General features: G+C 74.5%; 51 protein-coding genes and 1 pseudogene (2 of these 52 running past the window's edge). 27 read left to right on the top strand and 25 right to left on the bottom strand.

Annotated features, from left to right (window positions below; all coding sequences use genetic code 11):
• Positions 1-260, top strand: partial view of a 2-hydroxyacid dehydrogenase gene (locus tag CXR04_RS16410; protein ID WP_101423111.1) — the end only. It extends 757 nt beyond the left edge of the window; 260 of the gene's 1017 nt are visible here — the last part of the coding sequence; its start codon lies off the left edge, out of view; it ends in the stop codon at positions 258-260.
• Positions 261-521: 261 nt separating this feature from the next.
• Here CXR04_RS16410 and CXR04_RS16405 read toward each other — a convergent pair whose 3' ends face one another.
• Entirely contained in the window at positions 522-2222 is a 1701-nt protein-coding gene (locus tag CXR04_RS16405) for an ABC transporter permease (RefSeq protein WP_101423110.1), read from the bottom strand.
• A complete protein-coding gene (locus CXR04_RS16400) occupies positions 2222-3145 on the bottom strand; it encodes an ABC transporter ATP-binding protein (protein WP_101423109.1) in 924 nt (307 codons plus the stop codon). The genes CXR04_RS16405 and CXR04_RS16400 overlap by 1 nt, the downstream gene beginning before the upstream one ends.
• 93 nt (positions 3146-3238) lie before the next feature.
• Here CXR04_RS16400 and CXR04_RS16395 point away from each other — a divergent pair, with 93 nt between their 5' ends.
• Positions 3239-3799: a GbsR/MarR family transcriptional regulator gene (locus CXR04_RS16395; protein WP_101423108.1), complete on the top strand. Its 561-nt coding sequence runs from the start codon at positions 3239-3241 to the stop codon at positions 3797-3799.
• Between the two features lie 9 nt (positions 3800-3808).
• Here the strand turns inward: CXR04_RS16395 and CXR04_RS16390 are convergent, their stop codons facing one another.
• The 4 genes from CXR04_RS16390 to CXR04_RS16375 form a co-directional block, all read right to left on the bottom strand.
• Positions 3809-4009, bottom strand: coding sequence for a hypothetical protein (locus CXR04_RS16390; RefSeq protein ID WP_101423106.1), 201 nt, complete (start codon positions 4007-4009; stop codon positions 3809-3811).
• A 76-nt stretch (positions 4010-4085) separates the two neighbouring features.
• Positions 4086-4772 carry a hypothetical protein gene (locus CXR04_RS16385; protein ID WP_234380263.1) on the bottom strand — a complete coding sequence of 229 codons (687 nt, stop codon included), beginning with the start codon at positions 4770-4772 and terminating at the stop codon, positions 4086-4088.
• A 335-nt stretch (positions 4773-5107) separates the two neighbouring features.
• A complete protein-coding gene (locus tag CXR04_RS16380; RefSeq protein WP_234380262.1) occupies positions 5108-5740 on the bottom strand; it encodes a hypothetical protein in 633 nt (210 codons plus the stop codon).
• Between the two features lie 222 nt (positions 5741-5962).
• The gene (locus CXR04_RS16375) at positions 5963-7066 is read right to left on the bottom strand and encodes a diacylglycerol kinase family protein (RefSeq protein ID WP_101423102.1); all 1104 of its coding nucleotides are present in this window, start codon (positions 7064-7066) and stop codon (positions 5963-5965) included.
• Between the two features lie 145 nt (positions 7067-7211).
• Between CXR04_RS16375 and CXR04_RS16370 the strand changes: the two genes are divergently transcribed.
• Positions 7212-8495, top strand: a complete 1284-nt coding sequence (locus tag CXR04_RS16370) for an adenylosuccinate synthase (protein WP_101423100.1) — start codon at positions 7212-7214, stop codon at positions 8493-8495.
• 24 nt (positions 8496-8519) lie between these two features.
• Here CXR04_RS16370 and CXR04_RS16365 read toward each other — a convergent pair whose 3' ends face one another.
• The 3 genes and pseudogenes from CXR04_RS16365 to CXR04_RS16355 all read right to left on the bottom strand — a co-directional run.
• The gene (locus tag CXR04_RS16365) at positions 8520-10370 is read right to left on the bottom strand and encodes a protein kinase domain-containing protein (RefSeq protein ID WP_101423097.1); all 1851 of its coding nucleotides are present in this window, start codon (positions 10368-10370) and stop codon (positions 8520-8522) included.
• 29 nt (positions 10371-10399) lie between these two features.
• A complete protein-coding gene (locus CXR04_RS35910; protein WP_442802461.1) occupies positions 10400-13042 on the bottom strand; it encodes a protein kinase domain-containing protein in 2643 nt (880 codons plus the stop codon).
• A gap of 266 nt (positions 13043-13308) precedes the next feature.
• A pseudogene (locus CXR04_RS16355) lies at positions 13309-13863 on the bottom strand (MarR family winged helix-turn-helix transcriptional regulator); the annotation flags it as partial.
• Positions 13864-14053: 190 nt separating this feature from the next.
• Between CXR04_RS16355 and CXR04_RS16350 the strand changes: the two are divergent.
• Both CXR04_RS16350 and CXR04_RS16345 read left to right on the top strand, forming a co-directional pair.
• The gene (locus CXR04_RS16350; protein WP_101423093.1) at positions 14054-14734 is read left to right on the top strand and encodes a GntR family transcriptional regulator; all 681 of its coding nucleotides are present in this window, start codon (positions 14054-14056) and stop codon (positions 14732-14734) included.
• A gap of 127 nt (positions 14735-14861) precedes the next feature.
• Positions 14862-15512, top strand: a complete 651-nt coding sequence (locus CXR04_RS16345; RefSeq protein WP_018839920.1) for a hypothetical protein — start codon at positions 14862-14864, stop codon at positions 15510-15512.
• Here the strand turns inward: CXR04_RS16345 and CXR04_RS16340 are convergent.
• Positions 15505-16491 carry a M23 family metallopeptidase gene (locus tag CXR04_RS16340; RefSeq protein ID WP_101423091.1) on the bottom strand — a complete coding sequence of 329 codons (987 nt, stop codon included), beginning with the start codon at positions 16489-16491 and terminating at the stop codon, positions 15505-15507. The genes CXR04_RS16345 and CXR04_RS16340 overlap by 8 nt on opposite strands.
• Before the next feature lie 383 nt (positions 16492-16874).
• Positions 16875-17708 (bottom strand): SLATT domain-containing protein, encoded by an 834-nt coding sequence (locus tag CXR04_RS16335; protein WP_101423089.1) that lies wholly within the window; start codon positions 17706-17708, stop codon positions 16875-16877.
• A gap of 279 nt (positions 17709-17987) precedes the next feature.
• On the opposite strand from CXR04_RS16335, the gene purD reads away from it, so the two are divergent.
• From purD to CXR04_RS16315, 4 genes are all read left to right on the top strand, one after another.
• On the top strand, positions 17988-19259 hold the full coding sequence (gene purD, locus CXR04_RS16330) for a phosphoribosylamine--glycine ligase (RefSeq protein WP_101423087.1): 1272 nt from the start codon (positions 17988-17990) through the stop codon (positions 19257-19259).
• Positions 19260-19533: 274 nt separating this feature from the next.
• Positions 19534-21549, top strand: a complete 2016-nt coding sequence (locus tag CXR04_RS16325) for a hypothetical protein (RefSeq protein WP_101423085.1) — start codon at positions 19534-19536, stop codon at positions 21547-21549.
• Positions 21550-21685: 136 nt separating this feature from the next.
• Positions 21686-23137 (top strand): N,N-dimethylformamidase beta subunit family domain-containing protein, encoded by a 1452-nt coding sequence (locus tag CXR04_RS16320; RefSeq protein WP_101423084.1) that lies wholly within the window; start codon positions 21686-21688, stop codon positions 23135-23137.
• A 113-nt stretch (positions 23138-23250) separates the two neighbouring features.
• A complete protein-coding gene (locus CXR04_RS16315; protein WP_101423082.1) occupies positions 23251-23823 on the top strand; it encodes a DUF488 domain-containing protein in 573 nt (190 codons plus the stop codon).
• 22 nt (positions 23824-23845) lie between these two features.
• Here CXR04_RS16315 and CXR04_RS16310 read toward each other — a convergent pair whose 3' ends face one another.
• Both CXR04_RS16310 and CXR04_RS16305 read right to left on the bottom strand, forming a co-directional pair.
• Positions 23846-25048 carry an epoxide hydrolase family protein gene (locus CXR04_RS16310; RefSeq protein WP_101423080.1) on the bottom strand — a complete coding sequence of 401 codons (1203 nt, stop codon included), beginning with the start codon at positions 25046-25048 and terminating at the stop codon, positions 23846-23848.
• A gap of 68 nt (positions 25049-25116) precedes the next feature.
• Entirely contained in the window at positions 25117-25752 is a 636-nt protein-coding gene (locus CXR04_RS16305; RefSeq protein ID WP_159072330.1) for a hypothetical protein, read from the bottom strand.
• 64 nt (positions 25753-25816) lie between these two features.
• Between CXR04_RS16305 and CXR04_RS16300 the strand changes: the two genes are divergently transcribed.
• The gene (locus CXR04_RS16300) at positions 25817-26311 is read left to right on the top strand and encodes a GNAT family N-acetyltransferase (protein ID WP_101423076.1); all 495 of its coding nucleotides are present in this window, start codon (positions 25817-25819) and stop codon (positions 26309-26311) included.
• Here the strand turns inward: CXR04_RS16300 and CXR04_RS16295 are convergent, their stop codons facing one another.
• On the bottom strand, positions 26312-27145 hold the full coding sequence (locus tag CXR04_RS16295) for an NmrA family NAD(P)-binding protein (RefSeq protein ID WP_234380260.1): 834 nt from the start codon (positions 27143-27145) through the stop codon (positions 26312-26314). It abuts the gene before it with no gap.
• A 70-nt stretch (positions 27146-27215) separates the two neighbouring features.
• Between CXR04_RS16295 and CXR04_RS16290 the strand changes: the two genes are divergently transcribed.
• Positions 27216-27809, top strand: a complete 594-nt coding sequence (locus CXR04_RS16290; protein ID WP_101423074.1) for a TetR/AcrR family transcriptional regulator — start codon at positions 27216-27218, stop codon at positions 27807-27809.
• Here CXR04_RS16290 and CXR04_RS16285 read toward each other — a convergent pair whose 3' ends face one another.
• The gene (locus tag CXR04_RS16285) at positions 27810-30518 is read right to left on the bottom strand and encodes an ATP-binding protein (protein WP_101423072.1); all 2709 of its coding nucleotides are present in this window, start codon (positions 30516-30518) and stop codon (positions 27810-27812) included.
• 100 nt (positions 30519-30618) lie between these two features.
• Between CXR04_RS16285 and CXR04_RS16280 the strand changes: the two genes are divergently transcribed.
• Together CXR04_RS16280 and CXR04_RS16275 are read left to right on the top strand one after the other, a co-directional pair.
• Complete coding sequence (locus CXR04_RS16280; RefSeq protein WP_101423070.1) at positions 30619-31722, top strand: alkene reductase; 1104 nt, start codon at positions 30619-30621, stop codon at positions 31720-31722.
• Between the two features lie 76 nt (positions 31723-31798).
• Positions 31799-32716 (top strand): phosphoribosylaminoimidazolesuccinocarboxamide synthase, encoded by a 918-nt coding sequence (locus tag CXR04_RS16275; protein ID WP_101423068.1) that lies wholly within the window; start codon positions 31799-31801, stop codon positions 32714-32716.
• A gap of 5 nt (positions 32717-32721) precedes the next feature.
• Here the strand turns inward: CXR04_RS16275 and CXR04_RS16270 are convergent, their stop codons facing one another.
• The 3 genes from CXR04_RS16270 to CXR04_RS16260 all read right to left on the bottom strand — a co-directional run bounded on the left by CXR04_RS16270 (position 32722) and on the right by CXR04_RS16260 (position 35358).
• A complete protein-coding gene (locus CXR04_RS16270; RefSeq protein ID WP_199850473.1) occupies positions 32722-33384 on the bottom strand; it encodes a TetR/AcrR family transcriptional regulator in 663 nt (220 codons plus the stop codon).
• Between the two features lie 55 nt (positions 33385-33439).
• Positions 33440-34246, bottom strand: coding sequence for a sugar phosphate isomerase/epimerase family protein (locus CXR04_RS16265; RefSeq protein WP_101426408.1), 807 nt, complete (start codon positions 34244-34246; stop codon positions 33440-33442).
• Between the two features lie 185 nt (positions 34247-34431).
• Positions 34432-35358, bottom strand: a complete 927-nt coding sequence (locus CXR04_RS16260) for a Ppx/GppA phosphatase family protein (RefSeq protein ID WP_199850472.1) — start codon at positions 35356-35358, stop codon at positions 34432-34434.
• Positions 35359-35509: 151 nt separating this feature from the next.
• On the opposite strand from CXR04_RS16260, the gene CXR04_RS16255 reads away from it, so the two are divergent.
• Positions 35510-36223 (top strand): hypothetical protein, encoded by a 714-nt coding sequence (locus CXR04_RS16255; RefSeq protein ID WP_442802460.1) that lies wholly within the window; start codon positions 35510-35512, stop codon positions 36221-36223.
• 203 nt (positions 36224-36426) lie between these two features.
• Here CXR04_RS16255 and CXR04_RS16250 read toward each other — a convergent pair whose 3' ends face one another.
• Both CXR04_RS16250 and CXR04_RS16245 read right to left on the bottom strand, forming a co-directional pair.
• Complete coding sequence (locus CXR04_RS16250) at positions 36427-38280, bottom strand: sigma-70 family RNA polymerase sigma factor (protein WP_101423064.1); 1854 nt, start codon at positions 38278-38280, stop codon at positions 36427-36429.
• 73 nt (positions 38281-38353) lie between these two features.
• Positions 38354-38932: a phosphatase PAP2 family protein gene (locus CXR04_RS16245; RefSeq protein ID WP_101423062.1), complete on the bottom strand. Its 579-nt coding sequence runs from the start codon at positions 38930-38932 to the stop codon at positions 38354-38356.
• Positions 38933-39059: 127 nt separating this feature from the next.
• Between CXR04_RS16245 and CXR04_RS16240 the strand changes: the two genes are divergently transcribed.
• Positions 39060-39944 (top strand): hypothetical protein, encoded by an 885-nt coding sequence (locus CXR04_RS16240; protein ID WP_101423060.1) that lies wholly within the window; start codon positions 39060-39062, stop codon positions 39942-39944.
• 194 nt (positions 39945-40138) lie between these two features.
• On the opposite strand, the gene disA is transcribed toward CXR04_RS16240, so the two are convergent.
• Positions 40139-41263, bottom strand: coding sequence for a DNA integrity scanning diadenylate cyclase DisA (gene disA, locus CXR04_RS16235; protein WP_101423058.1), 1125 nt, complete (start codon positions 41261-41263; stop codon positions 40139-40141).
• Positions 41264-41373: 110 nt separating this feature from the next.
• Positions 41374-42828 (bottom strand): DNA repair protein RadA, encoded by a 1455-nt coding sequence (radA, locus tag CXR04_RS16230; protein WP_101423056.1) that lies wholly within the window; start codon positions 42826-42828, stop codon positions 41374-41376.
• 160 nt (positions 42829-42988) lie between these two features.
• On the opposite strand from radA, the gene ilvD reads away from it, so the two are divergent.
• Positions 42989-44842: a dihydroxy-acid dehydratase gene (ilvD, locus tag CXR04_RS16225; protein ID WP_101423054.1), complete on the top strand. Its 1854-nt coding sequence runs from the start codon at positions 42989-42991 to the stop codon at positions 44840-44842.
• 159 nt (positions 44843-45001) lie between these two features.
• A complete protein-coding gene (locus tag CXR04_RS16220; RefSeq protein ID WP_101423052.1) occupies positions 45002-45505 on the top strand; it encodes a hypothetical protein in 504 nt (167 codons plus the stop codon).
• A gap of 31 nt (positions 45506-45536) precedes the next feature.
• Here CXR04_RS16220 and CXR04_RS16215 read toward each other — a convergent pair whose 3' ends face one another.
• Positions 45537-46136, bottom strand: a complete 600-nt coding sequence (locus CXR04_RS16215; RefSeq protein WP_101423050.1) for a TetR/AcrR family transcriptional regulator — start codon at positions 46134-46136, stop codon at positions 45537-45539.
• 115 nt (positions 46137-46251) lie between these two features.
• On the opposite strand from CXR04_RS16215, the gene CXR04_RS16210 reads away from it, so the two are divergent.
• From CXR04_RS16210 to CXR04_RS16175, 8 genes are all read left to right on the top strand, one after another.
• A complete protein-coding gene (locus tag CXR04_RS16210) occupies positions 46252-47466 on the top strand; it encodes an MFS transporter (protein ID WP_101423048.1) in 1215 nt (404 codons plus the stop codon).
• Positions 47467-47578: 112 nt separating this feature from the next.
• Positions 47579-47983: an ArsR/SmtB family transcription factor gene (locus tag CXR04_RS16205; RefSeq protein WP_101423046.1), complete on the top strand. Its 405-nt coding sequence runs from the start codon at positions 47579-47581 to the stop codon at positions 47981-47983.
• Entirely contained in the window at positions 47980-48273 is a 294-nt protein-coding gene (locus CXR04_RS16200) for a hypothetical protein (RefSeq protein WP_101423044.1), read from the top strand. Before CXR04_RS16205 ends, CXR04_RS16200 begins: the two co-directional genes overlap by 4 nt.
• A 161-nt stretch (positions 48274-48434) precedes the next feature.
• Positions 48435-50567 carry an MMPL family transporter gene (locus CXR04_RS16195; RefSeq protein WP_101423042.1) on the top strand — a complete coding sequence of 711 codons (2133 nt, stop codon included), beginning with the start codon at positions 48435-48437 and terminating at the stop codon, positions 50565-50567.
• A gap of 89 nt (positions 50568-50656) precedes the next feature.
• Positions 50657-51502, top strand: coding sequence for an ABC transporter ATP-binding protein (locus CXR04_RS16190; protein ID WP_101423040.1), 846 nt, complete (start codon positions 50657-50659; stop codon positions 51500-51502).
• Positions 51499-52236, top strand: a complete 738-nt coding sequence (locus tag CXR04_RS16185; RefSeq protein WP_101423038.1) for an ABC transporter permease — start codon at positions 51499-51501, stop codon at positions 52234-52236. The genes CXR04_RS16190 and CXR04_RS16185 overlap by 4 nt, the downstream gene beginning before the upstream one ends.
• Positions 52237-52302: 66 nt before the next feature.
• A complete protein-coding gene (gene proC / locus CXR04_RS16180) occupies positions 52303-53130 on the top strand; it encodes a pyrroline-5-carboxylate reductase (RefSeq protein WP_101423036.1) in 828 nt (275 codons plus the stop codon).
• Between the two features lie 11 nt (positions 53131-53141).
• Entirely contained in the window at positions 53142-53906 is a 765-nt protein-coding gene (locus tag CXR04_RS16175; protein ID WP_267898190.1) for a response regulator, read from the top strand.
• Here CXR04_RS16175 and CXR04_RS16170 read toward each other — a convergent pair.
• Positions 53849-54553, bottom strand: a complete 705-nt coding sequence (locus tag CXR04_RS16170; RefSeq protein ID WP_101426406.1) for a DedA family protein — start codon at positions 54551-54553, stop codon at positions 53849-53851. The genes CXR04_RS16175 and CXR04_RS16170 overlap by 58 nt on opposite strands.
• Before the next feature lie 109 nt (positions 54554-54662).
• Between CXR04_RS16170 and CXR04_RS16165 the strand changes: the two genes are divergently transcribed.
• Both CXR04_RS16165 and CXR04_RS16160 read left to right on the top strand, forming a co-directional pair.
• Positions 54663-56435: a histidine kinase gene (locus CXR04_RS16165; RefSeq protein WP_101423034.1), complete on the top strand. Its 1773-nt coding sequence runs from the start codon at positions 54663-54665 to the stop codon at positions 56433-56435.
• A gap of 110 nt (positions 56436-56545) precedes the next feature.
• Complete coding sequence (locus tag CXR04_RS16160) at positions 56546-57364, top strand: DUF4097 family beta strand repeat-containing protein (protein WP_101426404.1); 819 nt, start codon at positions 56546-56548, stop codon at positions 57362-57364.
• Here CXR04_RS16160 and trpS read toward each other — a convergent pair.
• Positions 57342-57413 carry the end of a tryptophan--tRNA ligase gene (gene trpS / locus CXR04_RS16155; protein WP_101423032.1) on the bottom strand. 990 nt of this gene lie beyond the right edge of the window, so 72 of the gene's 1062 nt are visible here — the last part of the coding sequence; its start codon lies beyond the right edge, outside the window — the gene reads right to left on this strand; the stop codon is at positions 57342-57344. The two genes, CXR04_RS16160 and trpS, sit on opposite strands and share 23 nt — an antisense overlap.

Genomic DNA, 57413 nt, shown 5'->3' with positions numbered 1-57413 from the left:
GGCGTCTTGGCGGCGTGGGCCTGGACGTGTACGAGGAGGAGGCCGGGCTGTTCCACCACGACCGGTCGATGGAGGTGATGACGGACGACCGGCTGGCCCGCCTGATGACCTTCGGCAACGTCCTGGTCACCTCGCACCAGGCGTACTTCACCGCCGACGCGGTCGGCCAGATCACCGAGGCGACGCTCGCCAACGTACGGGACTGGCTGGCCGGCCGTACGGGCGAGAACTTCCTGCTCCCGCCCGCCGGTTCCGGCTGATCAGACTTTCTCGTACACCGAGACGTGCGACCGGCTCGCCGCGTCACGGGGCGGGAGTCAAGCAGCGCGGGCGGGTGCGGGGCGAGCGAATTAACGCGGGGGCGCGGGCCGTACGGACCGGGGTGCACGGTCGTACGCGCGCGGGCTTCCGGTCGTACGTGCGTGGGCCTGCGGGCCGTACGCGGGCGCGCCTGCGGGTCGTACGGCGCACGCGTCGGGGCGGGCGCCCCGCCTTCCGGCCGGACGCCCGCCCCCGTACCGCTACTTCGTCTCCAGATCCCGCCGCCGGAAGCCCAGCAGGCCCAGCCACACCAGCCCCACGGCGATCGCCGTCAGCACCAGCAGCGGCGGCCAGGACATGTCCTGCGCCGGGAGCTGCGGGATGTGCCCGAAGGGGGACAGGTCGCCCAGGATGTCCGGGAACTTGAGGATCTCGCCGAGGTAGTCGACGACGAACCCGTACACCGGGACCACCCAGGCGGCCGCCACGGCCCGCGGGAACCACCCGAAGAGGGCGACCGCCAGGCCGATCGTGACCCACAGGGCCGGGGCGAAGGCCAGGGCCGCGCCGACGAGCTTGAGGAAGAGCCCGCCGTCGCCGGTGGAGGCCGCGCCCGAGGCGCCGAAGCCGATGCCGGCGAGCAGGATCAGCGCCGTGCCGCCGGCCGCGCCGACGAACGTGTGGCTGAGCACCCACCGGTCGCGCGACAGCGCGGTGGCGAGCAGCGGCTCGGCGCGGCCCGCGGACTCCTCCGCGCGCGGGCGCAGGGCGGCCATCACGACGTAGATCGAGCAGACGACCGCGAGCACGATCATCACCACCGAGGCGAACGACTCCGCCACGTTGGCGCCGCCGACCTCGGCGAGCTGCTCCTCCAGCTCGTCGATGCCGTCGATCATCTCCTCGGCGTCGCCGAGGATCGACCCGTACATCACGCCGAGCAGCAGCGCGCCCGCGCCGAAGCCGGCGAGCAGGCCGCGGTGCAGCCGGAGCGCGAAGCCGAGCGGGGTGGTGAGCCCTTCCGAGCCGACGGGGCTGCCCAGGCGGGCGGCCCGCAGGCCCGCGCCGACGTCGCGGCGGGTGCTGAGGAAGAAGCCGGCCGCCGCGCAGACCACGGCCGCGGCGAGCACGAGCAGCAGCGGCCACCAGCGGTTGTCGACGAAGACGTAGGTGCGCTGGACCCAGCCGATCGGCGAGAGCCACGACACCCAGTCGTTGCCGACGTCGCCTGCGGCGCGCAGCGCGTACGCCGCGCCGATGACGGCCATCGCCATGCCGGACGCCCCGCGCGCGTACGCGGTGACCTGCACGGTGATCGCGGCGACGGCGGCGAAGAAGATGCCGACGGCCGTGTGCGCGAGGCCGTAGAGCAGCGCGCCCTTGCCGTCGACGCCGTCGACGCCCATGCCGGACAGGCCGGCTGCCAGCAGCAGCCCGAGCGCCACGTTGGCGACGACGGCGACGCCGAGCGCGGCGGCGAGGTAGGAGTGCCGGCCGACGACCCCGGAGCGCACCAGCTCGGCGCGGTTGGTCTCCTCCTCGGTCCTGGTGTGCCGGGAGATGATGAGCACGCTCATGATGCCGACGAGCACGGCCGTGAAGCCGAGCATCTGGTGGCCGGTCATCGAGCCGATGTTGTAGTCGTCGAGGTAGTGCCGCGGGCCGGTCATGGCCAGGCCGGCGGGGCTGTCCATGGTCTCGGCGATGTCTGCGCGCTTCTTGGCCGTGTTGTACGACGTGTCGAAGCTGCTGACGCTGGAGGCGGTGCCGAGGAACAGCGCGAGCACCCACACGGGCAGCCGTACGCGGTCCCGGCGCAGGGCGAACCGGAAGAGCGTCCCGGTGCCGGCGAGCGCACCGCCGCCGTCGGCGGCGCGCGGGGGCGCGAGCGGCCGGGACGTCGTGGCGCCGGGGGCGCCCATGCCCTCGGTGTCGTTGGTGGCGGAGGGGGTGGCAGACATCAGGCCGCTCCCGCCTCCGAGTGGTGGCCGTTGTGCTCCAGCTCGTCGCCGTAGTGGCGGAGCATCAGCTCCTCCAGGGTGGGGGGATGGCTCACCAGACTGCGGATGCCGAACTCGCCGAGCCGCCGCACGGCGGCGTCGAGGTGCTCGCCGTCGACGGCGAAGTGCACCCGGCTGTCGTCGGTACGGAGCTGGTGGATGCCGGGCAGTTGGTCGATGCCGGTGGCGGGCCGCTCGGTCTCGGCCTCAATGGTCGTACGGGTCAGGTGGCGCATCTCGCTGAGCGTGCCCGATTGCACGATCTTCCCCAGCCGGATGATGCTCACCTTGTCCGCAAGCTTCTCCACCTGCGCGAGGATGTGGCTGGACAGCAGGACGGTCTTGCCATCGGCCTTCGCCTGGGTGATGACGTCCTGGAAGACGACCTCCATGAGCGGGTCGAGACCCGCGGTGGGCTCGTCGAGCAGGAGCAGCTCGGCGTCGGAGGCGAGGGCGGCGACGATGGCCACCTTCTGCCGGTTCCCCTTGGAGTAGCTCCGGCCCTTCTTGGTCGGGTCGAGGTCGAAGCGCTCGATGAGGTCGTCGCGACGCTGCTTGTCGATGCCGCCGCGGAGCCGTGCGAGCAGGTCGATGGCCTCACCGCCGGTGAGGTTGGGCCACAGCTCGACGTCCCCCGGCACATAGGCCAGTCGGCGGTGGAGCGTGACGGCATCGGCCCACGGGTCGCCGCCGAGCACTTGGGCGGTGCCCGTGTCGGCGCGCAGCAGGCCGAGCAGCACGCGGATGGTGGTGGACTTGCCCGCGCCGTTGGGGCCGAGGAAGCCGTGCACCTCGCCCGTCTCCACGTCGAGGTCGAGGCCGTCGAGCGCACGGGTCCGGCCGAACGTCTTGGTCAGGCCGGAGACGGTGATTGCCTTGGTCATAGCATGTAAGCTACACGAACGTTCACAAATTTGTGAAGTTAAGGAAGCGTTAGGGTCGACCCTGACGGGGCTTGACGGGGAGAACGCAGAAAAGTGGCAGATCAGCAGCGTGACGAGCGCGGTGGGCGCGAAGAGCGCGGCGACGGCGCGGAGCGCAGAGAAGGCGCGGTCCGCGACAGCGAGGCCGTGGCGAGATACGTGGAGCGGGTGGCCGGCGAGCTGACCGAGATGGGCATGCAGCGCATGGCCTCCCGGGTCTTCGCGTGCCTCCTGGCGGACGACGCGGGCGCCCTCACCGCCGCGGAGGTGAGCGAGCGGCTGCACGTGAGCCCGGCGGCGGTCTCGGGCGCGGTGCGCTATCTCGGGCTGGTCGGCTTCATCAGCCGGGAACGCGAGCCGGGCTCGCGGCGCGAGCGGTACCGGATCGAGAGCGACCGCTGGTACCAGCTCTTCGCCCAGCGGGAGCAGATCATCCGGCGCTTCGAGCACACCCTGGACTCGGGCGTCGGCATCCTCGGCCCGGACACCCCGGCGGGCCGGCGGATCGAGGAGACGACGGAGTTCTTCGCGTTCCTGCGGGAGGAGAACGGCCGCCTGGAACAGCGCTGGTGGGACTACGTCAAACGGCGCCAGGAGGCGACGGCGGCGGAGTGAACGCCCCGCTCAGTCGTCGGCGGCGCAGCGCTCCAGCGAAACCCCGGTAGCGGCACCGGCATCCTCCCCCACGGCCAGCCACTCCCCGAAGGCGGCACCACCCCCGAACAGCGTCGCGGCGACCACGAGCCCGGTCACCACCTCGACCCGCCGCCCCCGCGCACCGCGATACCGGACGGGCACCCCGGGCGGCGGATCGAACTCACTCATACCCCGACCCTGCCCCGCCCCGCGTCCCCCCGCCTCCCCGGCGAAGCAACCGGGTCCACCGCCGCCCCCGGCCGGGTCAGCGGACGACGGACTGGATCTCCTTGACGGTGACGTCCTGCGGCGTACCGAACGTCCCCGCGGGGAGTTCGGCGGGGTCGGGATTGTTGGTCCCGGTCCAACTGACCTCCCAGGTGACGGTGGCCTGGAAGGGGTACGGCCCGGTGGCCTCGGAGGAGCGCAGATACTCCACCCCGCACGGAGGCGGCCCCTCCGCCCCGGCCGGCCGCTCCTGGCCGATGCCGCCGTCACCGAGCGGACACTCGCCCGACTCCGGGTAGGTGACCGCGTCGCCGGTCCCGGGATCGATGTGGACCCGGACGGGCCGGGCGGTGGTGGTGGCGGAGATGTCGAGCACCTCGACGGAGGCGGTCGCGGACACCGGGTGGAACGTCGCTTCGTCCAGCGAGACCCAGGTGGGCAGGTTCACGACCTGGTTGTCGTCGGCGGGCTGGAGGGTCGCGGTGCCCTCGGGAATCCGGATCTCCTCGTAGGCGAGCTGAGCCAGGAGTTCGGGCGTGATGGTGTTCTCGATATCAGCGGGGGGCTCGTCCCCGGTGTCGACCCAGAACGGCATTTCATTGCAAGCCCCTGCCGTGGGGTCGCTCAGGCGGTCAGGGTCTCTGTACGCGCCCCACCAGTAGCCCTTGTCGTTCTTCTTGACATTGAAGGCTCCGTGGTCGCCGTCGATGTACTTGTCCTTCATGGATTCCGCATTGTCCGCGTCGTGCTGCGGACTCAGATCCACCATTCCGTCGAGACGGCTCTGCGCGGCCTCCTCGGCGGTCCACTTCGGTGCGTACCAGCATGCAGGAGGCGACCAGTCCCCGATCGGGGTCAATGGGCCCGAGCCGCCAGCCTCGGCACTCCCACCGGTTGTGGTGACCTCCACGCCGGCGGCCGCAGAGATTTGGCCGTCCACGGTGCCTCCGCCTTCTTCGACCGAAGAAATCCCACCGTGTTCAGTTCTTTCGGCGTGGGCCTGCCCTGGTAACAGCAAGGCTGGCGCCGCTAAACAAACGGCCAGGAGGGCGCTGCGCCTCATGGCTGGCACTGATTCGCCCCCCTTTCGGACAGAGCGTTGATGGTCTTCCACACGCCCTCCTTGTTCTTCTCAAGGCGCGTGTTGTAGAGAACGTAGGCATTCTTGGTGGCCGCCGAACGATCAACCTCACCGGTCTTGCCGTCCTTTACGAAGGCATTGCTCTCGTCAATGCAGTAGATCACCGCGGCGGAGCCATCCTCGTTGAGCGTCACCTTGCGATCGAAGTATCGCGCTGTGCCGACCCACGTGTCGCCTTCTTGCACCCAGCCTTCGATGTACTCGACCGTGGGGCCGAATGCGACTCCGTCGGTGTAGAAGCGCACCGCGTCGGTGCTCTCCTCTCCGCTGAGGATGGCATCGTCGACCGCGTTGACCCACGCCTCGTTGTCCGCGAGGACGGCGTCCTTCTCCGGGTCGCCGGTCTCGGTGTCCTCGAAGACGTTTTTCGCGTCGGCCGGCAGTTTGATCTCCGGCCGGCCCGGAGTTTCCGCCTCTGCCGGTGACTCGGAAGCCGACGACGACGGCTTCGATGCATCGATCTTGTCGTCGCTCCCACCGTCGTCACTACCTCCGCAGGCCGTGAGCAGCAGCAGCGTCGCGATCGCCAGTGCACCGGCCGACGTCTTCACGCGAGGTCCGGCACCCGTGCGTCTCCCGCCGCGGGTGACAGAGTCGGTACCGGTAACGGCCGCGGTCGCGGCGGGCAAGGGGCGGCGGGTCACGATCAACTCCGAGTGATGACGGGAAACTCCGTGTGACGACGCTATCGAAGATCCTCATCACTCCACCACCCCGGATTCCGCGCCGCAATTGCCTCTTGAGGCGCTGGACGGCCGACAGGCCGCGCCCGTTCACGGCATCGGGGCCGTGATGAGGCGCCAGGCGTTGGGGTGGGCGGTCCAGGTGCGCTGCTTTACCGGGGGACTGAGGAGGGCGTCGGCGCGGTAGCGGAAGTCGCTGCCCCAGACTCGTACGCTACGGGCCTCCGCGTGCAGCGGGTCGCCCGTGCCGCGGGGGCGGATCACCACCTGGGCCAGGCCGCTCGTCGGGTCCGTGACCACCCGTACCTGCGCCGCCGGGCCGTCCAGGTCCGCCAGCAGCACGCCGTCCGCCTCCACGCGGAGGCGGAAGTCCGCGTCCGGGGGCGCCGTCTCCGCCGGGCCGCCGCCGGCCCCGCCGGCCGCGCCGGCACCGTCCGCCCCGTCCTCCGGCGTCGGTGGCCAGCCCTCCGCGCCGCCCGACTCCCAGCCGCCCGTCGCGTCCTCCGCGCCCCACTCCGCCACCACCGGCGGCGTACCCGGCTCGCGGACCGTTCCGTTCCGCTGGCCCACCGCCCTCGCTGCCAGCGCCCGCAGGCCCGCCGCCGGGGTCCACCGGCGGCCCACCGCGCTCGCTCCAGAACCCACCCGCTGCGTCAGGCCCGCCAGGCCGCCGGCCGGAGCAGCGGCGGCCGGGGTGGTGGCCGGTGCGCTTGCGCCTTCCGGTGTCCGGTGGTCCCCCTCCGACCGCCCCGCACCCGCCGCCGGCAGGCGCAGCGCGTCCAGCACCACCCCGCCACCGTCGTCCACCAGCAGCCCCAGCCGGCGTTCCTCGCCGTCCAGCACCGTCCGGGCCGCGGTCACCGTGCCCGTGGGGACGCCCAGCGTCGCCGCCAGCGTTCTCGCCGTGCCCACCGGGACCAGCGCCAGCGGCGCGTCCGCCAGCGTCTCCTGGCGGCGCAGTTCGGTCACCACCCGCAGGAACGCCCGGTCGTCACCGATGACCACCGGCCGGCGGGCCCCCCGGCGGGCCAGGGCGCGCGCGAGTTCCGGCGCGGTCTCCGGCAGGCAGATCTTCGTGGCCGCCGCCGCGGAGAGCACGTCCCTCGCGATCCGTACGGCTTCCCCGTCCGCCCGCCGTGCAGCGGGGTCGATGAGCACGAGCAGTGAGCGCCCGGTGGGGTCTGGAGCCGACACCACGGTCCTTCCTCAGGTAATCTCTCGGTGCAAGAGCCCCTGTCGCACTTGTGCCAGGGGCTTCGTCTATCCGGGGCCCGGTCCGATCCCCGGTGCACGGCGCACCGCACGTTGGACATGCCCCGCCCGGAAGGGGTGTACGCCTGTGCCCGCACTTGTGCTGCTCGGTGCTCAGTGGGGTGACGAAGGCAAGGGGAAGGCCACCGATCTGCTCGGCGGCTCGGTGGACTACGTGGTGCGCTTCCAGGGCGGGAACAACGCCGGGCACACGGTGGTGGTCGGCGATCAGAAGTACGCGCTGCACCTGCTGCCGTCGGGCATCCTGTCGCCGAGCTGCACGCCGGTGATCGGCAACGGCGTGGTCGTCGACCCCGAGGTGCTGCTCGGCGAGCTGAGCGCGCTGCAGCAGCGCGGCGTGGACACGTCCAAGCTGCTCCTCAGCGGCAACGCGCACCTCATCACGGCGTACCACACCGACCTCGACAAGGTGACGGAACGGTTCCTCGGCAAGCGGAAGATCGGCACCACGGGCCGCGGCATCGGCCCGGCCTACGCCGACAAGATCAACCGCGTCGGGATCCGGGTGCAGGACGTCTTCGACGAGTCGATCCTGCGGCAGAAGGTCGACGCGGCGCTGGACCAGAAGAACCAGGTCCTCGCCAAGCTCTACAACCGCCGCGCCATCCGCCCCGACGCCGTCGTCGAGCAGCTCCTCGGCTACGCGGAGCAGTTGCGCCCGTATGTCGCCGACACCACCCTCGTGCTCAACGAGGCCATCGACGCCGGGAAGGTCGTCCTCTTCGAGGGCGGGCAGGGCACGCTCCTCGACGTCGACCACGGCACGTACCCCTTCGTCACCTCGTCCAACCCGACCGCGGGGGGCGCCTGCACGGGAGCCGGCGTCGGCCCCACTCGGATCAGCCGGGTCATCGGCATCCTCAAGGCGTACACAACGCGCGTCGGTGCCGGACCGTTCCCGACCGAGCTGTTCGACGAGGACGGGGACCGGCTGCGCACCATCGGCGGCGAGCGCGGCGTGACCACCGGCCGGGACCGGCGCTGCGGCTGGTTCGACGCGGTGATCGCCCGCTACGCGACCCGTGTCAACGGCCTGACGGACTTCTTCCTCACCAAGCTCGACGTGCTCACCGGCTGGGAGCGCATCCCCGTCTGCGTCGCGTACGACATCGACGGCCGCCGGGTCACGGAACTGCCGTACAGCCAGACCGACTTCCACCATGCCACGCCCGTGTACGAGATGCTGCCCGGCTGGTCCGAGGACATCTCGAAGGCTACGTCCTTCGAGGAGCTGCCGAAGAATGCGCAGGGCTACGTCAAGGCGCTGGAGGAGATGTCGGGCGCCCCCGTGTCGGCGATCGGCGTCGGCCCCGGGCGGGACGAGACGATCCAGATCAACTCGTTCCTCTGAGCCTGCCGCTAAGTCAGTCAGCCGTCAGACCGTTCCCTTGAGGCGCTGGTCCTGCAGCGTCGTCAGTTGCTGCACGGCAAGCAGCGCCATGATGCTCGTCACGATCAGCACGAACGAGGACAGCAGGTCGAGCAGCACGATCTGGATCGCCGAGTCGATCGAGCTGCCGACCTCCCAGTCCTCCGCCGTGACCAGGGCGAGCACCATGGTGGCGACCCAGGTGGCCCACCAGAAGTTCAGGACGCCCTTCCCGTACGACACGGGCCGCGGCCCGTAGCCGACGGGCGGGCGCGCGTGCTGCGGGAAGGGGCTGGATATCCGGAAGATGTCGTTCGCGATCTGCAGGGGGAACCAGAACTGGGCGACGGGGATGAACCAGGAGCCGACGGACAGCCCGGTGGAGTAGCGCACCTGGCCGGGGGCGAACGCCTCCGCGTTCGTGCGCAGCCGGTAGAACCAGACCGACCACAGCACGGCGCACACCGTGAAGAGGAGGACGTTGCCGGCGGTGAAGTTCTCCATCCGGTCGAGGTCCTCGGCCATGTACCAGGTGTCGGCGCCGTCCTCGCCCAGCAGCACCAGGAGGTTGATCTCCTGGATGACCTGGAGGCAGACGAACGCCGCGTAGATGCCCAGCAGCACCTGGAGCGCCGTGGCGATCGGCCGCACCGCGCGCGGCCGCAGCGGCAGCGGCGGGTGCGGGGTCTGCCAGCCGGTCTGGCCGTAGGGCGGCGGCGGGGTGCGGTAGGGCGGCGGGTGCGCGGTGGGTGCGGTGCCGTACGCGGCGGGGCGGTGCTGCTGCGGCGGGGTGTGCGGCTGGGCGTGGGGCGGGGTGCCGTACGGCTGGTGGTGCTGGGGCTGCATGCCGGTGTGCCCGTACGGGCCGGGGGTGGCGCCGGTGAGCGGCGGCCCGTACGCGGGGGCAGCGCCGGCTGCCCCGGCTGTCCCCGTCATCCCGCCCGTCGCCTGCGGCGTCTCCGCGTCCAGCAGCTCCACCGCCCGCCGCGCCAGCAGCTCCAGCAGCGCCCCCGGCAGCCACGGCTTGAGCTGCGCCGCCTCCTCCGTCAGCGCCACCAGCTCCGCGACCTGCGGCCGCGCGCCCGGCTCCTTGGCGAGACAGCGCTCGATCACCGTGCGCAACTCGCCCTCGATGCCCGACAGTTCCGGCTCCTCCGCGGCGATCCGGAACATCAGCGCGTGCGCGCCGCTGTTCTCCGTGCCGAACGGCATCCGCCCGGTCGCCGCGAACGCCAGCACCGTACCGAGGCAGAACACGTCGCTCGCCGCCGTGACCCGCTCGCCGCGCACCTGCTCGGGCGACATGAAGCCGGGCGAGCCGATGACCGCGCCGGTCCGGGTGAGCCCGTCGCCCGCGGCGGTGACCGAGTCCAGCGCGCGGGCGATGCCGAAGTCGATGACGCGCGGCCCGTCGATGGTGACGAGGATGTTGGACGGCTTGAGGTCGCGGTGGACGAGCCCGGCGGCGTGGATCGCCTGCAACGCGCGCGCCAGCCCGCCCGCGAGCGCGCGCACGGAGGCGTCGGGCAGCGGGCCGTGGTCCTTGGCGACGACCTCGTGCAGCGAGGGTCCCGCGACGTAACCGGTGGCAACCCAGGGGGTCGCGGCGTGCGTGTCGGCGTCGAGCACGGGCGCGGTCCACTCGCCGCCGACCCGGCGCGCGGCGATGATCTCCTGCGTGAAGCGCCGCCGGAACTCCGGCTCGCGCGCCAGCTCGGCCTTGACCAGCTTCACCGCGGCGGTCCTGCCGCGCTCGGAGCGGGCGAGGTAGACGCGTCCCATGCCGCCCTCGCCGAGCCGTCCCAGCAGTTGGTACGAGCCGACGCGGCGTGGATCGTCCGGTCCGAGGCTGTCCATGCTGCCCCCCTTCCCCCTCGCCGGGGAGCCTATTGTGTCGGGTCGGCAGGCGAGCCGTCCGCCCTTGTGTAATGCCGGGTGCGCTGCTCGCCGCCGAGGAACTGGCGGTCCAGCACGGAGCCGTCGGCGGTCGCCTGCATCGCGGACGGGAAGCCGGGCACGCAGGGGCCGCCGAGCTTGCCGGTGCTCGTCGAGTCGTCGCCGAGGCCGTCGGGGGTCTCGCCGGTGCCGGGGTCGTCCGGTCCCGTGACGGAGGTGATCTCGGACGGGCCGAGCAGCACGCGGTCGTCGCGCTGGTCGACGCCGACGAAGTCGGCCTTCGCCTGGCAGGTGTCGCCGTCGCCGGTACGGGTCGTGAAGTGCACGGCGATCTGCCCCGGCGCGGCCTGCACGACCTTCATCACCTGGGTGCCGGACCCCGCGGGCCGCTGCCAGCTCCCCAGCAGCTCGCGCGGCATGCGGCGGTCGCGGGGCTCGACCTTGGCCAGCTCGGCGGTGCGGCCGTCGTCGGCGCGCCAGAGCAGCTTGCCGTCTTCGTACCTGAGCACGTGCCCGCCGACCGCCGTGCACTCGCCGGCGGGGGCGGCCTCGACGATCTCGGTGTCGAGGTGCAGCCCCTTGTCCGTGGACGTCAGCTCGCCCTTGCTGGTGCACTGCGACTCGCCGCTGAGCACGATGCTGGTGGCGACGACCTCGCCCTTCTCCCCGGGGCGGATCGTGAACTGGCGGTAGGTGCCGGTCGGTTCGCCGTCGCTGAGCTGGGTGCCGAGCCAGGCGCCGAGGTACTCGTCGGGGACATCGGAGCTGCGGGCGGCGGGGGCGCCGTCGTCGCGCTGGGTGGCGAGGGCGACGGGCACGGCGACGCCGGCGGCGACGAGGAGGGCGAGCGCGGCGAGCAGCCGGGCGCGGTGGCGGCGCCGGCGGGGAGGGGCGCCTGCGCCGGGACCGGGGACGGCGGGTGTCGCGGTGCTGCCGGCGGCGGGGTGGGCCGCGGAGCCGTGGGCGGCGGGGGTCTCGTACGGGCGGGTGGAGCTGGGGCCCAGCCGTGGTTCTGTGCGGGAGTTCTCCCCGTCCCCGCCCCTTCCCGAGACCCGGGGTCCCGACCCGGGACCCCGATCCGCGGCCTGCGGCCGCGCGCCGGCCGCACCGCCCGCGGAGCGCTGGACGGTGGCGTCCTCGGAGCCCGCGGCACGGGGCCACGCCCCGGCCGCGGCCGCGCCTCCGGCGGGTGTCGCGTGGCCGCCCGGCTCGTTCGCCGCGCCGGTGCCCGGGCGCTCCGCGCCCGGCGCGGGGCCGCCGGCCCCGTCCGTCGTCCCGGCACCGGGGAATCGCCGCTGCGTGCCGGACTCCCGGTCCGCCGCGGGCCCTTCGGCAGCGGCGTGGCCCGATTCGCCCGCGCCCCTGCCCCGGCGCTCCGCGCCGGGCCCGTGGCCCGCGGCCGGCCCGTAGGCCACCGCGGCGCCCGTCGCGTGGCTGCCGGCTCCGTCCGCCGCCCCGGCACCGGGGACTCGGCGCTGCGCGCCGGAGTCCGGGTCCGCCGCCAGGTGGGGCCACTCGGCCCCCGTGGAGCCGCCGCCCACGCCGTTCTTCTTCTCCGCACCCCGAACTCGGCGCTCCGCGCCGGAGTTCGGGGGCGCGCCCGCCCCGGTGGGGGTTCCGTGGCCCGCCGGTTCGCCCGCGGCCCCGGTGCTCCTCGGTCCGTTGCCGCCCCCCGCCGTGCCCGCCGCAGGCGGCACCGTGCGGAGCGGGCTCGTGTCGCGGTCGCCGGCCGGAGGCGTGTCCGTGTCCAGGAGGCGTACCGCCTGGCGCCCCAGGTCGGCCGTCAGGCCGGCCGGGAGCCACGCCGCCTCCGGGTCCGGCGGGCCCGTCAGCCCGGCGATCGCCTCCGTGTCGTGGCGGTTCCCCGGGAGCTTGGCCAGGCAGCCGGATATGAGGCCGTGCAGCGCCGGGTCCGTCACGCCTTCCAGGTCCGGGTCCTCCTGGACGACGCGGAACATCACCGCGTGCATCCCGGACGAACTCGACCCGAACGGCGCCCGCCCCGTCGCCGCGTACGCCAGCAGCCCGCCCAGGCAGAACACGTCGCTCGCCGCCGACACGTCCTGCCCGATGATCTGCTCGGGGGACATGAAGCTCGGCGACCCGACGACGATGCCGGTGCGCGTGACCGTGCCGTCGGACAGCGAGTCCAGCGCGCGGGCGATGCCGAAGTCGATGACGCGCGGGCCCTCGATGGTGACCAGCACGTTGGACGGCTTGAGGTCGCGGTGCACGAGCCCGGCCGCGTGGACGTCGCGGAGCGCGGAGGCCAGCCCGTACGCGAGGGTGACCAGCGACTCCGGCGGCAGCGGTCCGTACCGCTCGACGACCTCCTGGAGCGTCGGCCCGGCGACGTACCCCGTGGCGACCCACGGCACCGGCGCCTCGGTGTCGGCGTCGAGCACCGGCGCCGTCCACTTGCCGCCGACGCGCGCCGCGGCGCGCACCTCCGTACGGAAGCGGGCGCGGAACTCCTCCTCGGCGGCCAGCTCCGGCTTGACCAGCTTGACGGCCACCGTCCTGCCGCCCGCGGTCCGGCCGAGGTAGACCCGGCCCATGCCACCGGCGCCGAGCCTGCCGAGCAGCCGGTACGCCCCGATCTGTTGCGGATCCTGCGGCGCCAGCGGTTCCACGCTCTCCATTCCCCTACCCCCGTGGTCTACCCGGAGAGCGTAGGCGGTGACCGGGGGTGGGGATGAGGGGGGCCGGGATTGTCGTTGCGGTGCTGTCACACCATCGTCGTGGGGCGGTGATCTCGGCGGGCGGCGGATCAGCGGCGGGTACGAGCCTTGCGGGGCCTCGGCGCCGCGGGGTCCCGGGCCAGGTCAGCGGCCCTTTTCCCGGCGGGGGCGCGGCCCGGCTTCCGGCCCGCGTCCCGATCTGCGTTCCGGCCCGCGTCCCGGCCCGGCGCACCTCCTCTTCCGCCGGCCCCTTCCCCCGCCTCCTCCGCCGCCTCCGCGTCCTCCGCCCGCAGCGCCTCCAGCGCCGCCGACAGCCGCCGCAGCACCGCCAGCGTCTCGCCCAACCGCGCCTCCCCGCCCAGCCGGTGCGCGAGCCGGCCGGCGAACTCCGCGTGCCCCGGCCCCAGCCGCGCCAGCGCCCGCTGCCCCGCGGGGGTGGGGCGGAGCAGCTTGGCGCGGCGGTGCGCAGGGTTCGGTTCGTACGCCGTGAGCCCACCCGCCACCAGGACGTCCGCGATCCGCTGCACGCTCTGCCTGGCCATCCCCAGACTGCGCGCGATGCCGGCGACGGACAGCGGCTCGCGGCGGACCGCGAACAGCACCTGCCAGCGCGCGGCCGTCAGCCCCGCGGGCGCGGCCAACCGGTCGCCGCGCGCGAGGAACTGGCCGCCGAGCCGGAACGACGCCGCCGCGGCGGCGTCGAGGAGCGCCGCGGCGCCGAGGGCCGCCAGGCCGGCCTCGTCCGCCCCGCCGTCGCCGGTGCTCTCGCGCATGGTCCGCCGCCTCCCGCTCTTGGTCGCTTTTCGGCCGGTTACGCGCAGACGGCCAGGTAAACGGTTCTGCAGGCCCGGCGCCCGCGTTCCGCTCACGACAGCATGCTGTCAAAAGGACAGCATGCTGTCGATCACCGTCACCCGGTGCGCTTATCGTGTGGGGGCATCCCCCATCAGGAAGGCCCACCGCATGACCCCCGCAGGCGCCGTGGTCCGGCGCGACACGCTGCGTGCTCAGATCGCCGACGCCCTGCGCGACGAGATCCTGGCCGGCCGGCTCGCGGCCGGGCAGCACATCACGGTCGGCGAGATAGCGGAGCAGTACGGGGTCTCCGCAACCCCCGTACGCGAAGCCCTGGTCGACCTCTCCGCCCAGGGTCTCCTCGACGTCGAGCAGCACCGCGGCTACCGCGTGCACGCCTTCACCCTCGACGACTTCCGCGCCATGGCCGACGCCCGCACCGTCGTCCAGATGGGCGTCTTCCGCGCCAGCCCCCCGCACACCGTCGACCCGAAGCCGGGCGCGCTGGTCGCCATGCGCCGCCGCGGCGAGGAGGCGGAACGGGCCGCGAAGGCCGGGGACCTCGACGTGCTCGTCCACTACGACCTGCGCTTCTGGCGCGAGATCACCAGCCTGATCGGCAACGACTACATCACCGAGTTCCTGGAGCGGGTGCGCATCCACTGCTGGGTGTTCGCCGTGCCGTATCTGCGCGGGGAGAGCGAGGGCTGCGTGCCCGGCACGTTCTGGCAGGGGCACATGCAGCTCGTCGAGGCCATAGAGCGGCGCGACGTGGCCGCCGCCGAGGAGGTCGTTCGGACGTACAACCGGCACTCGCTGGAGCTGATCGAACGGCTCGCGGGCGGCTGACGGCTCGATCCCGGGGCCGGTGGCCGAGACCCGGCGGAGACGGGGCGCGCTACCCGGCCGGGGGGTGCTGCGCGGTCGCCGTCAGCGGCTACGCTGAGCCGAACCGCGCAGTTAAGGAGCGTACCGCTTGGCCTGCGACCTCTGGCTGGTGCCCCTCGTCGACGTCCTGTGCCACAGCCCCGACAACCCCTTCGCCGAGGAGATCGCCGCCTACGACGCCGCGCTGGCGCAGGCGGGGCTGCCGCCGGTGCCCGTGCAGAGCTATATGCCGGGCCTGTCCGGGGACGTCGCCCCGGTCGCCGGCTTCGACTACGACGCGCTGCACTTCCTGCGCCGCGCGTACCTGCTGCAGTTGTGCGGCCTCGAAGTCACCCCGGTCGGCGAGCTGGGCGGGGACTACGAGCAGTTGCTGGAGATGTTCGAGTCCACGGCGCAGCAGTCGCACCTGGTCTGGCACTACGACCACGCGGGGGCGTACGTCCCCGTCGACTTCCCGCATCCGCTGGTGACGGAGGAGCTGCTGGCCGGCGGCGGGCCGCTGGGCTCGGCGCAGGGGCTCGTCCGCGAACTCGTGGCCGTCGCCCCGGCGATCGGCATCGACCCGGACAACCCGCCGCCGGCCCCGGCCCCGCCGCCGGGGCCGACGGAGCTGTCGGAGCCGGCGGCGACGGCGCCGGCGGACGGCGGGGAGTTCGCGCAGGAGCGGCACGTGTGGCTGGGGCTGCACGCGGCGGCGACGCGGAGCCTGGCGCAGGGGTCGATGATCGTCTTCAGTTGACGGCGGGGTCGGCGGCTTCGGGGCGGTCGGCTTCGTGGCCGCCGGCTTCCGGGGTACGGGCCGGGGTGGCGGTGAAGTCCGTGCCGTTCCCCGGCACCCCGACGCCGCGCCAGGTGAACGGCACGCCCGCGGCCCGCCGCGGATCGGGGCCGTCCATGAGCTGGAAGTGCAGGTGCGGTTCGCTGGAGTTGCCGGAGTTGCCGCACTCCGCGAGTTGCTGCCCGGCCCGCACGGTGTCCCCTTCGCGAACGGTCGCCGAGCCGCGGCGCAGATGCGCGAAGAGGGCGTACGAACCGTCCTCCAGCTCCAGCACGACGTGGTTGCCGACGATCGCCCCGATGCCGGCACCGGCGGCGACCGAGCGGACCATCTGCTCGACGACCATCAGGTACGCCAGGCCGAGGACGGTGTTGCGGGCGCGGTGGTCGCGGTGCGCGGAGCCGGCGACGGTGACGACGCGGCCGGCGGCGGGGGCGAGGACGGGGGCGCCGAAGGCGGGGAAGTCCCGGTTGGCGGGGAACGGCGGCCACCAGCGCAGCGCGGGGGCGGAGGCGCCCTTCCGGGCGCCGTCGGGGGTGTCTTCGGAGTCGTCCTCCGGGGCGTCTTCGGGGGTGCGGATGATGTCGATGGCGTAGGTCTGGGCGAGGAAGTGGGTGCCGTGGCTGGGCACCTTGTCCGCGGGGCTGTTGAACGCGCGCCACCGGCCGGCGACGGGGGTGTGCAGGTCGACGGCACCGGGGAGCGCCCCGTCGGCGCCGGGTGTCTCCTTCGCGCCGCGCCGCCGCAGGGCCCGTACGGCACCGAGGGCCACCCGCACGGCGATCTCCGCCATGGCGGTACCCCAGAGGACCAGGGCGGCCCACAGCACCACCCGCCCGGCGCCGCCGGCCTCGACGCCGCTGAGCGCCGTGCCCACCAGCGCGACGATGGCCACCACCTGCGCACCCCGCACCACCCCGACGACCCGTGCCCACCTCATGCGTAACCCCCACTCGTCCCTTGCCACCTACCCCTGACCACTGTGCCCGACCGGCGCTCGGGGGGCGGGGGAGGGTGTCGGCTTACGCGGTGATCCCGCGGGGCGGGGGCGGCGGTGAGGAGGCGCGGTGCGGTCGGCTGGGGCTGGGGAGGTGTCGGCTCGCGCCGCGGGCTCGCAGGGCGAGGGCGGGGAAGCGCGCTGCCTCGCGTGTGGTCTCGGCGGGGCGGTGGCTCGCCTCGTCCGTCTGCCGCATGCGCCCGCGGGGATGCGGCCCCGCGGCGCTCGCCCGGGGGCGGCGGGGGCGCGGGCGCGTCGTCTGGATCCGCGTGCGCCTGCGGCGCCGCGTCCTGCGTGTACGTCCCCCCGCCTCCCACGCCTCCCGGCTAACGCCCCGGGGGTTCCGGGGGGCGTTGGCGGGGCATGGTGGGGCGTAGGCCGGCCGGGGGGAGGGGCGCGCGGGCCTGGGGCTGGGTCTCGGGGCAGCGGGCCCACGCCAGCGACTGCGTCGCCAGCGCCGCCCGGCCGCCGCCGAACGCCACCATCCAGTCCGCCGTCTCGGCCCGCACCAGCTCCGTCACGTCCTCCGTGAAGCGCCGCAGCACCACCAGGCACCGCTCCGCCGCCTCGCCCGCCGTGCCCTCCGTCGGGCCCAGCACCTCCCGTACCGACTCCGACGCCCAGTCGAACTGCAGCGCCTCCAGCCGCCGCTGCACCGCCTGCGCCGTCGCCACGTCGCGCATCCAGCCCGCCGTCACCCCGAAGAACCGGTCCGCCGCCAGGCACGCCAGCGCCGCGAACAGGGCCACGAACGCCCAGCCGGCGAACCGGTCCGGCACCGTCTCCGTCAGGTCCAGCACCGGCAGCGCGGCGCCCGCCGCCGCGCACACCGCCGCCGAGGCCCGCAGCGCGCGCGCCGCGCGGCGCTTGACGCGGCGGGCGGCCAGGTACGACTCCGCGGTGTGCAGCGCGCCCTCCTCCGCCCACAGGTACAGCTCGTCCAGCCGCTTGGCCGGGTCGCCCCAGTCGCCGAGCGGGAACGGCCGGGCCAGCAGCTCACCGGGCCGCGCCACGGAGCCGGGGCCGCCCACGCCGCCGCCCGCGCCGCGGTCCCCTCGCCCCGCCCTGCTCCTGCGGCCGAAGAGGCCGCGCCCGCCGCGGCCTTCGTGGGTGGCGCCGGTCGCGGTGCCGGTCGTCCGGGTCTCCTCCGAGTGGTTCATTACGGGACTCCTTGCTCGACTTGCTCGTCGCTCGAACTCGCCTGCTTCTGCCGGTTTCCGACTTGACTTCTGGGTTCTCTGGGCTCTGTGTGACGGGCGTGACGTGTGATGACTGGGCAATCGGATGGTGCGCCCGCGGCGGCCTTCCTACCGCCGAACGAGGGGACACGAGCCGAAAATGGCGTTATTTACCCTCGTAAGGAGTGGTTGATCGGGTATGGGGGCGAAAGTGCCGTCACCCGGACCGGTGGCCCGGGAGCCGACCGTTAGGCTGACCCCGTGAAGGTCCTCGTCATCGGCGGCGGCGCCCGCGAACACGCCCTGTGCCGCGCCCTCTCCCTCGACCCCGGCGTCCGCGAACTGCACTGCGCCCCCGGCAACGCCGGCATCGCCGCCGTCGCCCGGCTGCACGCCGTCGACGTGCTCGACGGCCCCGCCGTCGCCGGGCTCGCCGCCGGCCTCGGCGCGGACCTCGTCGTCGTCGGCCCGGAGGCGCCCCTCGTCGCCGGTGTCGCCGACGCCGTACGGGCGCGCGGCATCGACTGCTTCGGACCGGGTGCGGAGGCGGCCCGGCTGGAGGGGTCGAAGGCGTTCGCGAAGGACGTGATGGCCGAGGCCGACGTGCCCACCGCCCGCGCCTACGTCTGCACCACCCCCGAGGAGGCCGATACGGCGCTCGACGCCTTCGGCCCCCCGTACGTCGTCAAGGACGACGGGCTCGCGGCAGGCAAGGGCGTCGTGGTCACCGAGGACCTGGAGGCGGCACGCGCGCACGCGCGCGCCTGCACCGCCGCCGGGCAGGTCGTGATCGAGGAGTTCCTCGACGGCCCCGAGGTGTCGCTCTTCGCGGTCACGGACGGCGAGAGCGTCGTACCGCTGTCCCCCGCACAGGACTTCAAGCGCGCGTACGACGGCGACGCCGGCCCGAACACCGGCGGCATGGGCGCGTACACGCCGCTGCCGTGGGCCGACCCGAAGCTCGTCGACGAGGTCGTCGAGACCGTGCTCCAGCCGACCGTCGACGAGATGCGCCGCCGCGGCACCCCCTTCGCCGGGCTGCTGTACGCGGGTCTGGCGCTCACCTCGCGCGGCGTACGGGTCGTGGAGTTCAACGCCCGCTTCGGCGACCCCGAGACCCAGGCCGTCCTCGCCCGGCTGCGCACCCCGCTCGCCGGGCTGCTCCAGGCCGCCGCGCAGGGCCGGCTCGCCGCCTTCCCGCCGCTGGTGTGGAGCGACGACGCGGCCGTCACCGTCGTCCTCGCCGCCCGGGACTACCCGGCGAAGCCGCGTACGGGCGACGTCATCACCGGACTGGACGCGGTCGAGGCCGAGGACGCCCCGGATGCGTACGTCCTGCACGCCGGTACCAAGCTCGATGACTCCGGCCACATCGTCAGCGCGGGCGGCCGGGTGCTGTGCGTCACCGCCGTGGGCGCGGACCTCGCCGCCGCCCGCGACCGCGCCTACGAGGCGATTCGTCGGATCGGTCTCGACGGTGCGCACTACCGCGGGGACATCGCCGCGCGCGCTGCGGAGGCCGCCGCCGACTGAAATTTCACGGCGTCCTGACCTTTGCCCAAGGCCATACCATCGGGTGACCGGGAGGCGGTCCTGCTGACGCGGCCGCGCCCCCCAACTATGGTGCACCTGCCCGACGTACCGGCCGTCCGGTCGGCTTCGTCCGGGCAGTGGGGGCCTGATCAGGCCAACTGGCCTACCGGCATTGCACTGGCCGTGGCCGGTGCGACAGTGGTGGAGTACGGCCGTTTCGCCTCGTTACGGCCGTTGCCCTACCCGTCGGCGGTTGAGGGGGTGAGGTACGGACGTGTCCACAGCGACCGGTACGGAGGCGGGTGCGCAAGCCGCCCGCTCCCGGGCTCTCGCCGTCCTGCGCGTACGGGGGGCGGCCCTCGGGGTCGTCCTGCTGCCGGGGGCGGCGGCAGTCCTGCTGCTGGCCGGCTCGGCCATAGGGCGTGTCGACGGAGTGCTCGCGGCGCTGCGCTGGCCCGTCGTCGGGCTCGCCGTCCTGGCGCCCGTCCTGGCGGCCGCCGTCGCGCGGTCCATCTCGCGCGCGGAGCCCGCGGCCACGCTCACCGTCCCGGTGCCGCGCCGGGCCGCCCCCGACCTCTACCGCCTCGTCGGCGACCTCGCCGAGCGCCTCGGCGTGCCGGTGCCGGCGGCGGTGGCGCTCACCCCGGACTGCGACAGTTGGCTGGAGGACCCGGGTCCCACCCCGACGGGCGTGCGGAGCTGGCTGCGGCGCCTCGGCGGCCGGGTGGCCCGGGCGCTGCGCCCCCGCGGGCCCGGCGGCTCCGGTTCCGTCCCCGTCCCCGGTTCGCGTACGGCCCCGGGCGTGCCGGGTGCGTACGGCGCGGGCGGCGCCGCGGTGTTCGGCTCCGGCGACGGGCAGGGCGCGCCGCGCGGCCCCGCCGCCGAGAGCCACGCCGCCGCGGCGGCGGCCAGGCGGCAGGCGTCGGCGGAGGCGTCGTACGCGCCGAACTGGCGCGAGGTCGTCGAGCGCGCCACCGCGGACCCGGAGGGCCCGGTGCTCGTCATCGGCTCGCCGTTCCTGTGGTGGATGCGCGTCGGCGAACTGCGCGCGGTCCTCGCCCCGGTCGTCGCGGGAACGGCGGCCTCGGCCCAGCCCGACATCGCCGCGGCGCGCCGCTTCGTACGGGCCCTGGACGCGGCGGCGGCGCTGCCGTCCCGAGCGCCGGGGAGCGTTGAGGGCCCCGGACCGTACGAAGCCGGCCCGGGACCGTACGAAGCCGGCCCGGGACCGTACGAGACGGCCCCCGGCGCGCCCCTCGGCGGGCCTGATCCGTACGCCGCCGGCCCCCACCCGGCCCCCGGCCCCGCCCGCCTGGGCCCCCGCGCCCGCGCGGCCCGGCTCTGGCGGCGGTTCACCGGCGGCATCGCGCGGCTGCTGCTGCGCGCCTGCGGCGAGCACCCCGTCGAGATGGAGCGCGCCGTCGCCGCCGCCGCGGCCGAGCGGGCCCAGGCCGTGGACTACGGGCTGCGGATCGTCGCGCAGGAGCAGGTCGGGCTCGCCTACGCGGGCTGGGACCGGCTGCTGACCCGGGTCGCGCTGCCCGCCTGGCGCATGGGCCGCTGGCCCTCCCGGCTCAACGCGGGCGTCGTCTCCGCCCTCACCGAGCTGTCCCGCCGCGACCGCCTCGCCGAGGGCTTCGCCACCCGGCTGGGCGAGCGCCCCGCCTGCGACCTGCTGGAGGAGCCCGGCATGGTGGACGAGGCGGCGTCGCTGCTGGCCGCGGAGCTGTTCAGCGGGCCCGGCGGCGCGGCGGTCGGCGCCGTGGTCGGCGGGGAGCCGGCGGCCGGGTTCGCGGGGGTGAGCTGGGACCAGTACCCCGACGAGGTCGTGGACCGCAAGTGGCGGCTGGAGGCCGCCCGGCTGCACGCCGTGCTCGACCGGCTCGAAGACTGCCCGGAGCCCGCGGGCCGCCCCGACCGCGGCACGCTCGCCCGCGTCGTGGACCGGCTCACCGCGGGCCCGGAGGAGGCCGACCGGATCGGCGCCGCCCTCGCCCGGGTGCAGCAGGAGAACGCACCGGCCGGCGGCGCGCCGCCGCTGATCCCGCCCCGTACCGGCCGCGAACTCCTCGTGGACCACGTCCTCGCGATGGTCTGCTGTGCGGCCGTCGACACCGCGGGCGCCGCCCCGGGACTCGACTGGCTCGACGGCCCCGTGCTGCGCACCCGCCGCGGCGGCAGCCCGGCGGCGGCGGTCCGCACGCTGGTCGAGACCCGCGACGACACCCAGTTGCGCTCCTGGCTGACAGCCGCGGGGGTACGGGCCGAGAAGCCGGTTCTCCTGGTCTGACCTGACGGTTTCCGGAACCGTCACCCTCGCACGGGCGTCATGTCGAACGAATGTCGGCGTTCCGTGAAGACCTGTTCGCGTTATGTGATGTCCTGGACTCGCCGACCCACGCGGGGGCGAGGGAGGGGATCGGCCCGTGGTTCACGACAGCATCCGGCGATGGGAGTCCGGGGCGCTCGCGCACGCCGTCTCCGATCCGTTCGCGGCGGGGCCGCTGCCGTGGCTGCACGCCGGGGAGGAGTCCTTCGAGGACGGCCGCCTCGTCCCCTGGTACGTCGACGCCGCCACCACCGGCGACGGCGGGGTCCATCTCGCGAACGACGTACTCCAGCAGATCAAGGGATTCGCCGCGCCCTCCTGCGCCGAGCCCGGCGAATCGGTCGACTTCCGCATCTCCGTCGACCCGCCGCAGGAGTTCGCCGTCGACATCTACCGCATCGGCCACTACGCGGGCGACGGCGCCGCGAAGGTGACGAGCAGCCCGCGGCTCGCCGGCATCGTGCAGCCGGTGCCGCTGGCCGCCGGGCGGACGGTCTCCTGCCACCACTGGTGGCTGTCCTGGCGGCTGCAGATCCCGTCGTACTTCTCCCCCGGCGCGTACGTCGCCGTGCTCACCACCGCCGACGGCCACCGCTCGCACGCGCCGTTCACCGTCCGCTCCACCGAGCCCGCCGACCTGCTCCTGCTGCTGCCGGACGTGACGTGGCAGGCGTACAACCTCTACCCGGAGGACGGCCGTACGGGCGCCAGCCTCTACCACGCCTGGGACGACGAGGGCTGCCTCCTCGGCGAGCCGGAGGCGGCCACCACGGTCTCCTTCGACCGGCCCTACGCCGGCGCCGGGCTGCCGCTGCACGCCGGCCACGCCTACGACTTCATCCGCTGGGCCGAGCGCTACGGCTACGACCTCGCGTACGCGGACGCCCGCGACCTGCACGCCGGCCGGATCGACCCGACGCGCTACCGCGGCATCGTCTTCCCCGGCCACGACGAGTACTGGTCGGTGCCGATGCGCCGGGCCGCGGAGAAGGCCAGGGAGGCGGGCACGTCGCTGGTGTTCCTCTCCGCCAACACCATGTACTGGCAGGTCGGCCTCGCCCCCTCCGCGGCCGGCGAGCCCGACCGGCTGCTGCACTGCACCAAGCGCCAGGGCCCGGGCCGCCCGGCGCTCTGGCGCGAACAGGGCGCGCCGGAGCAGGAGTTGCTGGGCGTGCAGTACGTGGGCCGGGTGCCGGAGCCGCGCCCCCTGGTCGTACGGAACGCCGACCACTGGCTGTGGGAGGCGACCGGCGCCCTGGAGGGCGACGAACTGCCGGGCCTGGTCGCGGGCGAGGCGGACCGCTACTTCCCGCGCGCCCCGCTGCCGAAGCACACCGGGCGCAAGCTGCTGGCCCACTCGCCGTACCCGGACTCGCGCGGCATGCGGCGGTATCAGGAGACGTCGCTGTACGAGACGCCGGCGGGCGGGCTGGTCTTCGCGGCGGGCACGTTCGCGTGGTCGCCGGCGCTGGACCGTCCCGACCACGTGAACAGCGTGATCCAGCGGGCGACGGCGAACCTGCTGGACCGGATCTGCAAACGGGACTGACCGGCGCCTCGCCGCGCGGCGGGCCGCCGGTTGCTGAAGACTGAGGCCATGCGGAAGCTCTCCCCCGAAGCGGTCGAGGACACGGCGGTGCCGCGCGCGGCCCCCGCCGGTACGTGACGGACGGCTACGGGGACGGCGGACCCGGCGGCGACGGCGGGCCCGCGCCGCTGCTGACGGTCGGCCACGGTACCGCGGACCGCGACCGGCTCGCCGCCCTGCTGCACGGCGCGGACGTCCGGTCGGTGGTCGACGTGCGCACCGCCCCCGGCAGCCGCCGCAACCCGGACGTGGCCCGCGACGCCCTGGCGCGGTGGCTGCCCGATACGGACATCGCGTACCGCTGGGAGCCGCGCCTCGGCGGCTTCCGCAGGGCGGCGCCCGGCTCCCCGGACACGTACTGGGAGAACGCCTCCTTCCGCGGCTACGCCGGCTACACCCGCGACCCGCGCTTCACCGCGGCGCTGACCGGCCTCCTGCACGAGGCGGCGACGGCACGGACGGCGGTGATGTGCGCCGAGCACCTCTGGTGGCGCTGCCACCGCCGCCTCATCGCCGACGCCGCGGTCCTGGCCCACGGCACCCCGGTCCTGCACCTGTCCCACGACGGCCGGCTGACGCCCCACCGGGTCACGCCGGGGGCGCGGCTGCGGGAGGACGGCCTGCTGGTGTACGACGGGGCCGCCTGACGGGCGGACGCGCAGCGGCGCGTCAGGGGGTGCTTGCGTCGCGCAGGCCGCGGAAGAAGGCGCGGATGTCGCCGGTGAGGAGATCCGGCTGCTCCATCGCGGCGAAGTGGCCGCCGCGGTCGAACTCGGTCCAGCGGACGATGTTGTCGGTACGTTCCGCCCGGTGCCGCAGGACGACGAAGTTCTCCCGCGGGAAGGCGGCGAACGCGGTGGGGGCGGCCGAGCGCTCCGGCGGCTGCCCCCGGTAGGCGGCGTGGGCGCGCTCGTAGTAGATGCGGGCGGAGGATCCGGCGGTGCCGGTCAGCCAGTAGAGCATCACGTTGGTCAGGAGGTGGTCGCGGTCGACGGCGTCCTCGGGCCGGTCGGCCGAGTCCGTCCACTCCTTGAACTTCTCCGCGATCCAGGCGAGCTGGCCGACGGGCGAGTCGGTGAGCGCGTAGGCGAGGGTCTGCGGACGAGTGGACTGGAGGTCGGCGTAGCCCTGCTGCTCGCGGCTCCACGCCTGGAACCGCGCCCAGGAGGCGAGGGTGCGTGCGCGCTCCGCGGGGCTGAGGGCGGCGAGTTCGTCCGCGGCCGGCTCGGCGGTCGCCCCGGCCCCGGGGATGAGGTTCAGGTGCACCCCGATGACCTGGTCGCCGCAGAGCCGCCCCAGCTCGCGCGAGACCGCCGCCCCCCAGTCACCGCCCTGCGCCCCGTACCGCCCGTACCCCAGCCGCCGCATCAACTCCCCGAACGCCGCCGCCACCCGCCGGTGCTCCCAGCCCTTCTCCCGCGTGGGCCCGGAGAACCCGAACCCGGGGATGCCCGGCAGCACCAGGTGGAAGGCGTCCGCGGGATCGGCACCGTGCGCCCGGGGATCGGAGAGCGGCCCGGCGATCCGCTCGAACTCGACGATGGAGCCCGGCCAGCCGTGCGTGATGACGAGCGGCGTGGCGTCGGGTTCCGGCGAGCGGATGTGCGCGAAATGGACGTCCGCGCCATCGATGGTGGTCATGAACTGCGGCCAGAGGTTCAGCCGGGCCTCCGCGGCCCGCCAGTCGTACGCGTGCCGCCAGTAGCGCACCAGTTCCCGCAGATACTCCCGCGGTACGCCGTACTCCCACCCGGCTCCCGGCAACTCGTCGGGCCACCGCGTCCGGTCGAGCCGGTACCGCAGATCGTCGAGGTCGCTCTCCGGCACGGAGATCCGGAACGGCCGTACACGCTCACCCGCACTCGCACCCATGACCTCGGAGCCTAGGCGCCCACCACCGCCTCCGCCTCGCCGTTTCCCACCGGCGGGGGACCGCGGGACTACTCCTCGAACCACACCGCCAGGCGGACGTTCCCGTCGCCGTGGACACCGGTGAGCGCGCGCATGACGGTCCACACCGGGTGCCACAAGCCGTCGGCGGGTACGGCGTCGCGACGCCGTGCGCGTTCGACCCGGAAGACCAGGGTGCCGGCGTCCCATTCCGTGCCCTCGGCCCACAGCTCGGCGACGCGGTCCGGATCGGCGGCCAGGGTGTCGACGCCGCTGGCCCGCGCGAACCCGCGGCTCCAGTCGTCCCGGTGCAGCAGCTCCAGCCCACCGTCCGGCAGCCGCCGGTACCGGGCGACGGTGGTCGCCCGGGGGATCGCCGGCTCGTCCCAGTCGATGGCGAGGACTTCGTGCCAGCCCAGCCAGGTGGCGCCGAACGCGGCCTCTCCCCACGACGCGTGCTTCGCGCGGACCGCCTCCGATACGTCACCGGGCAGCCCCCGGCCGGAACTGACCGGCCGCCAGTGGCCGCTGAGGTCCCGGACGCCGAACAGGCAGGCGAAAGCCTCGTAGTCCCTGGTCACGCCCAGCATGGACAGCTCGATGGCCGGATACCACGCCGTCTCGTCGACGGCGAGGCCAGGACCCCACGTGCGGCACTCCACGAATCCCCGGATGTCCGTCCCCACGTCCCCGATTGTGCCGCCCCCCCCGAGGGGCGCCGCGCGGAATTCGTACGCGAGACTGGGCCCCATGGAGATCAGAACGGGCGTACGGGGCGATGCCGAGCAGATCGCGGCGCTGCACGCGGAGAGCTGGCGCACCGCGTACGCGGGGATCATGCCCGGCGACTTCCTGAGCGGCCCCCTGGACGACGACCGGCTGGCCGTCTGGCGCGGCCGGCTCGACGGGCCGCCGCCCGGCGCGGGGCTGTTCGTGGCCGTGGCCGGCGCCGAACTGCTCGGGTTCGCGTATCTCCTCCCGCGCCCCGACGGCCGTCTCCTCCTGGACAACCTGCACGCCAGGCCCGGCCGCACCGGCGGCGGCATCGGGAGCCGGCTGCTGCGGCACGCCCGCGCGTGGGCCGCCGCCGCGCACCCCGGGCGGACCGTCTACCTGGAGGTGCTGCGCGGCAACACGCGCGCGGTCTCCTTCTACGAGCGCCACGGCGCCGTCCGTACCGACGAACGGATCTGCGTGTTCGAGCAGGGCTTCGAGCTGCCCGAGCTGGAGTACTCCTTCACGTAGTCACAGGGATTGCGCGGCCAGGAACTCGTCGAAGCCGCGGGGCGCGCGGCCGGTCAGGGTCCGTACCGCCGTCGTCACCTCGGAGACGCCGCCCGACGCCATGTCCGCGTAGAGCCACAGGAGATCGTCCACGAACCAGCCGGGCAGCCCCCGGGCGCGCAGCTCCGCGCCCGCCTCCGCGGGTGACTGGTCGTGGAACGGGACGCCCAGCTTCGCGGCGATCTCCTCGTGCGTCAGCGCCTCGGGTCCGGTGAGGTCGTAGGCCAGGCCCTCGCCGTCCGGTCCCGTCAGCAGGACGGCCGCGCAGGCGGCGATGTCGTACGCGTCGATGTACGCGACCCGCCCCTGCCCGTACGGGCCCGAGACCGCCCGCTCGGCGGTGAAGCCGCCCTCGCCGGTGAAGAAGTTCTGCATGTAGCCGGTGGGCCGCAGCAGCGACCACGGGACGCCGGAGGACTTCAGGTGCTGCTCGATCTCCCAGTGCGCCCGCACCGACAGCTTCGCCTCCGGCGTCGGCCGCCAGGCCGACACCTTCACGATCCGCGACACCCCCGCGGCCCGCGCCGCGTCGACGGCCGCGGTCTGCTGCCGCACCATCGGCTGCCGTCCGGCCACCGGGAGCGCGCCGCCGCTGTTCAGCAGGAGGCGGTCGGCGCCGTCGAGGGCGGGCGCGAGGGAGGCGGGGCGGTCGAGGTCGCCGACGGCGAAGTCGCACCCCAGGGCGCGGCCCTTGGCCTCGTCCCGCACCAGCGCCCGGAAGGGGGTGCCCGTCTCGCCGAGCATCCGGATCAGGCGCCGGCCGATGGTGCCGGTGGCGCCCATGACGAGGATCATCCGCTCCTCCAAGTAACCTGAGGTGGTCTCAAGAAAAATCTACCACGCTTATTCGAGGACCCCTCAAGTTATGTCGGACACCGCCCGCGCGCACCCGCCCCGCCCCCGCCGCCAACGCGCCGACGCCCAGCGCAACCGCCTGCGGCTGCTCGCCGAAGCGGACAAGGCGTTCCAGGAGCAGGGCACGGAAGCCTCGCTGGAGAAGATCGCCCGTAGCGCAGGCGTCGCCATCGGCACCCTCTACGCCCACTTCCCCAACCGCCGCGCCCTGCTCAGCGCCCTGCTGCGCGACCGCCACGACGCCCTCTTCGCCCTCGGCGACGACCTCCTGGCCGCCACCCCGCCCCCGCCGGCCTTCGACCAGCTCACCCGCTGGATGCGCGCCGTGGCCGAACACGGCGCCGGCTACAGCGGGCTCGCGGAGGAACTCCTCGGCAGCCACGAGGACAAGGGCTCCGAACTCCACGCCGCCTGCGCACGCCTCTCCGCCGCCGGCAGCACCCTCACCGCCCGCGCCCACGCCGCCGGGGCCATCCGCCCCGGTATCACCCCTGACGACGTCTTCGCGCTTATCAGCGCCGCGTCCTGGCTCCGCACCCGCACCCGCGACGACGCCCAGGCCGAGCGCCTCCTGACCGTGCTCTTCGCGGGCCTGCGGCCGTGACTACGGCTCCGGGGAGGCGGGCGGGGCCAGGGCGGCGGGGAGTTCGCGGCGGGAGGTGACGCCGAGCTTCGGGTACGCCTTGTAGAGGTGGTACTCCACCGTGCGGGGGGAGAGGAAGAGCCGCGCGGCGATCTCGCGGCTGCTGGTGCCCTCCGCCGCCAGCCGGACGACCTGGAGCTCCTGCGGGGTCAGGCGGTCCGCCGGGTCCTGAGCGGTGGCGCGGGCCGTGGCCTGGGCCTCGCCCGCCGCGCGGAGTTCGGCGCGGACGCGGTCGGACCAGGGGGCGGCGGCGAGGCCGTCGAAGAGCCGGAGCGCGGTGCGGAGGTGGGTACGGGCCTCCGTGCGGCGGCGCTCGCGGCGCAGGTGCTCGCCGAACAGCAGCTCCGTGCGGGCCCGTTCGAAGGGGCGGCCGACGGCTTCCGTGTGCAGGCGTACGGCCTCCGCGTACGCGGCCTCCGCCTTCGCGGCCCCGCCCGCGTCCGCGGCCACCAGCAGCGCCTCGTTGCGCAGCGCCACCGCCCGCGCCCACGGCTGCCCGCTCGCCGCCGCCCACGCCGCGAAGCGGCGGGCCGGCGGCAGCGCCCGGTCCCGGGCGCCCAGGCGGACCGCCGCCTCCACCTCGTCCGCCGTCGCGAACAGCAGCGCCGCGCTGTACCGCGCCGCCCCCGCGCGGGCCTCCGCCAGCCGCTTCAGCACGTCCTCGTAGCGGCCGCGGCCCAGGTCGAGGAGGGCGAGGGCGGTGACGCCGTAGTTGCCGCCCGCGTTCATGCCGGGGGTCACGAGGGTCCGTACGCGCTCCTCGTCGCCCGCGATCGCCGGGATGCGCGCCAGCAGGTTGTGCAGCCGGCCGATGCGCATCGCCAGCCCGGTGTCGCGGGCGATCGCGGCGGCCTCGGTCACCGTGCGCGCCGCCTCGCGGTGGTCGCCAGCGTAGAGCTGCTGGCGGGCCAGCACGTGCAGCAGGTACGGCAGCCGGCCGATGATGCCGTCGCCGCGGGCGAAGTCGATCTCCTCGGTGATCACGGGCAGTTGGACGTCGTCGGGGAGCAGCGAGGCGGAGGAGATCGCCTGGAGGCGGGTCGCGCTGCCGACGGCGGCCTCGTCGAGCAGGTCGGCGACCGGCGGCAGCCCGCGCGCGAAGTCGTCCGCAGCCATGTGCGCGAGCCCGCGCACGGCGCGGTCCGCGCGCCGGGCGTCGGCGCCGGGCGCGTCCCCGTACCCCTCCAGCAGGTCCGCCGCCCGGTGCAGCGCCGCGACGTCCCCACCGAACCACGCGTACGTCGCCGCCGCCCGCAGCATCTCCCGCCCGTACGCGCGCGAGTCCGCGGCGTGCGAGATCAGCAGCGCCCCGGCCTCCGGCGCGGCGTCCTTCTCGAAGAGCCAGAAGGAGCGCACGTACGCCAGCTCCGCGCGCCGGTCCGTGTCCGCCGTCTGCTTGTACGCCTCCTCCGCCAGCTCCGCCGCCTGCTCCGCGTGCCCCGCCTGCTGTGCCGCCCACGCCGCCGCCGTCAGCCGCCGCACCCGCGGAGCCGCGTCCGGGGTGAGGCGGGCGGCCTCCGCGTACGTGTCCGCCGCCGCGGCCGGGCCGCCACGGGCCAGCGCCCGCTTCGCACAGTCGGCCAACTCGGCGGCGACCTCCTCGTCGGGCCCCGTCGCGGCCGACGCCAGGTGCCGGGCGCGGCAGTCCGGATCGCCGGAGGTGGTGGCCAGCGCCTCGTGCACGGCGACGCGGCGGGCGTGCGGGGCGGAGGTGTAGGCGGCGGTACGGATCAGGGGGTGCCGGAACTCGACGAACCCCCCGACCACGGCGACGAGTCCCTGCTGCTCCGCCGCCGCCAGGTCCGCGAGCTCCACCTCCAGCCGCTCGGCTGCGGCGACCAGGTACCGCAGAGTGCTGCGGGAGTCGGCGGCGGCGATGAGGAGCATCAGCCGGGTCCGCTCCGGCAGTGCCAGCACCCGGCCGCGGTACGCCGCCAGTACCCGGTCGGCGGCCGGCAGCGGCTGCCCGGCGGCCTGCGGGCGGCCGGCGGCCGCCGGTCCCGAGGCGCCGAACTCGCGCAGTGCGAGCGGGTTCCCGAGGGACTCGCGCAGCACCCGGTCCCGTACCGCCGCGGGCACGTCGAGCCCCGCCAGCAGCGCCAGCGCGTCGTCGCGGCCGAGCCGGGAGAGCGCCGACTGCGGCAGCCCGGCGGCGGGGAAGCCGGCGTCGTCGCGGGCGGCGAAGAGCAGCGCGACGCGCTCCACGCCCAGCCGGCGGGCGGCGAACAGCAGTGCGTCCGCGGACGGTTCGTCGATCCACTGCGCGTCGTCCACCAGGCACAGCACCGGTTCGCCGTCGCCCACCTCGGCGAGCAGCGACAGCACCGCGAGCCCGACGAGGAACCGGTCGGGCCCCTCGGCCGCACCGGTGCCGACCGCGGCGGCCAGCGCGTCCGCCTGCGGCTGCGGCAGCGTGCCGGCGCGGTCGAGCACCGGCCGCAGCAACTGGTGCAGCGCCGCGAACGCGAGCCCCCGCTCGGCCTCCCAGCCCACCGCACGCAGCACGGTGAAGCCGCGCCGCCGCGCCTCGCCCTCGGCGTACGCGAGCAGCGACGACTTGCCGATCCCGGCCTCGCCGCGCAGCACGAGGCTCTGCCCGCGGCCGTCCGCGGCGGCGCCGAGCAGCGCGTCGAGCGCGGCCAGTTCCTTCTGACGCCCGTACAAAGTCATCCAGTCACACCTACGTGGCGGGTCGGCGGCAGGGTCACGTATCCGAGTACCGAAGCGCTACGGATCCGGCGGGCATTCCCCCGTACCTAGCGTCGAAGACATGACGAACGAGATCTTCACCCCCGTACGGATCGGCCGCCTCGACCTCCCGCACCGGCTGGCGATGGCCCCGATGACCCGCTCCCGGGCCTCCGCGGACGGCGGCGTGGTGTCCGGGCTGACGGCCGACTACTACGAGCAGCGGGCCGGCGCCGCGCTGATCGTCACCGAGGGCACCCAGCCCCGCGTGCGCGGCCAGGGCTACATCCAGACGCCCGGCATCCACACCGCCGCCCAGGTCGCCGCCTGGCGGAAGGTGACCGACCGGGTGCACGCCGCCGGGGGCCGGATCTTCCTCCAGCTCCTGCACGCCGGCCGCATCGGCCACCCCTACCTCTATCCGGACGGCGAGCTTCCGGAAGCGCCGTCGGCGGTGGCGTCCGGCGAGTCGCTGTTCACCAACGACCAGGGGCTGCTGCCGCACCCCGTGCCGCGCGAGCTGACCGTGGACGACATCGGCGAGATCGTCCGGGACTTCGCGGCCGGCGCACGCAACGCGATCGAGGCGGGCTTCGACGGCGTGGAACTGCACGGCGCCAACGGGTACCTCATCCACCAGTTCCTCGCCGACGGCGCCAACCGCCGCACCGACGCCTACGGCGGCCCGGCGGAGAACCGCATCCGCTTCGCGGTCGAGTCGGTACGGGCGGTCGGCGAGGCGATCGGTGCGGACCGCACCGCACTGCGCATCTCGCCCGGCAACAACGCCAACGGCGTCACCGAGAGCGACGCGGCCGAGGTGTACGCGGCGCTGGTCGCGGCGCTGGCCCCGTATCCGCTGGCCTATCTGCACGTCCTGGAGGCCACTCCGGAGCTGCGCGGGGTGACCGAGCAGGTACGCCGCGGCTGGGCGGGCCCGCTGATGCTGAACTCGATGCACCACGGCGGCGGCGACCCGGTCGAGGACGCCGAGCAACTGCTCGCCGCGGGCACGGCGGACATCGTGGCCCTCGGCGCGCGCTGGCTGGCCAACCCCGACCTGCTCGCGCGGGCACGGGCCGGGGGGCCGTACAACGAGGCCGACGAGGCGACGTACTACGGCGGCGACCACCGCGGCTACACCGACTACCCGGCGCTCGCGCCGCTGGCGCCCTCGGCGGGCTGAGTACCGCCTGGCCGGGGAGCCGCCGCGCCGATGCGAGACAATTCGGTTGTCGCATCGGCAAACCCCGGAGGATTCCGTGACCGGTTTCGTGGAGAAGCCCCAGCCCGTCGAAGTCCCCGGCCTCGTCCATCTGCACACCGGCAAGGTCCGCGACCTGTACGAGGACGCCGAGGGCCGCCTGGTGATGGTCGCCAGCGACCGGATCTCCGCGTACGACTGGGTGCTCCCCACCGAGATCCCCGACAAGGGCCGGATCCTGACCCGGCTGTCGACGTGGTGGTTCGAGCGGATCGCCGGGATCGTGCCGCACCACGTGCTCTCCACCGAGCCGCCCGAGGGCGCCCCCGCCGACTGGGCGGGGCGCGCCCTGGTGTGCCGGCGGCTGCGGATGGTGCCGGTGGAGTGCGTGGCCCGCGGCTATCTGGCGGGCTCGGGGCTCGTGGAGTACGCGGCCTCCGGTGCGGTCTGCGGCGTCGAGCTGCCGCCGGGCCTGACCGACGCCTCGGCGCTGCCCGCGCCCGTCTTCACCCCGGCGACCAAGGCGGAGGTGGGGGAGCACGACGAGAACGTCACGTACGACGAGGTGGTCCGCCGCGTCGGCCCGCTGGTCGCGGCGGAGCTGCGCCGGGTGACGCTGGAGGTGTACGGGCGCGGGCGGGACCTCGCGCGCGGGCGGGGGCTGATCCTGGCGGACACGAAGTTCGAGTTCGGCTACACCGGCGACGCGATCGGCGAGGGCGAGCTGGTCCTCGGCGACGAGGTGCTGACGCCGGACTCCTCGCGGTACTGGGCCATCGACGGCTGGCGCCCGGGCCGGCCGCAGCCGTCCTTCGACAAGCAGTACGTACGCGACTGGCTGACGTCCGGCGCGTCCGGCTGGGACCGGCACGGCGAGGCGCCGCCGCCGGAGCTGCCCGCGGAGGTGGTGGAGCGTACGCGGGAGAAGTACGTGGAGGCGTACGAGCGGCTGACGGGGGAGCGCTGGGACGGCTGAGCCCGTCAGCTTCCCGGCGCCGGTGCGGGCGGCGAGGGCGGCGCGTCCATCAGGTGGTACTGCACGATCGGCGAGAGCCGGCGGATCAGCTCCTCGGGTTCCGCCGAGGCCATCGGTTCGAGCCGGATGATGTAGCGCAGCATCGCCGTCCCGACGAGCTGCGCCACCGCCAGCTCCGCGCGCATCTCGGCGTCGGGCTGCGGCAGCGACGGGGTGATGCGGCGCAGCAGGTTGCGCGTGACGATGCTGCGGAAGATGGCGGCCGCGGTCTCGTTGCTGACGGCGGAGCGGATGACGGCGAGTAAAGGCTCGCGCGAGAGCCGGTTCTCCCAGACGCGGAAGAAGTAGCGGGTCATGCGCTCGCCCGCACCCTCCACCGGGCCGTCGACGACGATGTCCGGTATCGCCATCGCGGGCGCGAAGGTGATCTCCAGCGCCGCTTCGAAGACCCGCTCCTTGGTGCCGAAGTAGTGGTGGACCAGCGCCGGGTCGACGCCCGCGGACTTGGCGATGCCGCGGATGGACGTCTTCTCGAAGCCGCGCGCGGCGAACTCGGAACGGGCCTGCGCCAGTATCCGGTCCCGGGTGCCTGGCCCGTCCTCGGCGGCGCCCCGGCGGGGGCGGCCCCGGCCGCGTTTCGGAGGGTCGGCGGCGTTCTCCGGCGTCACGAGGCGGCACCTTCCCCGGGCAGCACGAATGTCCCGGGCGCCACCACGAAGCCCCTCACGACGACGCGCCGCGCGGGACCGGCGCCGCGAGGTTGAACCGGCTGAACGCCAGCGACTCCGCGAGGTCCGACTCGCGCTCCGCCGCCGACATCGCCCGCCGGGTGTTGATCTCCACCACGACCTGCCCGCCGAACCCGCGCGCCGCCAGCCGCTCCAGCATCTCGGCACACGGCTGGTTGCCCCGCCCGGGCACCAGGTGCTCGTCCTTGCCGGACCCCGAGCCGTCGGCCAGGTGCACGTGGCACAGCCGGTCGCCCATGCGGTCGGCCATCTCCAGCGCGTCGTTGCGGGCGGTGGCGGTGTGCGAGAGGTCCAGGGTGTGGTGCCGGTAGTCCTCGTTCGTGACGTCCCAGTCGGGCGCGTACGCGAGCATCTCCTTCTCGCGGTACCGCCACGGGTACATGTTCTCCACCGCGAACTGCACCGCCGTCTCGTCGGCCATGCGCCAGATGCCGCGGACGAACTCGCGCGCGTACCCACGCTGCCAGCGGAACGGCGGGTGCACCACGACGGTCTCCGCGCCGAGCCGCTCGGCGGCCGACTGCGCGCGCCGCAGCTTCTCCCACGGGTCCCGCGACCAGACGCGCTGCGTGATCAGCAGGCACGGCGCGTGGATGGCGAGGACGGGCACGCCGTGGTGGTCGGAGAGGCGGCGCAGCGCCTCGATGTCCTGGCTGACGGGATCCGTCCAGACCATGACCTCCACGCCGTCGTACCCGAGGCGGGCGGCGGTCTCGAAGGCGGTGGCGGTGGACTCGGGGTAGACGGACGCGGTGGACAGGGTCACCCGCGCGTCGGGCACCGCGACCCCGCGCTCCGCGCTCCGCGGCTCGGCCTCGCCGCCGACGCCGTCCCCGGTCGCGACGCCGGCCGCGCCGGGCCCGTCCGACGCGCCGGTCTCCCCGGCTTCACCGTGCTCGTCGGTCCGGTAACGGGATGCTCCTGCCACGGAGACAGGGTACGCGGCCTCATCCGCGCCCCGCCCCGTCACGGCAACTGGTCCAGCCGCTTGAGGATGACCCCCTCGCGCAGCGCCCACGGGCAGATCTCCACCGTGTCCACCCCGAACAGGTCCATCGCCCCCTCCGCCACCAGCGCACCCGCGAGCAACTGCCGCGCCCTGCCCTCCGACACCCCCGGCAGTTCCGCCCGCTCCCCGGCGGGCATCGCCGCCAGCCGCGGCACCCACTCCTCCAGCGCCTTCGCCGACAGCGCCCGGTGCGTGTACAGCCCCTCCGCGGACCGGGCCGCGCCGGCGATCCGTGCGAGCTGCTTGTACGTCTTGGACGTCGCCACCACGTGATCCGGCTCACCGAGCCGGCTGAACTCGCTGACGACCCGGGCAATCTGCGCGCGCACGTACCGCCGCAGCGCCCGTACGTCGTCGGGGTCGGGCGGGTCCCCCGGCAGCCAGCCCGTGGTCAGCCGGCCGGCCCCGAGCGGCAGCGACACCGCCTTGTCGGGGTCCTCGTCGATCCCGTACGCGATCTCCAGCGACCCGCCGCCGATGTCCAGGACCAGCAGCTTCCCGGCCGACCAGCCGAACCAGCGGCGCGCGGCCAGGAACGTCAGCCGCGCCTCCTCCTCGCCGGTGAGCACGGTGAGCTTCACCCCGGTCTCGTCGGCGACGCGCGCGAGCACGGATTCGGCGTTGGCCGCCTCGCGGACCGCGGAGGTGGCGAACGGGAGCACGTCTTCTGCGCCCTTGTCCTCCGAAACCTGGAGGGCCTCGTGAATCGTGGCGATCAGCCGCTCGACGCCGTCGTCGGCGATGGCGCCCTCCTCGTCGAGGAGTTCCGCGAGCCGCAGTTCCGCCTTGTGCGAGTAGGCGGGCAGCGGCCGGGCACCGGGGTGCGCATCCACCACCAGCAGGTGCACCGTGTTCGAGCCCACATCCAGAACGCCGAGTCGCATAACGGGAAACGCTAGCGCCTTGCCGCGCGGCCGTACGCTGGGTCCCGTGAGCAAGAGGAAGAAACAGGGCAAAACGCAAGCCGGTTCGGGCGTCGTACGCGAGAATGCCGCGCGGTCGGAGGAGGTCGGGCTCGACTTCGCCCGTGCCTGGGTGGAGTTTCCGGACCCCGCGGACGACGACCAGGTCTTCCGCTGCGACCTGACGTGGCTGACGTCCCGCTGGTCGTGCATCTTCGGCCGCGGCTGCCACGGCATCGACGCCGCGGGCCCCGACGACGGCTGCTGCACGCTGGGCGCGCACTTCTCCGACAAGGACGACGAGAAACGGGTCGCAGGACATGTGCGCCGGCTCACACCGGAGCTGTGGCAGCACCACGCCGAGGGCCGGGGCCCGGACGGCTGGACCGAGACCGACGAGGACGGCGAGCGCAAGACCCGCCGCGTGGACGGCGCCTGCGTCTTCCACAACCGCGCCGGCTTCCCGGGCGGCACGGGCTGCGCCCTGCACCTGCTGGCGCTCCGCGAGGGCCGCGAGCCGCTGGAGACCAAGCCGGACGTCTGCTGGCAGTTGCCGGTCCGCCGCTCCTACGAGTGGATCACGCGCCCGGACGACACCAAGGTCCTGATGGTCTCGATCGGCGAATACGACCGCCGCGGCTGGGGCCCGGGTGGCCACGACCTCCACTGGTGGTGCACCTCGGCCCCGTCGGCCCACGGCGGGGGGCAGGCGGTGTACGAGTCGTACCGCCCCGAGCTGGTGGAGCTGATGGGCGAGAAGGGCTACGCCCGCCTCGCGGAACTCTGCAAGGAACGCCTGGCCGCAGCCCGGCATGCCCCCCTCCCGGCCCCACACCCGGCGGACTGAGGGCCCGTACGGGGCGGGACGGCCGGGGCGCCGGGCCGAGATGCGCGCGCTTGAGGCGGGGGCCCGGGTGGCTGCAGGCTGGACCGGGCGGCTGAGAGGACGTGGGCCGGAGCCTGCGGACGGCGGGACGGGCGGGACGTCCAGCCCAGCTCTCACCCGCACCGCGCGACGCACCTCCGCTGTGCCGGCTGCCGCCGGGCCGGTCAGCCGGCCCGCGCAGGCGCCTGCGCCGGAGACGAGTCCGGTGCGCTCGGGTCCGTGTCGGACGCGGTCGGCGTGGGGTCGGGGTCCGAGGGGGACGGGTCGGGGTCCGACGGGCTCGGGCCCGGGTCGGACGGTGACGGATCGGGCTCCGAAGGCGACGGGGCCGGATCGGACGGTGACGGACCCGGGTCCGAGGGGTCCGGCGGCGACGGGGAGTCCGGCGGGTGCTGCGCCGGTGGCCGGGACGGGCCCGGCGCACCCCCGCCCGGGCCCGGGCGGCCGTTGCCTGTGCCCGTGATCAGGATCGCCGCCCCGCCCGGGGACACGTACACCCGCGCCTGCCAGCCCGTCCGCGGTTCGCTCGCCTCCGCCACCCCCACCGCGACCGTCGCCGCCTCGCCCGGCCGCAGCGTCCCGTACGTCGCGCTGAACCGCAGCCACCCCGCGTCCGTCCCCACCCGCCAGTCGACCGGCGCCCCGCCGGACGCCCGCAGCCGCAGGTACGTCGTCTCCCCGGCCGGCCACGCCGCCACCGTCAGCCGGCCCGGGCCCATCCCCGGCCGGCCAGGGGTCGGGCGGCCGCGGTCGACGACCTCCACCGACACGTCGGGGTGATTGCCGTCCCGCGACCCCGGCCCGGAGTCGTCGTGCGCGCTGCCGGCCTTCTCCACCGGGCGGCCGTCCAGCGACTCCGGCTCCTCCGCGTCCGCGCTCGGCGGCGGCCAGCCGGACTGCGCCTCGCCGGGCGCGGGCGCGCCGCGGTTCGCCGCCCACAGCGCCAGCACCGGCGCCGCGATGACGGTCGCCACGACCGTCGACGTCACCGCCCGGGAGCGCAGCCGGCCGCGGCGGGCGGCGCGGTGCCGGGGGTCGCGGGGGTAGCCGCGGCGGTCGAAGCGCGGGGCGTGCACGAAGCGGGTGCGCTGGGCGAGCAGCATCGCCGCGTACGCCGCCGCGCGGGGCGCCTCCAGCACCGGCAGCGGTCCATCGGGCCGCGCGGCGCGCAGCGTCCCCGGCCAGGCCCAGCCCGCACCCGCGCGCTCGGCGGCGCGGCGGCACTCGGCGCAGTCGTCGACATGCCGGACCAGCTCGCGGCTCAGGGCGGCGCTGAGGAACAGCCGGCTGTCGCCGGCGAGCCGGGCGATGGCGGGGCAGCCGTGCTGGTCGACGACGGCGAGCGCGGCCCTGGTCCTTTCGACCTCGGCGGCGGCGGTGGAGAGCAGCACGCGGGCGGCGTCGGGATGCTGACCGAGCACGGTGGCGACTTCCTCGGCGGGCAGCCGGTGGCGTACGGCCAACTCCAGCGCCTCGCGCTGCTCGGGCGTCGTGCCGGCGGCCTCGGGCCAGGCGAGCGCGGCCAGTTCGCGGCGGCGCAGGCGGGCGGCGGCCTCAGGGGCGGCTTCCGCGGTGGCTTCCGGCGCTGTTGCCGACGTGGCTGCGGATACCGCTTCCGCGGCGGCCTCCGCCCCCGAAGCGGCCCCCGGCACCGCGCCCGCGCCCGCCGCGCCGGCGGATCGCTTCTCCTCGGCCGCCGCGGCGGGCCGCCGCTGGCCGGGCCTGGGCAGCGCGCGCTGCGCCGCTCGCTGACCGGGCTTCTGGTCCAGGCGGCGCACACAGGCCCAACGCGCCAGCGAGTACAACCAGGGCCGCCACTCGGCGGGCGTCGCGGGCCGTCGCCGCGGCTGGCGTTCGGCGATCGCGAGAACGTCGCCGAGCGCGGCGACGGCGTCGTCGTGGTCGCACAGCACCGACATGCAGTAGGTGAAGAGGCCGTCCAGGTAGGGCTCGTACTGCTCGGGCGGGCGCGGTGGCGGCGGCTGCCGGGCGGGTTCGGGGTCGGGGCTGCTCGTCACCCCGCGAACGTAGGCGCATAGTCGCGTACGGATCGGCGTACTTCGGCGACTTTCGCCCCCACGGGTGACGTTGTCACTCAATGGGGGACGTGGCACCCGTCGGAGTGCCCGTGACCCTTCGCCGGCGGCCCCCGGTACCCCCGATCCGTACCCGCGCGAGGGCTGCGCAAGGCGCCGCGACCGCCGCGCCCAGTGCCAGGCCGGCCACCACGTCGAGCGGGTAGTGCACGCCGACGAAGACCCGCGACGCCGCCAGCAGCACGCCGAACGGCAGCACCCACGCCGTGATCCGCGGCCACGCCACCGCCAGCGCGACGGCCGCGGCGCCGGCGATCGTCGCGTGGTTGCTGGGGAAGGACCAGTCGCCCGGCGGCGGGCAGTCCGCCAGCGGCGCCGCGGCCCCGTGCACCGCCCGGCACGGCCGCTCCCGTTCCACCCACGCCTTCAGCAACTCGCTGAGCCCGTACGCCCCGACCGTGCCCACCGCCCCCGCGACGACCGGCGCGCGCCGCGGCGCCGCCCACCACGCGGCGGCGAACAGCGCGGCCAGCAACAGCAGTCCGGCGTCCGTGCCGTACTCGGCAAGCGCGTGCAGCCAGTCGGGGGTGCGGCGGGCGAGGGAGGCGACGTCGCGGTACAACTCGTCGTTCATGTCCGGACGGTACGAAGCGTGTTCGGTTCACCACTTCCGGCGAAAGTCAGTACGCTCCCCTGACGAAAGTCAGACCGCGCGGCGGGTACGGGACCGCCTTGCGCCCCAAGTCTCGTAAGGTTTCCGCGTGGGATCTTTCCGCCGTCCTGTCGGTCCGCTGCCGTCCGCCATCTACTGGCGGCGCCGCGCGGTCCTGCTCGGCCTGCTCGCCGTGCTCGCGATCTTCGCGATTCTGGTCATCAACCTCGGGGGCGACGGCGAGAACGCCGCCAACGAGGGCAAGAACCCTGCGGAGTCGATCACTCCGGGCCCGACGGACGACTCGTCGGTGATCGACAACCCGCCCGGGGGCCGCGACGAGGACGGCGGTGGCTCGGGCGACTCCGAAGGCTCCGGCGGCTCGGGCGGCTCAGGCGACGAGGACGGCGGCGGCTCCGGCGACTCCGAGGGCTCGGGCGACTCCGACGGCTCCGGTGACGGCGGCGGCTCCGGCGACGGCGACGGAGAGGACGGCGGCGCCGCCAGCGGCTCCGGGTCGGGCGGCGCGGGCTCCGCGGGCGGCGGCTTCGGCGTCGGCTCCGACGGCGTGCCGGCCGGCTCGGCCATGGCCGCGTGCGCCGCGGACGACGTGGAGCTGACGCTGCGCAGCCAGGAGCGCTCGTACGCGCCGGGGAAGCGGCCGGTCTTCGAGCTGACCGCGGTCAACTCCGGCGACCGCGACTGCAAGCTGGACTTCTCGCCGACCTCGACGGTGCTCACGATCTCGACGGCGAGCGGCGGCGCGAGCCAGTGGTGGGCGTCGGACGACTGCCCGTGGACGACCGACCCGATCCTGCTGGCGGTGCCGGCGGGCAGCGAGGTCTCGCGGACGTACGAGTGGGACATGCGGGCGAGCGAGCCGCGCTGCGCGACGCCGAAGGCGGGCACGGCGGGCGCGGGGAGCTACGAGGCGGAGGTCAGCGCGGACGGCTTCGCGGCGGCGACGGCGCCGTTCGTGCTGGAGAAGGCGTAGCGGTCGGCACGGCGCCCGCTGCGGCGGGCGTGTCGACCGGCCGTACGTTCGCCGGTGCCCTTCGGGCACGGCGCGTTTGACCGCGTACGTCTCCATGAGGCCCCCGCGCACGGGACGTTGACCGCCGTACGCCTCATGAGGCGCTCCGCGGCGAGGCGTTGACGCCCCGGTCCCGCGGTCCCGCGCCGCTCGCGTCAGACGTAGCGCTCCAGGATCGACGACTCCGCCAGCCGCGACAGCCCCTCGCGCACCGAGCGGGCCCGCGCCTCGCCCACGCCGTCGACCGTCTGCAGGTCGTCCACGCTGGCGGCGAGCAGCTTCTGCAGCCCGCCGAAGTGCTCCACCAGCCGGTCGATGACGGCGCTGGGGATGCGCGGCACCTTGGCCAGCAGCCGGTAACCCCGCGGCGAGACCGCGGCGTCCAGGGTCTCGGGCACCCCGGAATAGCCCAGCGAGCGGGCCACGATGGGCAGTTCGAGCAGCTCGCCGTGGGCGAGCCGGTCCAGCTCGGTGAGCGCGCGCTCCACGGTGTGCGGGCGGCGGCCGGTGCGCTCCGGCACGTAGTCCCTGACGACGAGCTGGCGTTCCGGCTCGACGCCCGCGATCAGCTCGTCGAGCTGGAGGGACAGCAGCCGGCCGTCGGTGCCCAGCTCGACCACGTACTCCGCGATCTCGGTGGCGATCCGGCGCACCATCTCCAGCCGCTGCGCGACGGCGGAGACGTCCCGCACCGTCACCAGGTCCTCGATCTCCAGCGCGGAGAGCGTGCCGGCGACCTCGTCCAGCCGGAGCTTGTACCGCTCCAGGGTGGCCAGCGCCTGGTTCGCCCGGGAGAGGATCGCGGCGGAGTCCTCCAGCACGCGCCGCTGGCCGTCGACGTACAGCGCGATGAGCCGCATCGACTGGCTGACGGAGACGACGGGGAAGCCACTCTGGATCGACACCCGCTGCGCGGTGCGGTGGCGGGTGCCCGTCTCCTCGGTGGGGATCGAGGCGTCGGGCAGCAACTGCACGCCCGCGCGCTCGATCCGCGTGATGTCCTGGTCGAGGACCACGGCGCCGTCGAGCTTGCACAGCTCCCGCAGCCGGGTCGCGGTGAACTCGACGTCCAGCACGAAGCCGCCGGTGCAGATGGACTCGATGATCTTGTCCGTGCCCAGCACGATGAGCCCGCCCGTGTTGCCGCGGAGGACCCGCTCCAGGCCGTCACGCAGCCCCGTGCCGGGCGCGACCGCGCTCAGCGCGGCCCTCACCGCGGCATCGGAGCCGGAACTGCCGCCGGCTCTGCCCGGGGCGCCCACCCGGTCGCCTGCTGCCACTGGAACCCTCCGGAATCCTCCGGTCGTCGTTTCGGTGCCCTACGCGTACGCCGGGCGGCGCACGCACGAGCCCCCTGCGCCCCCTCGCACGGAAGAGACCGGGGCAAAGTCTACCGGCGCGCCTCCTCGGGCTGCCGGGACTCCCTCGGCTCCCTTTCTCCGGCCGGCTCCCGGGCCCCCCCGCCGGTGCGCCGCCGGCCGGCCGGCAGCGCGCGCAACGCGTCCCCTATGTCCGCGACTTCCCGGACTTTCATGCCTGTGGGGATCTTGCCCGGATCCGCCGGTACGAGTGCCTGCGTGAACCCGAGCCGGGCCGCCTCCGCCAGCCGCCTGGCCACCCCGGTCACCCGCCGCACCTCGCCGGCGAGGCCCACCTCGCCGATCGCGACCAGGTTCTTCGGCAGCGGGGTGTCGCTGGCGGCGCTGGCCAGCGCGAGCGCGACGGCCAGGTCGGCGGCCGGCTCGGAGAGCTTCACCCCGCCGACGGTGGCGCTGTAGATGTCCCGCTTGGACAGCGCGCGGATGTCGCCGCGCTGCTCCAGCACGGCGAGCATCATCGAGACCCGGGAGGTCTCAAGACCGGACGTGGTGCGCCGGGGGGAGGGGATCTGCGAGTCGACGGTGAGCGCCTGCACCTCCGCGACCAGCGGCCTGCGGCCCTCCAGGGTCACCGTCAGGCAGGTGCCGGGCACGGGCTCGTCCCGGCGGGTCAGGAACAGGCCGCTGGGGTCGGCGAGGCCGATGATGCCCTCGTCGTGCAGCTCGAAGCAGCCGACCTCGTCGGTCGCGCCGTACCTGTTCTTCATGCCGCGGACCAGCCGCAGCCGGGCGTGCCGGTCGCCCTCGATGTGCAGCACGACGTCCACCAGGTGCTCCAGCAGGCGGGGGCCGGCGATGGCGCCGTCCTTCGTCACGTGGCCGACGAGGATCGTGGCCATCCCGCGCTCCTTGGAGGCCCGGATCAGCGCACCCGCGACCTCCCGGACCTGGGCCATGCCGCCGGGGGCGCCGTCGATCTCGCCGGAGGCGACGGTCTGCACGGAGTCCAGCACCAGCAGGGCGGGCTTGACCTCGTCGAGGTGCGCGAGGACGGCGGCGAGGTCGGTCTCGGCGGCCAGATACAGCCCGTCGCTCAGCGCCCCGATCCGGTCGGCCCGCAGCCGGACCTGGCCGGCGGACTCCTCTCCCGTCACGTACAGCGTGCGCTCGCTGCCGACCGCGGCCTTCGCGGCGACGTCGAGCAGCAGCGTCGACTTCCCCACCCCGGGCTCGCCGGCCATCAGCACCACCGCGCCGGGCACGAGCCCGCCGCCGAGCACCCGGTCCAGCTCCGGCACGCCCGTCGAGCGGGCCTCGACACGGCGGGCGTCGACCTGCGCGATGGGCAGCGCCGCCGTCGTGACCCGGCCGGCGGCCGTGGTCCTGACCGCGGGCGCGCCGACCTCCTCGATCGTGCCCCACGCCTGGCACTCGGGGCAGCGGCCGAGCCACTTCACGGTGGACCAGCCGCACTCGGCGCAGCGGTACGCGGGGCGGTCCCTGCCGCCGCTCTTTCGGGAAGCCATGCGCCTAACGTAGCGGGACGCGCTGACACCGCCCGGAGTTGTCCACAGGCGGGGTGCGGCGGCACGACCGGTCCGTCCGGACTGTGGACAAACGGTCCGGACCGTGGGCAGGGGGCGTAGGCTCGAAGACTCGGATGTACCGCTTCCCCGGGAGGGAAACATGCCCGCGCTGAGGTCCCGTACCGTCACCCACGGCCGCAACATGGCGGGCGCCCGCGCCCTCATGCGCGCCTCGGGCGTAGCGAACGAGGACATCGGCAAGCCCGTCGTCGCGGTCGCCAACAGCTTCACCGAGTTCGTCCCGGGGCACACGCACCTGGCGCCCGTCGGCCGCATCGTCTCCGAGGCGGTCAAGGCCGCCGGCGCGGTGCCGCGCGAGTTCGACACCATCGCGGTGGACGACGGCATCGCCATGGGCCACGGCGGGATGCTCTACAGCCTGCCCTCGCGCGACCTGATCGCCGATTCCGTGGAGTACATGGTGGAGGCGCACTGCGCCGACGCCCTGGTCTGCATCTCCAACTGCGACAAGATCACCCCCGGGATGCTCATGGCCGCCCTGCGGCTGAACATCCCCACGGTCTTCGTCTCCGGCGGCCCCATGGAGGCCGGCCGCGCCACCCTCGTGGACGGCACGGTCCGCAAGCTCGACCTGATCGACGCCATGGTGGACGCGGCGAACGACAGCGTCTCCGACGCCGACGTGCTGCGCATCGAGGAGAACGCCTGCCCCACCTGCGGCTCCTGTTCCGGCATGTTCACCGCCAACTCGATGAACTGCCTGACCGAGGCCATGGGCCTCTCCCTGCCGGGCAACGGGTCGGTGCTCGCCACCCACACCGCCCGCAAGGCGCTCTACGAGGCCGCGGGCCGCACGGTGGTCGAGCTGACCACCCGCTACTACGAGCAGGACGACGAGACGGTCCTCCCGCGCAACGTGGCGAGCCGCAGCGCCTTCGAGAACGCGATGGCCCTGGACATCGCCATGGGCGGCTCCACGAACACGATCCTGCACCTGCTGGCCGCCGCCCAGGAGGCCGGCCTCGACTACGGGCTGGCGGACATCGACGCCGTCTCCCGCCGGGTGCCGTGCCTGGCCAAGGTCGCGCCGAACGTGGCCCCCGGCGGGACGTACTACATGGAGGACGTGCACCGCGCGGGCGGCATCCCCGCCATCCTCGGCGAGCTGTACCGCGCGGGACTGCTGAACGAGGACGTGCACGCGGTGCACGCCGACTCGCTCGCAGACTGGCTCAAGCGGTGGGACGTCCGCGGCGGCTCCCCGTCGCCCGAGGCCGTCGAGCTGTGGCACGCGGCGCCCGGCTGCGTGCGGTCGGCCACGGCGTTCTCGCAGTCCGAGCGCTGGGAGTCCCTGGACACCGACGCCGAGGGCGGCTGCATCCGCTCGCTGGAGCACGCGTACTCGCAGGACGGCGGTCTCGCGGTGCTCAAGGGCAACATCGCGGCGGACGGGGCCGTGGTGAAGACCGCGGGCGTCGACGCCTCGATCCTCACCTTCGAGGGCCTCGCCGTCGTCTGCGAGTCGCAGGAGGAGGCGTGCGACAAGATCCTCGGCAAGCAGGTCAGGGAGGGCGACGTCGTCGTCATCCGGTACGAGGGCCCCAAGGGCGGCCCCGGCATGCAGGAGATGCTCTACCCGACGTCGTTCCTGAAGGGCCGCGGCCTGGGCAAGGCGTGCGCGCTGGTCACCGATGGCCGCTTCTCCGGCGGCACGTCGGGGCTGTCCATCGGCCACGCCTCCCCGGAGGCGGCGGCAGGCGGCGTGATCGCGCTGGTCGAGGACGGCGACCCGATCCGTATCGACATCCCGAACCGCAGCATCGAGCTGCTGGTCGGCGAGCAGACCCTCGCCGAGCGCCGCGCGGCCCTCGGCGGGCGGTACGCGCCGAGGGACCGCGAGCGCAAGGTGTCCACCGCCCTGCGGGCGTACGCGGCGATGGCGACCAGCGCCGACAAGGGCGCGGTCCGGGACGTCACCAAGCTGGAGGGCTGAGCACGGCGCGGCCCGCCGCGGCGCCGCCCCGCCCGTAGCGGCGGGGCCTGCCCGCGGCGGCGCGGCCGCGCCCGTACTCCGGCGGCGCCGGGGGCGGCCTCCGGCCCCGTCCCCAGGGGCGCGGGACACGCCGCGGAGGGCTCCGCGATAATCGGGTGCGTGAGCGACAACCAGCAGTCCGAGAGCCAAGAAGGCGCGCCGCTGCCCGAGCCCCTGCGGTTCTTCGGCACCACCTGGGTCGACCGCTCGCGCGGCTACTGGGCCCGCCGCGTCGGCGTCGCCGTCCTGGCCCTGGTGCTGGCCGCCGGCGGCGCGTTCGTGCTGGCGCTGTCGTACAACGGCCTGCAGCTCGCCGACAGCGGCGGCATCGTCCAACTGCTGATGGTCGCCGCCTTCGCGGTCTGCAGCTCGCTGGCCTTCACCCGCACCCTCGGCGGCTTCAGCCGCCCGCACGAGGCCGGGCCCGCGGACAGCTCGTGGCGGCCGATCCGGGTCATAGGCTTCGTCGGCGTGCTGCTGGCGTACACGGTGCGGAGCTTCGTCGAGGCCCCGGGCGAGGGGATGCTGCGCCAGGACTACGAGCACCGGCTGGAGCAGCACGCGCGCCGCCGCTCGTCCCGTACCGGCAACCCCGCCAAGCGCAAGCGCAAGAAGCGCCGCTGACGCGCTCCAGGCCCCGCATTCCCCGCGCCGCCTACGCCCCCTCCCGCGCCCCCGCGTACGCCGCCACCCATCCGTCCGCCAGGTCCGCCAGCCGGTGCGCCGCCGCCGTGGTGCGCTCCCGGTCGCCGGTGTTGAGCATGTCGATCTGCAAGCCCGCGAAGGCCGCGTTGAGCAGCGTCGCGTAGCCCGTCGCCGCCTCCGCCGGCACCCCCCGGTCGCGGAACCAGCCCGCGACGAACTCCACCCGGTCCGCCAGCAGCCGCGACGTCGCCCCGCCCAGCCGGTCCCCGGCGGCGAGCCCCTCGATCTCGTGGATGAGCCGGGTGAGCGGCAGATGCTCGGGCGTCAGGTGGTACTCCCACGTGGCCCGTACGACCTCGCCCATGCCCATCTCGCCGTCCGCGCCGGGCAGCCCGGCCAGCCACTCCCGCTGCCGCTCGTCCAGCCGCGTCAGCGTGGCGGCCAGCAGGTCGGCCTTGTCGGCGAAGTGGTGCGTGAGCACCCGCGTGCTCTGCCCCAGCTCCTTGGCCAGCGGCCGCATCGAGAGGGTGGCGAGGCCGTGGTCCACGAGGTAGTCGACGACCGAGTCGAGCAGGGCGGTCTTGCGGGCCGGGTCGGCTGGTCTGGGCATGGCACTCCTGGTACGGGTCGCCAGGACACCCGCGTACGTACCCATGGAGCGCACGTACGCGCAGGGCCCGGAAACCGGTGGACGCCGTTAGGGTAACGACTGTTACCTTAACGGCATGGACGAGAATCCCACCCTGCAGAAGGCCGCATCCCCCCTCCGCCGCTCCCTGCCGGGCTGGCTGATCGCGCTCACGCTGACGACGTTCACATTCTCCACCGACGACTACCTGGTCGCGGGCGTGCTCCCCGGTATCGCCGACGACCTGGACGTCTCCGAGGCCGCGGTCGGGCAACTCGTCACCGTCTTCTCCCTGGTGCTCGCCCTCGCCGCTCCCGTCGCCTCCGTGCTCACCGCGACCTGGGCCCGCCGCCCCCTGTTCACCGCCGCCCTCGCGGTGTTCGCCGCCGCCAACTTCGCCATGCCGCTCGTCGCCTCGTTCCCCGTCCTCATGGCGCTGCGCGTGGCCGCCGCGCTCGCCGCCGCCATCGTGGTGCCCGGCGCCCTCGGCGCCGCCGCGGCCCTCGCCCCGCCGGAGCGGCAGGGCCGTTACATGGGCACCGTCTTCGCCGGGCTGACCACGTCGCTGCTGCTCGGCGTCCCGCTCGGCACCTGGGTCGGCGCGGTCGCCGGCTGGCAGGGCGCGTTCGTCCTCGGCGGCCTCCTCGGCGTCGCCTCCCTCGCCGCCCTGTACGCGACGCTGCCCGAGCCGCCCCGCGGCGAGGCCCTGCGGCTGGCCGACCGGCTGACCCTGCTGGCCCGCCCCGCGCTGCTCGTCGGCCTCGCCGCCACCGCCGTCGCCGTACTCGGCAACCTGATGGTGGTCACCTACCTCGCCGTCTACCTCCGCGACCTCGCCGGCGTCGGCCCCACGGGGCTCGGCGTGATCTTCGTGCTGGCCGGTGCCGCCGGCATCGCCGGCAGCCAGCTCGGCGGCCCCGCCGCCGACCGGTGGGGCGCGGAGCGCGCGCTGCTGATGGGCTGCGGGGCGTTCGCGCTGGTGATGGTCGGGCTCGTCGGCTGCTGGCCGCTGCGCCCCGCGCCGCTGGTGCTGGTGGTGCCGCTGCTGCTGCTGTGGTCGGCGGCGGCCTGGTGGATCCCGCCGGCCGCCAGCGCCCGGCTGCTGCGTCTCGCGGGACCGGCCGGCGCCCAGGCCCTCGCGCTCAACAGCAGCGCTGTCTACCTCGGCGTCGCCGCCGGCGGCGCGGCCGGCGGCGTCCTCCTCGACGCGTACGGCAGCGGCGCCCTCCCGGCCGGCGCGGCGGCGGCGCAGCTCGTGGCGCTCGCCCTGTTCGGCCTCGCCTCCCGCCGGGCCACTCAGGGGAAACCCTGAGGCCCGCCCGGGGTCACCCCCAGACGACCCGGACATGTGTCAGTACTCTTTGACAGGTAGTTGTGACACCTGTCAGCTTGGACTTACACACCGACGCACGAAGGGGCCGCAGATGGCACGGACGCCCGCTCCGGCCCCGTCCGGAGACGAACTGCTCAAGGTCCTCGCCGCGCTCGGCAATCCGCACCGCCTGCGGATCGTCGCCGCGCTCCACGAGGGCCGGAACTACGTCAGCCGGCTGGCCCGCGAGATCGGCATGAGCCGCCCGCTGCTGCACATGCACCTGCAGCGGCTGGAGGCCGCGGGCCTGATCACCGGCTCGCTGGAGCTGTCAGAGGACGGCAAGGCGATGAAGTTCTACGAGGTGGTCCCGTTCCGGTACGAGCTGACTCCCGAGCTGATCGAGGAGGTCGCCCGCACCCTCGGCGACGGTGACGGCGAGCCGGAAGGCGAGCCCCCCGGGAAGGACAAGGCCGGCACCGGGAAGCCCGAGACGGTGAAAGAGGAAGCCTCATGAACGAGCAGACGGTGCACCTCGCCGACAGCGGCGACACGGTCGGTGCCGTGGTCGGCGCGGTCGGTGCCGCCGGGTTCTTCGCGCTGCTGATCGTGGTGGTCTGGCAGATCGCCGCCACCTGGCGGGCCAAGATGCTCGCGGCCCGCGAGGAGCAGTACCGGCAGTTGGCCATCAAATACCAGCAGTTGCTGGAGGACAATCTCGAACTCCACCGCCGCAGCATCGACGAACTCACCGAGGCGCGGCGCTCCATCTCCTCGATGGAGAAGATGATGCGCGAGATCGAATAGCACCAGCACGCGTACGGGCCGGAAGCGGCAACTTCCGGCCCGTACGAGGACGAAGCAATCCCCGGCACACTTCCGCGCCACGGCCAGGTCGGCAAACCACAGCGGCCGCGGTGCGGGTCAGTCGTGCGCCCGACTCACCTCTTTCAGAAGGAGACCATCCCATGTCCGCTCGGATCAAGCAGCTCGTGGCTGCCCCCGGAGGACGGCGTACGAAATGGCTGGTACTGGCCGCCTGGATACTCCTGTTGGTCGCGCTCGGCCCGCTGGCCGGCAAGCTCGGCGACGTCGAGGACACCGGCCCCAACGCCTTTCTGCCGCGCAGCGCCGAGTCCGCCGAGCTGAACACGCAACTGGAGAAGTTCCGCGGCGATCCCGAGGACGAGGTCATGCCCGCCGTCGCCGTCTACAGCGTGCCGGACGGCGCGATGACGGACGCCGGGCGGCAGAAGGCGGAGGCGGACGTACGGGCCTTCGCCCCGTACGTCGCCGCGGGCGAGCGGGTCACCCCGCCCGTGCCCTCCGACGACGGCGGCGCGCTGATGACCCTCGTGCCGATCACCGACGAGGAAGACCTCACCGACACCATCGAGGACGTACGCGACGTGGCCGCCGACGGCGCCCCGCCCGGCGTCGACGTGGAGGTGGGCGGCCCGGCGGCCTCCCTCGCCGACTCCGTCGCCGTCTTCGACTCCCTCGACGCGACCCTGATGCTCGCGACCCTGGCCGTCGTCACCGTCCTCCTGCTGATCACGTACCGCAGCCCGGTCCTGTGGCTCTTCCCCGTGCTGGCCGTCGGCTTCGCCGCCGTCCTCACCCAGGCCGCCACGTACCTCCTCGCCAAGCACGCCTCCCTGCCCGTCGACCCGCAGGCGGCCGGGATCCTGATGGTCCTCGTCTTCGGCGTCGGTACGGACTACGCGCTGCTGCTCATCGCCCGCTACCGCGAGGAGCTGCACCGCCACGAGGACCGCCACGAGGCCATGCAACTGGCGCTGCGCCGCTGCTTCCCCGCGATCCTGGCCTCCGCCGCGACCATCGCCGTCGGCCTGTCCTGCCTGTACTTCGCCGACATCAGCTCCTCCCGCTCCCTCGGCCTGGTCGGCGCGGTCGGCGCGGTGTGCGCGTTCCTCGCGCTGGTCACGGTGCTGCCGGCGCTGCTGGTGATCGTCGGCCGGTGGGTCTTCTGGCCGTTCGTACCGCGCTACGGCACCCCGGTGCACGGGCACCGCACGGTGTGGTCCCGGATCGGCGCCGCGGTCGCGCGCCGGCCGCGCTGGTCGTGGCTGATGTCGCTGGGCGTCACCGCTCTGCTTGTGTTCGGCGTCGTCGGCATGGACTTCGGTCTGAAGCAGTCGGAACTGTTCCAGGACAAGCCCGAGTCGGTCGTCGCGCAGGAACGCATCTCCGCGCACTACCCCTCCGGCGCCTCCGACCCGGCCGACATCGTCACCAACGCGGATGCGAAGGACGCCGTACGGGCCGCGGTCGGGAAGGTCGACGGCGTGGCGGGAGTGACCGACGGCGACACCACCGGCGACCTCGCCGCCCTGCGCGTCACCCTCGACGACGAACCCGACTCCGACGCGGCCAAGGACACCATCGACGACCTGCGCACCGCGGTGGGCGAAGTCGAGGGCGCGGACGCGCTCGTCGGCGGCACGACGGCGGAGGCGCTGGACACCCAGCGGGCGGCGGACCGCGACCTGCGGGTGGTGGTGCCGATCGTGCTGCTGGTGGTCTTCCTGGTGCTGATCGGGCTCCTCCGCGCGCTGGTGGCACCTCTTGTGCTGCTCGCCACCGCCGTGCTGTCGAACGTGGCCGCGCTGGGGGCGTCGTACCTCCTCTTCGACCACGTCTTCGACTTCGCCGCGGTCGACTGGTCCATCCCCCTGATGGGCTTCGTGTTCCTGACCGCGCTCGGCATCGACTACAACATCTTCCTCATGACCCGGGTCAGGGAGGAGGTCGCGCTGCACGGCCACGCGAAGGGGGTCCTCACCGGCCTGACGTCGACCGGCGGCGTGATCACGTCGGCGGGGATCGTGCTCGCCGCGACGTTCTCGGTCTTCGCCGGGCTGCCGCTGGTGACGATGGCGCAGATGGGCGTGCTGGTCGGGGTAGGCGTGCTGCTGGACACGTTCCTGATCCGCACGGTCATGGTGCCGGCGCTGGCGCTCGACCTGGGCAAGTGGACGTGGTGGCCGGGCGCCCTGTTCCGGCAGGAGACGCGGCGCGCGCCGGCGGCCGCGGACACGGCGGCCGGGCTGCCGGAGGCGGATCGCGTACGGGCCTGAGGGCTCCGGTCCGTACGGCGCAGGGGCACCCGGCTCGCCGGGTGCCCCTGTTCCTTGACAGCGCTCCGGGTCCCCAGGATGTTCAACGCATGGTGAATACCGGGCCGGGGGCCGTCCACGCCCGCGGGCTGTCCGTGGTCCGCGGCGGGGCCACCGTGCTCCACGACCTCGACTTCGACGTCCCGCGCGGCCAGGTCACCGGCCTCCTCGGCCCCTCAGGTTGCGGCAAGACCACCCTCATGCGCGCCATCGTCGGCACCCAGGCCCGCGTCACCGGCACCCTCGACGTGCTCGGCGCGCCCGCCGGCGCCGCCCGCCTGCGCCACCGCATCGGCTACGTCACGCAGGAGCCGTCCGTCTACCGCGACCTGACCGCCCGGCAGAACCTCGACTACTTCGCCGCCATCCTCGAACCAGGCACCCCGCGCGCAGAACGCCGCACCCAGGTCGCCCGCGCCCTCGCCGACGTCGACCTCACCGGCGAGGGCGACCGGCTCGCCGGCCGCCTCTCCGGCGGGCAGCTCGCCCGCGTCTCCCTCGCCGTCGCGCTCCTCGGCCGTCCCGAACTGCTGGTGCTCGACGAGCCGACCGTCGGCCTCGACCCCGTACTGCGGCGCGACCTGTGGGGGCTGTTCCACGAGATCGCCGCGGAGCGCGGCGCCACGCTGCTCGTCTCGTCGCACGTGATGGACGAGGCGGAGCGCTGCCAGCGGCTGATGCTCATGCGCGCCGGCCGGATCCTCGCCGACGACACCCCGGACGGGCTGCGCGAGCGGGTCGGCAGCGAGACCGTGGAGGAGGCGTTCCTGCGGCTCGTGGCGGCGGCCGGGCAGCGGGAGCGGCGGCAGGGAGACCCGGACGGGGATCCGGACGGGGATCCGGACGGGGATCCGGACGGGGATCCGGACGGGGACTGCGAGGACGCAGCCCCGTGAACGCCACCCGCACCCTCGCCACCGCGCGCCGCGTCCTGCGGCAACTCGGCCACGACCGCCGCACCATCGGCCTCATCCTGGGCGTGCCGCTGGTCATGATGACGCTGCTCTACGGGGTCTTCGACGGCGACAAGCGCACCTTCGACTCCATCGGCGCCTCGCTGCTCGGCATCTTCCCGCTGATCACCATGTTCCTGGTGACCTCCATCGCCACCCTGCGCGAGCGCACCTCCGGCACGCTGGAACGGCTGCTCGCCATGCCTCTCGGCAAGGGCGACATGATCCTCGGCTACGCCCTCGCCTTCGGCGCCCTGGCCGCGGTCCAGGCGTCGCTGGCCGCGGGGCTCGCGGTGTGGGTCCTCGACCTCGGCTTCGCCGGGTCGCCCTGGCTGCTGCTCGTCGTCGCGCTGCTGGACGCGCTGCTGGGCACGGCGCTCGGGCTGTTCGTGTCGGCGTTCGCGGCGAGCGAGTTCCAGGCCGTGCAGTTCCTGCCCGCGGTGATCTTCCCGCAGTTGCTGCTGTGCGGGCTGTTCGCGCCCCGGGACTCGATGCAGCCGGTGCTGGAGGCGATCTCCAACGCGCTGCCGATGTCGTACGCCGTGAACGGCATGAACCAGGTCCTCGACCACGAGGAGGTGACCGGCGACTTCCTCCGCGACATCGCCGTCGTCGGCGGCAGCGCGGTGCTGGTGCTCGGCCTCGGCGCGGTGACGCTCCGGCGCCGTACGGCGTGACCTGCGGGCCGTCCGGCCTGTGGATAACTTCGCGGGGTGTCGGGCGGCGGTGCGAGGATGGACCGCATGACCCAGAAAGTCGCCGTACTCGGCGCCGGAAAGATCGGCGAGGCGCTGCTCTCCGGCATGATCCGCGCCGGCTGGTCGCCCGGCGACCTGCTCGTGACCGCCCGCCGCCAGGACCGCGCGGAGGAGCTGCGCCATCGCTACGGTGTCGAGCCCGTCTCGAACGGCGACGCAGCCAAGCGCGCCGACACCCTCATCCTCACCGTCAAGCCGCAGGACATGGGCACGCTGCTGGACGACCTCGCGCCGCACGTGCCGGCGGACCGGCTCGTCGTCTCCGCCGCGGCCGGCATCCCCACGGGCTTCTTCGAGGAGCGGCTGCCGGAGGGCGCCCCCGTCGTCCGCGTCATGCCGAACACGCCGGTGCTCGTGGACGAGGGGATGTGCGTCATCTCCGCGGGGAAGCACGCCGTGGAGCAGCACCTGGCCCGGACCGAGGAGATCTTCAAGCCCGTCGGCAAGACGCTGCGCGTCCCCGAGGCGCAGCAGGACGCCGCCACCGCCCTGTCCGGCTCAGGACCGGCGTACTTCTACTTCCTCGTGGAGGCCATGACCGACGCCGGGATCCTCCTGGGCCTGCCGCGCGAGAAGGCCCACGACCTCATCGTGCAGGCCGCGATCGGCGCGGCGGTCATGCTGCGCGACAGCGGCGAGCACCCGGTCAAGCTCCGCGAGGCGGTCACGTCCCCCGCGGGCACGACGATCAACGCGATCCGCGAGCTGGAGAACCACGGCGTACGGGCCGCGCTGATCGCGGCGATCGAAGCGGCCCGCGACCGCAGCAGGGAGCTGGGCGCGGGCCCGGCGCCGGACGCCAAGCGCCCGTAGGGAAGCCGGAGATGACAGCGCAGCCACCCCCGCCGGCCGGACCGGGCACATCCGGACCGGGTAGGTCAGGACCGGGCGCGTCCGGGCGGGAGCCGATCCGGGTCCTGCTCGCCGATGACGAGGCCATGGTCCGCGGCGGGGTGCGGGCCATCCTCGCCGCCGCGGCCGACATCGAGGTCGTCGCCGAGGCCGGCGACGGCCGCGAGGCCGTCGAGCTGACCCGGCGGCACCGCCCCGACGTCGCCCTGCTCGACATCCGCATGCCCGTGCTCGACGGCCTGGGCGCCGCCGCCGAGCTGCGCCGGGCCGCGCCGGGGACGGCGGTGGTGATGCTCACGACGTTCTCCGAGGACGAGTACATCGCCGGCGCCCTCGACAGCGGCGCCGCCGGCTTCCTGCTCAAGTCCGGCGATCCGTACGAGCTGATGGCCGCCGTCCGCGCCGCCGCGGGCGGCGCCTCGTACCTCTCGCCGCACGTCGCCCGCCGCGTCATTCAGCGGGTCAGCGGCGGCCGGCTGACCCGGGAGAAGGAGGCGCGCGAGCGCGCCGCGGCGCTCACCCCGCGGGAGCGCGAGGTGCTGGCCCTCGTCGGTGCCGGTCTTTCGAACGCGGAGATAGCCGGCCGCCTGCACCTGGTGGAGGGCACGGTGAAGGCGTACGTGAGCCAGGTGCTGGCCCGCCTGGAGCTGAAGAACCGGGTCCAGGCCGCGATCCTCGCCTACGAAGCGGGGCTGGCCGGCGAGGACGCCGGACCCCCGGCGCAGGGCTCGCCGTAACCTCCGGCGTCGCCGGCGCGGGCATCCCCGCCCGTGCCGCCGCCGGCGCGTCGCCGCAGCCGGAGGGCTCGTACGCCCTCGTGCAGCAGCGTGATGCCGAACGCGAGCCCCAGCCCCAGCGCCACCCCGCGCAGCGGCTCGTCCTCGAAGGCCGCGCCGCCGGCGTAGCCGAGCGTCGTCCCGTACGCCGCCCAGGTCACCGCCGCGACGGCCGCGTACCGCGTGAAGGTCCGGCGCGGAAAGCCCGTCGCCCCCGTCGTGAGCGTGGCCGCCGTCCGGCCGCCCGGGATGTAGCGCGCCACGACCAGCACCAGCCCGCCCCGCTCCGCCAGCATCCGGCCCACCCGCTCGTACGCCCGCTGCGCCCGGCTCCCCGGCCGCAGCCGGTCGAAGACCCGCGGCCCGGCCCGCCGCCCGATGGCGTACGAGATGTGGTCCCCGGTCAGCGCCCCCAGGGCCGCCACCACCGCCACCAGGACCGCGTCCGGCTGCCCGTCGGCCGCGGCGAACACCCCGAGCGTGATCACCAGCGTCTCGCTCGGGACCACCGGGAAGAAGCCGTCCAGCGCGGCGATGCCGAAGAGCGCCAGGTACACCCACGGGGTGCTGACCACGCCCTCGACGGCGTGGATGATCGCGTCATTCATGCAGTTCACGCTAGAAATCCGGCCCGCGCGCCACCGCGCACGGAAGTCAGGACCTCCCCATGACTTTCGTCAGGTGCCCGGCGGTCCCCGCCCGCCGTACCGTGGCCGCATGACCGGCACCGACCGGCTGCCCGGCACCCCGCGTCGCACGCTGCCCGACCGCCTCCGCCCGAGCCGCCCCGCAAGCGAACCCCCGGAGGGCGGCCCCCCGGTCGGCGACCACCGCGACGGCGACCGCCCCGGCCGCCCCGCCCCGGCCGCCGCCCTCCGCCGCCTCCTGCGCAGCGAACGCGCCGCCGACCTGCTCCTCTGGCTCGTCCTCACCCTCCCCGCCGTCTACGCCGGCGGCCTCCCCGGCGCCGAGCAGGCCGCCGGCGTCGACCTGCGCTGGATACGTATCGCCGCCGTCCCCCTCCTCGCCCTCGCGGTCGCCGTCAGCCGCTCCCGCCCCCTGCTCGCCGCTGCGATCCCCGCCGGCCTCGCGCTGGCCGCGACGCCCGAGCTGTTCACCAACCAGTTCGTCCTCGCCCAGGTCGCCCTCTCCTTCCTCCTCGGCCGCCGTACGGACCGCCCGCGCAGAGCGCTCGCGCTGTTCTGCGCGATCGCCGCGGGCGGCCTCGTGCTCGCCCGCGCCGTGCCCGACGCGACGTTCGGCGGCTGGGCGACGCTCGTGCTCACCGCGCTCTTCGCGATGGTGCTCCCGTGGCTCCTCGGCCGCTACGCGCGCCAGCACGCCGCGCTCGTCAGCACAGGCTGGGAGCTGGCCGAGCGGCTGGAGCGCGAGCAGGAGCTGACCGCCGACCGCACCCGGCTGCGCGAGCGCTCCCGTATCGCCGGCGACATGCACGACTCCCTCGGCCACGAACTGACCCTCATCGCCGTACGCGCCGCCGCCCTCCAGGTCTCCCCGGGCCTCGACGAGCCCGCCCGCAAGGAGGCCGCCGAACTCCGCGAGGCCGCGGCGGCGGCCACCGAGCGGCTGCGCGAGGTCATCGGCGTGCTCCGCGAGGACGACGAGGGCGCGCCGGTGCACCCGGCGGACGACAGGGTGGAGGAGCTGGTCAGGCGGGCGACCGCGTCGGGGATGGAGGTGGAGCTCGTACGCGAGGAAGGCGGCGACCGAACCGCCGCGCACGACGCGTCCCCGGACGAGGACCCTCCCACCCCCCTCCCGCCGGTCGCCGACCGGGCGATCCACCGCGTCGTCCAGGAGGCGCTGACCAACGCCGCCAAGCACGCCCCCGGCGCCCCCGTGACCGTCCGCCTCCGCCGCGACGGCGACCACGCGGAGGTCTCCGTCGTCAACGGCCCGCCGCCACCGCGCACCGCAAAAGCCCTGAAAGCATCACAAACACCCGGCGGCTACGGCCTCGTCGGGCTCGACGAGCGCGTCCGCCTCGCCGGCGGCACCCTCCGTGCACAGCCTGTGGACGGAGGCTTCGCCGTCACCGCGCGCCTCCCCCTCACCCCCGGCGCCGCGCCCGCCCCGCCGCGTGAGTACGCCGCCCAGCGTGAACTGGCCGCCGCGCGCCGCCGCGTACGCCGCGGCATCCTCGACGCGATCTGGATCCCGGTCGTCGGCACGATCGTCCTCGGCATGCTCCTCTTCGGCGTCGACCTCTACACCTCCTACCGCTCCGTCCTCGACTCCGGCACATACGACTCGCTGCGCATCGGCCAGCCGCGCGACGCCGTCGAGCGCCGCCTCCCCGCCTACGAGGCCGACGTCAACACCCGCCCCGCCACCGCCCCCGCAGACCCGCCCGGCACCGACGACTGCGTCCTCTACCGCACCACCCCCTTCACCCTCGACCCGTCCTACCGCCTCTGCTTCACCGACGGCCGCCTCTCCCACAAGGACAAGGTCGACGCCGACCCGTAGCCCTTACACCCACCCCGCAAGCCCCGCCGCCCACCCGGGGGTTACCCCCACCCGCGCCCGGTGGCCCGCAGGATGGGGTGCGGGTGCGGGCGTCCGTAGCGTCGTACGACATGAAGCCGAAGCCCGCAGCCCTCGCCGCCCCCGCGCTCGCCCTGGCCCTCGCCGCCGTCGCGACCGCCTGCACCCAGGCGGTCGGCGACGGCAAAGCCGAGCACCGCACCTTCCGCATCGGCGCCGACGCCACCACCCTCACGATCGACGCCGACGACACCGCCGTGGAACTGGTGCCCGTCGACCGCGAGGGCGGCGAGATCGACGTCACCCGCTGGTTCAAGGCGGAGAAGTGGAACGGCGAGGTCGGCACCAAGTGGTCCGTCGACGGCGACACCCTGCACTTCCGCACCACGTGCAGCGGCGTCGTCGTGAGCTGCGACTCCCGCTACCGCGTCGAGGTCCCGCGCCACCTCGACGTCGAGATCGACGGCAGCGACGGCCGCATCGAGGCGAACGGCTTCGACACCCGGCTCGACATCAAGAGCGGCGACGGCGCGGTGGAGGTCGCGGACGCCGGCGGCCCCCTGAACATCGAGGCCCGCGACGGCTCCGTACGCATCGACGGCGCGGCCGGTCCCGTCGACCTCGACGCCCGCGACGGCTCCGTCCGCGCGACCGGCCTCACCGCCACCCGCGTCACCGCCGCGCTCGGCGACGGCAGCCTGCACCTGGGCTTCACCGAAACCCCGGACGAGGTCACCGCGGAAACCCGCGACGGCGGCCTGACGCTGGAGGTGCCGAAGACCCCGTACCGGGTGAGCACCGACGTACGCGACGGCAGCACCGACGTCACCGTCCCGCGCGACCCCGCCAGCCCGCACCGCATCAAGGCCACCACCGGGGACGGCAGCGTCACGATCCGCCCGACGGGCTGACGGCGCCGAAGGCGGGCAGCAACCCGGCCGCGTCGTACGCCGCGTCCAC

The sequence above is a fragment of the Streptomyces sp. CMB-StM0423 genome (assembly GCF_002847285.1).
Classification (GTDB): Bacteria; Actinomycetota; Actinomycetes; order Streptomycetales; family Streptomycetaceae; genus Streptomyces.
Note: the sequence above shows the minus strand (reverse complement) of the source record. Positions and strands in the feature narration are given on the sequence as shown.

Excerpts from the sequence above, each read along its gene's own strand:
- CXR04_RS16280 (WP_101423070.1), top strand. The coding sequence starts at position 30,619 with ATGACGAACGAGATCTTCACCCCCGTACGGATCGGCCGCCTCGACCTC.
- CXR04_RS16365 (WP_101423097.1), bottom strand. The coding sequence starts at position 10,370 with ATGGACAGCCTCGGACCGGACGATCCACGCCGCGTCGGCTCGTACCAA.
- CXR04_RS16290 (WP_101423074.1), top strand. The coding sequence starts at position 27,216 with ATGTCGGACACCGCCCGCGCGCACCCGCCCCGCCCCCGCCGCCAACGC.
- CXR04_RS16205 (WP_101423046.1), top strand. The coding sequence starts at position 47,579 with ATGGCACGGACGCCCGCTCCGGCCCCGTCCGGAGACGAACTGCTCAAG.
- radA (WP_101423056.1), bottom strand. The coding sequence starts at position 42,828 with ATGGCTTCCCGAAAGAGCGGCGGCAGGGACCGCCCCGCGTACCGCTGC.
- CXR04_RS16340 (WP_101423091.1), bottom strand. The coding sequence starts at position 16,491 with ATGAGGTGGGCACGGGTCGTCGGGGTGGTGCGGGGTGCGCAGGTGGTG.
- CXR04_RS16400 (WP_101423109.1), bottom strand. The coding sequence starts at position 3,145 with ATGACCAAGGCAATCACCGTCTCCGGCCTGACCAAGACGTTCGGCCGG.
- CXR04_RS16160 (WP_101426404.1), top strand. The coding sequence starts at position 56,546 with ATGAAGCCGAAGCCCGCAGCCCTCGCCGCCCCCGCGCTCGCCCTGGCC.
- CXR04_RS16350 (WP_101423093.1), top strand. The coding sequence starts at position 14,054 with ATGACCCCCGCAGGCGCCGTGGTCCGGCGCGACACGCTGCGTGCTCAG.
- CXR04_RS16200 (WP_101423044.1), top strand. The coding sequence starts at position 47,980 with ATGAACGAGCAGACGGTGCACCTCGCCGACAGCGGCGACACGGTCGGT.
- CXR04_RS16310 (WP_101423080.1), bottom strand. The coding sequence starts at position 25,048 with ATGGGTGCGAGTGCGGGTGAGCGTGTACGGCCGTTCCGGATCTCCGTG.
- CXR04_RS16245 (WP_101423062.1), bottom strand. The coding sequence starts at position 38,932 with ATGAACGACGAGTTGTACCGCGACGTCGCCTCCCTCGCCCGCCGCACC.
- CXR04_RS16170 (WP_101426406.1), bottom strand. The coding sequence starts at position 54,553 with ATGAATGACGCGATCATCCACGCCGTCGAGGGCGTGGTCAGCACCCCG.
- proC (WP_101423036.1), top strand. The coding sequence starts at position 52,303 with ATGACCCAGAAAGTCGCCGTACTCGGCGCCGGAAAGATCGGCGAGGCG.
- ilvD (WP_101423054.1), top strand. The coding sequence starts at position 42,989 with ATGCCCGCGCTGAGGTCCCGTACCGTCACCCACGGCCGCAACATGGCG.
- CXR04_RS16260 (WP_199850472.1), bottom strand. The coding sequence starts at position 35,358 with ATGCGACTCGGCGTTCTGGATGTGGGCTCGAACACGGTGCACCTGCTG.
- CXR04_RS16390 (WP_101423106.1), bottom strand. The coding sequence starts at position 4,009 with ATGAGTGAGTTCGATCCGCCGCCCGGGGTGCCCGTCCGGTATCGCGGT.
- CXR04_RS16285 (WP_101423072.1), bottom strand. The coding sequence starts at position 30,518 with ATGACTTTGTACGGGCGTCAGAAGGAACTGGCCGCGCTCGACGCGCTG.
- CXR04_RS16190 (WP_101423040.1), top strand. The coding sequence starts at position 50,657 with ATGGTGAATACCGGGCCGGGGGCCGTCCACGCCCGCGGGCTGTCCGTG.
- CXR04_RS16385 (WP_234380263.1), bottom strand. The coding sequence starts at position 4,772 with ATGAAGGACAAGTACATCGACGGCGACCACGGAGCCTTCAATGTCAAG.
- CXR04_RS16165 (WP_101423034.1), top strand. The coding sequence starts at position 54,663 with ATGACCGGCACCGACCGGCTGCCCGGCACCCCGCGTCGCACGCTGCCC.
- CXR04_RS16335 (WP_101423089.1), bottom strand. The coding sequence starts at position 17,708 with ATGAACCACTCGGAGGAGACCCGGACGACCGGCACCGCGACCGGCGCC.
- CXR04_RS16295 (WP_234380260.1), bottom strand. The coding sequence starts at position 27,145 with ATGATCCTCGTCATGGGCGCCACCGGCACCATCGGCCGGCGCCTGATC.
- CXR04_RS16210 (WP_101423048.1), top strand. The coding sequence starts at position 46,252 with ATGGACGAGAATCCCACCCTGCAGAAGGCCGCATCCCCCCTCCGCCGC.
- CXR04_RS16215 (WP_101423050.1), bottom strand. The coding sequence starts at position 46,136 with ATGCCCAGACCAGCCGACCCGGCCCGCAAGACCGCCCTGCTCGACTCG.
- CXR04_RS16195 (WP_101423042.1), top strand. The coding sequence starts at position 48,435 with ATGTCCGCTCGGATCAAGCAGCTCGTGGCTGCCCCCGGAGGACGGCGT.
- CXR04_RS16175 (WP_267898190.1), top strand. The coding sequence starts at position 53,142 with ATGACAGCGCAGCCACCCCCGCCGGCCGGACCGGGCACATCCGGACCG.
- CXR04_RS16300 (WP_101423076.1), top strand. The coding sequence starts at position 25,817 with ATGGAGATCAGAACGGGCGTACGGGGCGATGCCGAGCAGATCGCGGCG.
- CXR04_RS16405 (WP_101423110.1), bottom strand. The coding sequence starts at position 2,222 with ATGTCTGCCACCCCCTCCGCCACCAACGACACCGAGGGCATGGGCGCC.